This is a genomic window from Streptomyces sp. NPDC090077, assembly GCF_044747545.1.
Taxonomy (GTDB): domain Bacteria; phylum Actinomycetota; class Actinomycetes; order Streptomycetales; family Streptomycetaceae; genus Streptomyces.
The window spans coordinates 170,722-227,252 of record NZ_JBIVEG010000002.1 but is presented as its reverse complement, the minus strand read 5'-3'; the positions used below and the strand labels follow the sequence as shown (position 1 = coordinate 227,252).

Sequence of the window (56,531 nt, the reverse complement as noted above, 5' to 3'; positions counted from 1 at the left end):
ATCGTCGGCGACCTGCAGACGGCGGCGCTGATCGCCGCTGACGGCACCGTGGACTGGTGGTGCACGCCGCGGTTCGATGCCCCCAGCGTGTTCGCCTCGCTGCTCGACAGCGACCGCGGAGGCTATTGCCGTCTCGCGGCCGATGTCGGTGACGAGGGGACCGTCCGTCAGCTCTACCTTCCCGACACCGCGATCCTCATCACCCGCTTCATGACACCGAGCGGTGTCGGCGAGGTCGTCGACTTCATGCCTCCCGATGCGTCCACGACGCCGTCGTCGACGCATCGGCTGATCAGGGCCGTGCGGGTGGTACGGGGCAGCATGCCCTTCGAGCTCGTGTGCCGGCCCCGCTTCGACTACGGCCGCGCACCCCACGACCTGACGCCCCTGGACGACGGATCGGTACTGTTCCGCGGGCCCGGCACCGACCTGCACCTGCAGGTCACAGCGCCGATCGCCCTGCATCCGGACGGCACCGACGTCTCCGCCCGGTTCACCCTGCAGGCCGGAGAACGGGCCACGGTCATCCTCACCAGCGAAACCGGCACCCTCAGCGGCCGTCCCGGCGGCGCCACACCCTCCGCCGAAGCGGTCCTGGCCGACTTCGAGGCATGCAGTACGTTCTGGCTGGACTGGCTGCGGGCCTCCCGCTACCGCGGCCGCTGGCACGAGATGGTCACCCGCTCCGCCATCACGCTCAAGCTCCTCACCTACGCCCCCACCGGCGCCCCGATCGCCGCCGCCACCATGGGCCTGCCCGAACAGATCGGCGGGGAACGCAACTGGGACTACCGCTACACCTGGGTCCGCGACGCCTCCCTGTCCGTACGGTCCCTGGTCGACCTCGGCTTCAGCGCGGAGGCGAACGCCTTCCGCCGGTGGCTGCGCGACCGCCTGGACGCGGGCGGAACCGCGTCGGGAGAGCCACTGCAGATCATGTACCGGGTCGACGGCGAGCCGCATCTGACCGAGGAGGTGCTGGAGCACTTCGAGGGCTACCGGCGCTCCGCCCCAGTACGGGCCGGCAACGCCGCCGCCGACCAGATCCAGCTCGACATCTACGGCGAGGCCGCCTACGCCCTCGCACAAGCCGAGGACATCGGCAGCGTGCGCGGCTGGCACGCCTTCGCCCGCGTCATCGACTGGCTGGTCGAGAACTGGGACCGGCCCGACGAGGGCATCTGGGAGACCCGCGGAGGCCGCCAGAACTTCACCTACAGCCGGCTGATGACCTGGGTCGCCTTCGACCGCGCCGTCAAACTCGCCACCACCCACTCCCGCCCTGGCGACCTCACCCGCTGGCAAGGTGCGCGCGACGCCGTCCTGCGGCAGATCACCGACCGCGGCTGGAGCGCCGAGCGCCGTGCCTTCGTCCAGCACTACGACACCGACGTGCTGGACGCCTCCCTGCTGCTGATGCCGAAAGTCGGCTTCCTCAGCCCCTCCGATCCCGACTGGCTGACCACCCTCGACGCCATGGACGACGAACTCGTCAGCGACAGCCTCGTCTACCGCTACGACCCCGCCGCCTCCCCCGACGGCCTGCGCGGCTCCGAGGGCACCTTCAACCTGTGCAGCTTCCTGTACGTGGAGGCACTGGCCCGGGCCGGACGCCTCACCCAGGCCCGCTACGCCTTCTCCAAGATGCTCACCTACGCCAACCACGTCGGCCTGTTCGCCGAAGAGATCGGCCCCTCCGGCGAGCAGCTCGGCAACTTCCCGCAGGCCTTCACCCACCTGGCCCTCATCGACGCCGCCCTCGCCCTGGACGAAGAGCTCGACCGCGCCGAAGGCCGGACCGGCTGACGGCTGACGGCTGACGGCTGACGGCTGACGGCTGACGGCTGACGCGAACCGCCCGTGGCCAGCCGCCGTCCGCGCCCTGTCGGCGTCACGGCCGCGGCGCCCCCGGCGGTGTCGCAGTCCCGGTGCCACCGGCGGAAGGCCGCCCGACGCGCGGCAACAGCGCCGCAGCAGTCAGCCCGCCCAGACCGATGACCGCGAGCGCCGCCATCGCCGCCGCGTACGCGCCGCTGCTGAGCCCCGCCACCAGGATCGTTCCCGCAACCGCGGTGCCGAGCGAGGACCCGAGGTTGGAGACACTGCGCGAGAGCCCGGAGATCTCGCCCTGCTGGGCCTCGGCGAAGCACGACTGGACCACGTTCACCGACGGGGTGAGCATCACCCCCAGGCCCAGACCGATCAGCAGCAGCCCCGGCGCGAACGCCCACGGACTCGGTGACCCGGCAACCAGAGCGAGAAGTACGGCGATGCCGGCGATCGTCACGATGAAGCCGGTCATGATCAGGGTGCGCTGGGCGTAGCGGCGGGCGAGCTTCTCGGCGGCGAGGGAGGAGGCGAGGATGCCGAGCGTCGCGGCGGTGAAGATGATGCCGGTCTGGATCGCGTCGTAGCCGCGGACGACCTGGAGGTAGGCGGCGACGGTGAAGGAGACGCCCATCAGCATCAACCACTGGGTGTTCTGGGTGATCAGGCCCAGGTTGGAAGTGCGGTTGCGGAACAGGCTCGTCGACAGGAGCGCCTCCTGGCCCTTGCGTTCCCGACCCCGCACCCAGGTGAAGAACCCGGCCAGCACGAGCGCGCCGGCCACCAGCAGACCGAGCGCCAGCCAGCCGTTGTTGTCGACGGCCAGGATGCCGGTGACCAGCAGCACCAGACCCGCCGCCGACAGGACCGCTCCGACGGTGTCGAAGGGCCGGGCGGGATCGGGCGGCAGCGGATCGTCGATCTTACGGCTGAGCACCACGATCACCACGATCACCAGCGCCTGAAACACGAACGCCGCACGCCAGCTGATCGCACTCGTGATCAGCCCGCCGATCAGCGGGCCCGCGGCCGCGCCGATCCCACCCATCGCCATGATCGCGCCGAACGCCCTCGCCCTCGACGCCGTGTCCGTGAACAACAGCGTCGTCAGGATGTAGACCGGCGGAATCAGCAGCGCCGTGCCCACACCCTCCAGGATCGAATTCCCGAGGATCAACACCCCCAGCCCCGGCGCGGCGGCGCTGAGCAGCGCCCCCACCCCGTAGACCATGAGCCCCGCCAGCAGGCAGCGCTTGCGTCCCCACTTGTCGGTCAGCTTCCCGCCCGGGATCATCAGCGCAGCCATCACCAGCAGGAAGATCGTGATCGCCACCTGCACACCCTGCACCGTGGTGTCCAGGTCCTCACTGATGTCATTGATCATCACGTTCATGTTGGAGCCGGCGAAGCTGCAGATGAACTGCGCCAACGCCAACGGAGCAAGCACCCGCCGGGCCCCTACCGCTGCCGCCTCTGCCATGCCGCCACCTGCCCATCCACCGCATCCGGTGTACCAAGATGTTGCTGTCCGCAGCCGCACGAGGCTGAAGAAGCACAGCCGCCGCTACGACCGTCGCACGGCCGACCTTCGCAGGGCTGAAGGCGCGCAGCAGTAGCCGTCTTCCTCGCGAAGTAGCCCAGCGCCAGCAAGATCAATCTCAGCGGCACTTCCTGTACCGCAACTGCTCACGCCCGATGCGTGCGTGCGTGCGATCGGGAGCCCAGGGGGTGTCCGGCTGATCACGGCCGGACACCCTCGGAACTTTTGACGTTCTCCTTACGCCGCCGCCGCATCCGGGGCGCGCGCACCGCTGTCCTCATCTCTGTCACGTCCGCCTCACACGGAGGTCAGCCGCCATGGACGGTGCCGTCGTCACGAGCCTGCTCGTCGTAGCCCTCGCCCTCGTCGTACTGCGCAGCGGAATGCGCGTGGTCAATCAGGTCGACCGCGGGGTGGTGTTCCGCCTCGGGAAGGCCCTGCCGGAGTACCGCAAGCCCGGCGTCACCTTCCTCATCCCCTTCGTCGACCGCATGCGCAAGGTCAACGTCCAGGTGGTCGTGCTGCCGGTACCGACGCAGGAGGGCATCACCCGCGACAACGTGTCGGTGAAGGTCGACGCCGTCGTGTACTTCCGGGTCACCGACCCGCTGCGGGCCGCCATCGAGGTCCAGGACTACGTCTTCGCCGTGGGCCAGGTCGCCCAGTCCTCACTGCGTTCCATCATCGGCAAGAGCGAGCTCGACGACCTGCTCTCCGACCGTGAACGGCTGCACGAGGGCCTGGCGTTGATGATCGACAGTCCGGCCGCCGGCTGGGGCGTGCACATCGACCGGGTCGAGATCAAGGACGTGCAGCTGCCGGAGTCGCTGAAGCGGTCGATGTCCCGGCAGGCGGAGGCCGAACGCGAACGGCGGGCACGGGTCATCACCGCGGACGGCGAGTTCCAGGCCGCACAGCAGCTGGCCAACGCCTCGCGGATCATGTCCGACACGCCCGAGGCGATGCAGCTGCGGCTGCTCCAGACGGTGGTCGAGGTCGCGGCGGAGAAGAACTCCACCCTCGTGATGCCGTTCCCCGTCGAGCTCCTGCGCTACTTCGACAGGGCGGCACACCGGCTCCAGCGCGAGGAGCCGCGATCCGACGGGGACGCGGGCGGCACGGCCTCCGCGGTTCCGCAGCCGCGTCCCGCGGAGGCGCCGGATCCGCGGGTGTGACCTCGGGCCGGGGCGGCCCGGACGGGGCCGCCCCGGCGGAGTTCATCCGATGCCGGGGATCAGGGAGACCAGGAGGTCGATGAGTTTGATGCCGGCGAAGGGGGCGACCAGCCCGCCGAGGCCGTAGACGGCCAGGTTGCGGCGGAGCAGGTCGTGCGCCGAGGCGGGGCGGTAGCGGACGCCGCGCAGGGCGAGCGGGATGAGGGCGATGATGATCAGCGCGTTGAAGATGATCGCCGAGGTGATGGCGGACTGCGGACTGTGCAGGCCCATGACGTTGAGGGCGCCGAGGCCGGGATAGGCGGAGGCGAACATCGCGGGGATGATCGCGAAGTACTTGGCGACGTCGTTCGTGATCGAGAAGGTGGTCAGGGCGCCGCGGGTGATCAGAAGCTGTTTGCCGATCTCCACGATCTCGATGAGCTTGGTGGGGTTGGAGTCCAGGTCCACCATGTTCCCGGCCTCCTTGGCGGCCGAGGTGCCCGAGTTCATCGCCACGCCGACATCGGCCTGCGCGAGGGCCGGTGCGTCGTTGGTGCCGTCGCCCGTCATCGCGACCAGCTTCCCGCCCTCCTGCTCCCGCTTGATCAGCGCGAGTTTGTCCTCGGGGGTGGCCCGGGCGAGGTACTCGTCGACGCCCGCCTCCGCCGCGATCGCCCTGGCGGTCAGCGGGTTGTCCCCGGTCACCATGACGGTGCGGATGCCCATGCGGCGGAGTTCGGCGAAGCGTTCGCGGATGCCGTCCTTCACCACGTCCTTGAGGTGGATGATGCCGAGAACCCGGGGACCGTCCCCGTCGTGGACGGCCACCAGCAGCGGGGTGCCGCCGGACGCGGACACCGAGTCCGCCCAGGCGATGGCCTCGGCCTGTACGGTGCCGCCGCGCAGCGCCACCCACTCGGCGACCTCGGCGGCGGCCCCCTTGCGGATGGCGAGGCCGGCACCGTTCGACCAGCTCAGGTTGAGGCCGCTCATCCGGGTCCTGGCGCTGAACTCCATGAAGCGCGGGTTGCTCAGCTCCCCCTCCGCCGGCGGCCGGATGCCGTACTGCCGGGCCAGGGCGACGACGGAACGGCCCTCGGGCGTCTCGTCGGCGAGCGAGGACAGCTGGGCGGCCTGCGCGAGGCCGCCCAGCTCCTGGCCGGGCATCGGGACGAACGCGGCGGCCTCCCGGTTCCCGAGGGTGATGGTGCCGGTCTTGTCCAGCAGCAGGGTGCCCACGTCACCGGCCGCCTCGACGGCCCGGCCGGACATGGCGAGGACGTTGCGCTGGACGAGGCGGTCCATGCCGGCGATGCCGATGGCGGAGAGCAGCGCGCCGATGGTGGTGGGGATGAGGGTGACGAGCAGGGCGACGAGGACGGCGGTGGTCTGGGCGGCCTTCGCGTACTGGGCCATCGGCTGGAGGGTGATCACCACCAGGACGAAGACGATGGTGAGGGCGGCGAGCAGGATGTTGAGGGCGATCTCGTTCGGGGTCCGCTGCCGGGCGGCTCCCTCGACCAGGGCGATCATCCGGTCCAGGAAGCTGTTGCCCGGGCGGGAGGTGACGCGGACGACGATCGAGTCCGACAGGACGGTCGTGCCCCCGGTGACACCGGACTTGTCGCCGCCCGACTCGCGCAGCACGGGGGCGGATTCGCCGGTGACGGCGGACTCGTCCACCATCGCGGCTCCGTCGACGACGTCCCCGTCGGCCGGTATCGACTCACCCGCCTCGACCAGGACGAAGTCCATGGGCTGGAGTTCGGCCGGGGTGACGGCCTCGGTCTCGGCCGTGCGCAGGTTCGTCCCGTAGGACCAGTGCTTGATCCGCAGGGCGACGGTGTCGGTGCGGGCCTTGCGCAGGGACGCCGCCTGCGCACGGCCCCGGCCTTCGGCGACGGCCTCCGCGAGGTTGGCGAACAGCACCGTCAGCCACAGCCAGCCGCTGATCACCCAGGTGAACACCGAGGGGTGGATCACGGCCGACAGTGTGGTCAGGACCGAGCCGACCGCGACCACCAGCAGTACGGGCTTCCGCGCCAGGGCGCGGGGGTGCAGCTTGCGCACCGCCTCGTGGGCGGCCTCCGCCAGTTGCCCCGGCTCCAGCAGCCGGGCCCGTCGGCCGGGCCGCCGGTGCGGCGGCCTGCCGCCGGGTGACGAGGGCGGGCTCCCCGGGCCCGGAGGGGTGTGCTGCGCGGTGGCGGCGGAAGACATGTGGAGTGAACCTTCTGACGGGAGGCAGGAGCGGCCGGCTGGTCGGGCCGGCCTGCGGGAGGATCCTCTGCCGGGGGCCGGATGGCATGGGCCCCTCAGCCGTCGTCATGCTGTGATCAGGGCCCCCGGCAGCGGGAACGGGCAGGAAGCTACCGGACCGTGACCCCGCCGGTACGGTCCGGGAAGAGGAATTGCCGCCACCTTGACGCCGGTGCGGGGTAGCGCGTCAACGGGGCGTCAGAATCCCGTGAAGACACCGCGCGGCCACCGCGAGCCCCGTCGGAGCCCCGCGCAGCAGGACGGCGGCGGAGAGCAGGAGCACGTTCCAGCCCATCAGCCCGTACAGGCACCTTGACGATGACCTCGGTGCCGTCGTGCAGGACGGCCGTGTGCACCTGCACCTGGGCGTGCGATCGGCCGGGTGTCCGGCGGACGCGCGGAACGCGTACGGGGCCCGGCGGACGGATCCGCCGAGCCCCTCGGGCCGCGGCCCGGTGCTGCTACTTCGGGCAGGCGTCCTGGGTCACCTTGCCGCCCGCGGTGGACGCGGTGGCCGGGTCCATGGACAGGCACAGGCCGGTCCAGTTGTTGACGAAGTAGTAGGCCGCCCGGGAGCCCGTCGAGGTGGCGAGCTTGGTCGGCATCACGTTCCACATCTGGCTGCCGGAGAACCAGCGGGTCTCACAGGGCCACCAGAACAGCTGGGTGCCGGCGGCCGGCGCGGTCCCGTTGTTGTAGGGCATCGTCAGGCACTTGCCGTTGGCGGCCTTGATCCAGAAGTAGCCCTTGCCGTCGAAGGTGTCCGGCTTGGTGGCCGTCCACTGGTGGCTGCTGGGCGCGCTCGACTGGCACGGGCGCTGGGTGACCAGGCCGCCGTCACCGGTGTCGAACTCCGGTCCGCGCACCATGCAGCGGCCCTGGTACTGGCTGTTGGAGTACGTCTTGTCGGAGTTGACCAGCCAGATCGACCGCTGGCCGCCCTTGACCATGTTGTCGTCGTTGTGGTCGATGATCGCGTTCACCAGGCCCCAGCCCGGGAAGTCCGTCATGACGATGCCGACGCGGCCCGCGCTGCTGTTGAGGTGCTTCATCAGCTGGTAGTTGACGCTCTGGGCGAAGGTGGAAGGCAGCGGGCCGAAGGGGGCCTTGGACGCCGAGGAGTACGTCACGTACATGTCATTGGCGGAGCCGGTGATCGCCTTGTTGACGTTGGCCCTGACGTAGTCCCACTTCCCCTCGACCGAGTCCGGCGCCCAGTGGTCCTCCTTGCGGTCGTTGAAGCCCTTGATCCCGTAGCCGTCGCTGTCGACGCTGTCGAAGCTGCCGAGGACCAGCTTGCCGCGGACCTGTCCGAGCGTGGGCACGTTCGCCCGGCCCTTGCCCGTCACCGAGGGGGCGTAGAAGAGGCCGGGGTACTTGGCCACGTACTCGGCGAACATCGAGCGCATCTGCTCCGGGGTCACCGACTTCGGCTCGTTCGCGCAGTCGAAGACGCCGACGTCCGAGTACGGGCACTCGGCCTTCAGCCGCATCACGATCGACTCGGTCGGGTGCGCGCGGAGGAAGGCCTGCGCCTTCGTCAGGACGTCGTCGAAGTTGGCCTTCTGGTAGTACACGGCGTGGTGGATCGTGAAGCTGCCGCCGATGGCCCGGGCCCGGATGTCGATGGCCCGGATGCCGCGCTCCAGCTGCGCCGTCAGCGTGGCCGCGCTGTCGCCCCAGTCCTCCTGGGTCTCCACGTTGGGCCCGTCGTGGATGGCGAGCGTGTCGTGGGTACCGGGGATCGACATCGCCGACAGCGGGGTGTCGCTCGCGATGCCCCACATCCACTCGGCCCGGTCCGCCTGCCCGATGTTGCGGTAGGCGTGGTCGGGGGTCGAGCCGGCCGCCTCGGCGGTCCCGGGCGCGAGCAGCGCCGCGCCGACGGCCACGCAGGCCGTCATCAGGGCCGCCAGTCGGCGGGGCCGCCGGCGCGGGGGAACGCCGGCGGCGTGGGGGGTGGTCCGGGACATGTCACTCCTGTGCGGGTACGGGTGGCGGTGCGGAGCCCAGCCTGACCGCGGCCGCTACCGATCCGCTTACGTTCCGCTTACGTCCGCGGCCCGCGGGGGACCGGCGGGGACCGGCCGGCCGCGCCTCCACGGGGCGCGGCGCACGTACGCTCGTACCACCGGGGCGGTGGCTGCCGCCCGGAAAGCCGGCCGGGCCCCGGAACGGGCCGTGGAGGTGACCGTCGGGTGACGCGGACGACGCTGGTGCTGGGCATCGACGCGGGCGGCAGCGCCCTGAGGGTGGCCGTCGCGGAAGCGGACGGCGGGCCGCCGCTGGCCACGGCGTCGGCCGGTGCGGGCAACGCCCGTTCGGTCCCGGAGCCGGTGCTGGAGGAGCGGCTGGCGCACGCCGTCGGGGAGGTCCTGACGGCGGGCCGGGCGGCGCGGGTGCGGTGCGTCGTCGCGGGGTTCGCCGGAGCCGGCATCACGGGCGGGGCCGCCGGGGCGGACGACGCCGGCCGCGGCCGGGCGCAGCGGGCCCTGCACGCCGCACTCGCACGGCACGGCGTACGCGGCGCCCGCGTGCACGTCCTGGCCGACTCCGAGGTGGCCTTCGCCGCGGCCCCCGGGACGCCGCCGGACGGCCTCGTGCTGGTCGCCGGAACGGGCGCGGCCGCGGTCCGGATCCGCGGCCACCGGCTGGCCGCCGCCGCGGACGGCTGCGGGTGGCTCACCGGCGACGACGGCAGCGGCTTCTGGATCGCCCGGGAAGCCGTCCGCCGCGCCCTGCGAGCCCTCGACGGCCGGGGCCCCGACACCGTACTCCTCCCCCGCCTGGCGGCCGCGTTCACCACCGGACCCACGGCCGAACCCACCCCAGGGCCCACCGGCCCACCCGACGCCACGCCCTCCGGCCCGCACCCCGGCCCGCACTCCGCCTCGCCCTCCGGCCCACCCGGGGCCGCTCCCACCGCCTCGCCCTCCAGCCCGCACCCCGGCCCGCCCTCCGGCCCGCCCACCGGCCCGGACCCGGCCGCCCTGCGCCAGGTGCTGATCGACGGCGCGCGTGCCGCGGCCGAGCCCGCCCGGCTGGCCCGGCTCTGCCCCGTCGTGTTCGGCGCGGCCGCGGACGGCGATGCCGTCGCGGGGCGGATCCTCGACGAAGCCGCCGACCTGCTGATCGAGAGCGCGGCGGCACTCGGCCCCCGGCGGGGCGAACCCCTGGTGACGGTGGGCGGCCTCATCGGCCCCCGGGGCCCGCTCCTGGACCGCCTCGCCGTACGCCTCTCCGGCTGGGACCTGACGCCCCACCCGGTCCCCGACGGCCTGCCAGGCGCCCTCGCCCTCGCCCGCTCGGGCGCCCTCACCCAGGCCGTTTCTTAGCGATCACCTTGCGGCCCGGATGTGAAGGCCGCGAGGCGACCGTCGCGCACCCCACCCTCGCGGCGCTGCTCACGGTCGCCGCCAGTGGGATCACCGTCATCGCCAGGGCCATCGCCGCCTTCGTCACGGCCTCCCGGAGGTATCCGGAAGTCGCACCGCCGCTGAAGGGTGACTGAGCCGAATGTGCGCGGGCTGCAGCAGAGGACGGCTGGCGGAATTCTGTGATCCAGGAGCGTACATCCAGTCAAACAACCGTCCTGTAGCCCTGAGCATGGCCAGATGTGCGATCTTCGCTTGCGCAACTCGAATGGCCATGCGAAGTTCATCGGCGGTCACACCCACCCGACAACGGGCTGGGTGTGGTGGGTTCACCGCACCTGCCCATTTGCTCCCCCGTGCCCAGCACCTTCAAAGGAGTCAAAGATGCGAAAGCGTGCCGGCGTCTTAGCCGCGCTCATGACCAGCTCCGCTCTGCTCGCCGTCGCCGCCCCCGCTGCCCAGGCCAAGGTCTGCGCGTACAACAGCTGCTCAAGCGCCTATGCCGACTGGCAAGGCGTCGTTGCCTGTGATGGCGACGCCGACGGCAATGCCGTCGCCAGCAACTTCTACCGGGACAACGGCGCACACGGCGAGGTTGTCGCCTACGGAGGCAAGGGCAGCTGCGCGGAGTCCGGCAGCATCTCCTGGAATCGCGTCTACCGCCACCAGGCCCACCAGATACGCGACTTCGCTCCTGATGCCTGGTCCAGCTGGGAATACCGCTACTAGCCCCAGGCTCCGCCGGCGAGACGGGCCGTTGCGCACGGCCTGCCCGGGGGCCGTCCCGCTCTGATCACGGAAATCACCCATCGGTGATCGTCATGTACGTGCCCGTAGCAGCCACGTGATCTGTGCTTCCGCAACCGGCACTCGTAAGGAGAAGCCGTGTCCTCACCCGTCCCCGCCGCCGTCGCCTCCGCCTCAGCCCTGTCCGCACGGGGCCTGCGCTACCAGGTGACCGGCCGGAGCATCCTCGACGACCTGGACCTCGAGGTGCCGCCCGGCACGAGCGTGGCCATCACGGGGCCCAGCGGATGCGGCAAGTCCAGCTTGCTGAACTGCCTCGCCGGAATCACCCTCCCTGCCGCCGGGACGATCACCGTGGCGGGCCACGACATCACCACCGCCTCCCCCTCCCGGCGTGCCGCCCTGCGACTGGCCCACATCGGAATGGTCTACCAGTTCGGCGAGCTGATACCCGAACTGACGGCGCTGGAGAACGTCGCCCTGCCCGGCCTCATGTCCCCGGCGCGCCCCCACGAGGTGTACGTGCGGGCCGAGGAACTACTCGGGGAACTCGGGCTCGCGGGTCTGCGTACGTCCCCCACCGCCACCCTGTCCGGCGGCGAGAGGCAACGCCTTGCCGTAGCCAGAGCACTCATCGGCTCCCCGGACGTGGTCCTCGCCGACGAACCGACCGGAGCCCTGGACGGCAAAGCCACCCAGGCCGTCGCCGAACTGCTCTTCGCCCTGCCGGCACAGCGCCGGTGCGCACTCGTGGTCGTCACCCACGCCCCCGCGGTCGCCGAGCGCGGCGACACCGTGCTGATCCTTGCCGACGGAAAGCTGGAGAGCGTCCGGTGAAGCACGCACACACCACCGGCACACGTCTCCTCTGGGCGCTGGGCTTCCGCATGGCCCGTACGCGGGGCGGATCCGCGCACCGCGCAGCGCTCGTGCTCGCCGCGCTGCTCGCGCTGGTCACCGTTTGGGGTGTGGTGGCCTCCCACACCGTTCACGACCGGCGTGACGCGCGCATGACCGCCCGCAACCCGGTCCCGGTGGCCGCCGACTCGGCCAAGGCGCGTTGGTGGGAACGTCCGGATGCCGTGGGCGAGCGCGTGGTCTCCGTGGTCTACGTGAGACCCCTGACCTCTGCGATCGACCCGCCACCGGGCCTCCCGCGCTGGCCCGGGCCAGGCGAGTCCTTCCTGTCGCCCGCCCTCGCCGAGGTCGCTCCGGAGCGGTACGGGCGCCCGGCCGGCTTGATCTCTCCTACTGGTCTGGCCGACGGTGCCGAGTTGGTGGCGTACATCAACCCGGCATTGGACGGCTTCTTCAAGGAGGTCGACGAACCCACCTCCTTCATCTCCGGATTCGGCAACCGGCAGCACCACATGTTCTTCGTGAACTCCCACCAGTTCGACCGGGGTATCGCCGAGCTCGACCTGATCGTGGCTCTGATCGCCGGCGTGCCCGTGGTGGCCCTCATCCTCGTGGCGGCCCGCAGCCGCTCGGAAGTGCGCGAACGACGCCTGCTGCTCCTCGACGCGTTGGGCATCCCGGTACGGGGCCGGGCCGTGGTCGCTGCGGCGGAGGCCGCCCGGCCGCTCGGCTGGGGATCCCTGGGCGGGTCCGTGGTCGCGCTGACCGTCTCGGTGACCTCGCTGGTGCTGCCGTTCACCGGCTATCGCGTGTGGGCCGAGGACCTGCGAGCGGCCCTGGTGTGGCTTCCGCTGTGCGCGGCCGCGACGTTCACCGTGCTGCTCGGGGTGAGCGTGGCCGGATGCCTCGTCCGCCGCCGGCGCGGCGGCACGGCCGTGGCCCGCCCGGGCGCAGCCGGAGGCGGTCGATGGCCGGCGGTGGTGTTCGTCTGCGCCCTGACGGTGGCCGCCTGGGGCTCGGAGTACCGGCATACCGCGGGAAAGGTCGCCTTCGCGGTCGGAGCCATGGCCGCGCTCATTGTGCTCCCGTACGCCACGGCCCGGCTGGCCCGTCTCATCGGTGCGCGGCTCGCCCGCAGCGGCGGCAGGAGCGGGGACGCGGCGCGGATCGTGGCCGGGCGGTGGCTCGCGGCCCGGCCGCAGGCGCTGGCCCGGCTCAGCGCCGCCCTCGTCGTCGGCCTCGGCGTCATCGTCATCGGGCAGGTCATCACCACCCAGTTCGCCGGCCCCGCCGAAGCCGCCCGGGCCCGCCACAACGCCGCAGACGGAGTGTTGATCCAGGTCCGGGCCCGTAACGTCCCCGCCACCGCCGACGGCTTCGTAGCAGCCGTCGGCGCCGACCAGGTGGTGCGCTACTCACCCGACCCGAGCAGAGCCGGACTGCGACTCACCGGCACCTGCCGCGCCTTGGCCGCACTCGGCGCCGTCAGCGCCTGCCCGTCCGAGCCGGTGATCGCTGAGCGCGCGTTCAACGGGCTGTCGCCGCTGGGCCGGGAAACGTTCGGCGCGAGGGACGTCCTGCCCGCTCCGCCGGTAACGGTGTGCGCGTGCGCCGCACCCGTCGAGGGGGACAAAGCCCTGTTCGGGTTCCTCGTCATCAACCGCGACGGCCCGGCGGGCGTGGAGGCGGTCGAGCGGGCCGCGTACCGGAACCTGATCGGCCCGATGACCGAGCAGCCGGGCCAGTCCTGGTACCTGGGATCGACAGCCCAGGCGGCACAGGTGCGGTGGCTGCTGGACGTCGGGCTCCTCGGCATCGCGGCGCTGGCCGCTGCGGGCGCCCTCGGAGCCGCAGGAGTGTTCATCGAGCAGTCGCAGGCTCTCGGCCCGCTGGCCGTTTTCCAGACCGGACGGCGCTTCTACCAGCGGGTCGCCCTGTACAACCTCGCCCTGCCCCTGATGGCCGTCGGAGCCGTTGGGGCGGCAGCGGCGGCCCTGCTGGGCGGCTTGATGATCAACCTGGGCAAGGGCGGCTGGATGTCCACAGGCCTGCTCGGCGCCGGGCTCATCGCCGTGGCCGTCTCTGGCGTGGCCGTAGCCTGGACGTGCGGCCGCACCGCCGCGACACACGCTGCCTCCTGGGTGCCCCAAGCCGACTGAGGCGCTCTGCCCTCACGTGGTTCCCGGGTTCGCCGACACCTGGACCCGGTGCGCAATCGTCGGGTCGATGCGTCTGACGGGGGCGACGTCCTGGTGCGCGGCGAGCGCCCGGTGAAGGCAGCGACGCCAGCTCGCGCGTTCTCGCTGCACCCGCAGGGACGTCCACACCACCGTGGTCGGGACCGGGACCTGTGGGGCGGTCCGGAGCGCGGGGCGTGCTGCCGACGGGCCTAGGCCATCCGCCGGACGGGCCCGCCCGTGAGCTGCGAGGATGCGGGCATGGAACGGGTACTGAGCCGTCGTGAGGCCTCGGAGGCCGTCCACGACCACGGCTGGCGCTACTTGCTGGGCGCCCTGCGGACGTCCGTCCCGGTCGACTCGCTGGCCGGGGCGGTCGCCCTGGCGGCGGAGGCCGTCGCGGTGTGCGGCGACGACGCCGACCGGCACCTGCGGGTCGACGCCCGCCCCGAGCGGCTCGTGCTCACCCTGCAGTCGCTGGACCGCGCGGCCGTCACCACCCGGGACACCGAACTGGCGCGCCTGATCACCGCCGCCGTCGGAGCCGTCGCCGTCGGCGGGAGCGGACCGCCGGTGCCGCAGCCCGAGATCGCGACGGGCGCACCGCGCTCGGTCCAGCTCCTGGAGGTCGCGATCGACGCGCTGCACATCGCCGGGATCCGGCCGTTCTGGAAGGCGGTGCTGGGCTACGCCGACGAGGCGGGCGCCGAAGGGCCGCAGGACCCGCTCGTCGACCCCGTCGGGCAGGGCCCTGCGATCTGGTTCCAGCAGATGGACCGGGCCCGCCCGCAGCGCAACCGCATCCACTTCGACGTCTGCGTCCCCCACGACGAGGCGCCCCGCCGCGTCGAGGCCGCCCTGGCGGCCGGCGGCCGCCTCCTCTCCGCGGCGCGTGCCCCCGCCTTCTGGGTGCTCGCCGACGCGGAGGGCAACGAGGCCTGCGTGACCACCTGGCAGGGCCGGGACGGCTGAGGCGCGCTCCCCGGGCCCGCGTCAGTCCTCCGCTTCCGCCCGCGGCCCGGCCGGGTCGGCCGCCATGACCAGCTGGGTGATGGTGAAGCCGTCCGGGGTGCGGACGTCGATGCGGTACAGGCCCGGGGCCGGGGCGGTCGCCGTGGCGGTGGCGGTGCCGTCCTCCCAGACCGGGGTGAGGTGCATCGGGCGGGACGGGTCGTCGAGGTCGGTCAGGCGGCAGGACAGGCCCGGCAGGGCGGCCACGTCCGTGAGCCGGAGCTTCCAGGGGCGGCCCGCCTCCACCAGGTCCGGGGCGGTCAGGCCGCAGCCGGCCTCGCCCAGGGGCGGGCCCGGGTTGACGTCGTCCCGGACGATCTCGGTGACGGCGTCGAGGGCGGTCCTCGCCCGGGCCACCTCCCCGTGCTGCAGGGGCAGGTGGGTGACGGTGTCGGTGAGGACCGCCGACTCCTTGTAGACGGTGCCGTCCCCGTGCACCCGGAACCAGCGGACGCGGTCCTGCCGGTCGCGCACGAGGCTGCCGTCGGAGTTCTGGCGGGGACCGTCGGGGTGCGGCTCGACCTCGCCGCCGCTGATCGTCAGGTTCTGCCAGGTGGGCTGGTTGACGCCGACGACCGAACGGTGCCCCGGCAGGGTGATCGCCTGCTGCGCGTGGTGGAACCGGGCCGCGTTCCGGGCCAGTTCCGCGCTGCCGCCGATGCCGGCGACGTCGCTCGGCGTGAGGTGGCGTACGTCGTCCCCCGCGCGCACGCTCCGGTACTGCGGCAGCAGGTCGTGCAGGCCGGGCATGGTGGCGCACATGGCCCGGAGCCTGCGGTGCGGGAGCGGTACGGGCGTGCCGCGGCCGGTGGCGAGGATGACGGCGGCCTTGACCGAGCCCCGGAAGGGCGTGCCGAGGGTGATGACGCCGCGGGTGTCCCCCTGGAGGTCGCCGTCGTGGGCGGGGTCGAGGGCCGCGCGGGTGACGAGCCCGCCCATGGAGTGGGCGACGAAGACCAGCCGGCCCTCCCGCTGGTCGACGCGGTGCCCGCGCGCCTCGGCGTGGGCAGGATGGCGGCGCCACGCGGTCAGGTGGGTGCGCGCCGCGTCGGCCAGCAGACGGCCGTTGACGGCGACCGGGAGCCGCCAGTCGTACGCGAACTCCAGGATCGCGGCGTCGTCGGCGACGCTGGTGCGCACCGTGTCGACCAGGTCGGTGTACGGCTCGCTGCCGGCGAGGTACGGGGTCCAGACGGAGTGCCGGAGGAGGCCGGTGGCCTTGATCCGGCCGGTCCTGCCCTCCAGTTCGTCCTCGGTCATGGTCAGGGACTTCAGCCCCGAGGGCAGGGTCCAGGCCTTCAGCAGCCAGGAGGCGCCGCCGATGCCCCAGACGTCCTTGCCCGTCGTCGTGTCGTGCAGGGTGCTGCCCATGATCCCGGGTACGACGACCACCGCGTCCTGGGTGACGTGGTCGGGTAAGGCGTCGTCCTGGCCGTGCTGCCGGTGCTTGTCCATGTCGGTGAAGAATAGGGACCGTGGACGGGCAGCGGGGCGAGATCGGCTTAGCCGGCGACGAACGAGCGGTGGAGGCTGCGGAGACGGCGCAGGCGGTGCGAGGTCCGTCCGCCGGGGCCCTGTTCGTGCTGCCCGTGGAGGACGGGACCGAGGCGCTGCGGCAGGCCGTCGGTGCGCAGCTGGCGGCCGTGTCCCTGTGGTGGGAGGGTCTGCCGCCGGAGGGACCCGGCTTCGACCGGGTGGCGCCCGGCGGCCCCGTGACGAGCCGTCGTGACGTGGAGCTCTTCCTGGACACGAGCGGGATCCGTGAGGTGGAGCCGGACGTCCCCGTGGTGCTGTACGTGACGGGCCACGGCCTGACCGGGGGCGCGGGCCGGCACTTCACGGTCCTGCACGGCACCGACACCGGGCGGCTGCTGGCCACCGGGCTGCGTACGACGGAGATCGTGATCGCCGCCCTCGACTCGCACGCCCGGGACGTGCTGGTCATCGTGAACATGTGCGAGTCCGCCGCCCTCGGACCGGAGCTGCTGGAGCTCGTGGAGAGCATGGACGGCGGACGGACGGCCGGCGCCACGCTGAACGTGCTGACCACGGCGGCGCCCAAGCGGCAGGTGATGGCCGGGGAGTTCGCGCTCGTCCTGCGCCGGGCCCACGAGTGGCTGCGCACGGCCGGCGGGATCACCCGCCCGCACCTGACGATGGAGGAGTTCGGCCGCGCCCTCTACCAGGCGGCGCGGGCGATCGGCGGGGAACGGGGCCGGAGCCTGTCCCTGGACTGCCGCTCGCTGCTGGGCGGCAAGGCGCACGTCCCCACCGCGGCCCTGCCGAACCCGGGCCACCGGCCGGAGCGGGCGGCGGTGGAGGAGAGCCGGCAGGAGGTGGCGGCGAGCCCGGAGGAACTGGGCTACTGGCTGGAGAAGGCCAGCGGCCGCACCGGAGCCGACGACCCGGGCTGGTACTTCTCCGGCCGCAGGGAACTGAACACCGCGGTGGTCTCCTTCCTGACAGGTGCGCCCGGGGTCCTGGTCGTCACCGGCATCACCGCCAGCGGGAAGTCGGCCATCCTCGGCCGTGCGGTGACCCTGAGCGACGCCCGGTTCAGGGCCTCGGAGCTGTACGCGGCCGCCGTCGGCCACTGCCCGCCGCACACCGTCCCGGACGAGGGTGCGGTGACCATCGCGGTCACCGCGCACCACCGTGAGCCGCTGGGGCTGTTGCAGGTCATCGCGCGGAAGCTGGGGGCCGCCCCGGACCCCGCGGGCAGGGACCACCTGAGCCGCTGGCAGCTGGGGCTGCGGGGGTTCCTCCGCTCCCCCGGGCCGATGGTGACGGTCGTCGTCGACGCCCTGGACGAGGCGACCGACCCGGCGGCCCTGGTGCACCAGGTGCTGGTGCCGCTGGCCGGGCACCTCGCGCACCCGGCCGCCGCCGGACCGGCGCTGCCCGTACGGCGGGGGGTGCGGCTGGTCGTCGCCGTCCGCAGCAGCGACGGCCGGGAGGACGGGGGCGACGGGGCGGACGTGGACCTGCTGGGGCGGCTGCGGGGGGCGTTCCCCGCGGCGGCCGTGCTGCGCACCGACGGCGAGGACATGGCCGCGGACGTCGCGGGGTACGTACGGGCCCTGCTGGACGGGGAGGGCCACTGGGCCGGGCACGACCTGGCCGAGGTGTCGCGGACGGTGGCCGGGGCGGCCGGGCGGTCCTTCCTCGACGCACGCGTGGCGGCGCACCAACTGCGCGCCGGGGGGCCGCGGCTGCTGGCGGACGCCGGCTGGCTGGAGCGGCTGGGCGAGGGCACGGCGGGACTGCTGGAGGACGATCTGGAGCGGGCGGCGGAGGACGGCCTGGCCGTGGACGAGGCGCTGGCGCTGCTGCGGGCGACGGCCTTCGCGCAGGGCCGGGGCATGGCCTGGGGCGAGGTGTGGCCGGCCGTGGCGGCCGCCGTCGCGGGGCGCCCGGTGGAGGACGCCGACGCCAGGATCCGGGTACTGCTGGAAGGCCGTCTCGCTGGGTATCTCACCCGTGACGTCGAAGAGGACCAGCGGGTGTACCGGCCGGCGCACGACCGGCTGGCCGCGGTCCTGCGCGCCCGGCCCGCGGGGGTACGGGCGCCGGTTGGGGGGATGGGGATGACGGACGGTCAGGACGACCCTGCCGAGGGGACGGACGGGGCTCGTGGGGTGGACGCGGCGGACGAGGGAGGAGGTTCGGCGCCGGGGGGTGCGGACGAGGGCGACGCCGCCGTGCACGCCCGCATCGCGCGGGCGCTCGCCGACCTGGCCGCCCCGCACACCGCGGGCGGCGCCGACGGCACCGCCCCGCACCCGTACGTGCGGCGCCACCTCGCGCGCCACGCCCGCCTCGGCGGGGTGCTGGACGACGCGCACGTCCCGGCCGAGGTGCTGCCGTGGCTGACCGGCAGCCCGGTCCGCGGCCTGCTCGGGCCCGGACGGGGGCAGGAGGGCCGGCTGTGGCTGGAGGCGTGGGCGGCGGTGGAGCCGTACCTGCACCGGGCCGACCACCCCTCGCGGCTGGCCAGCCTGCACCTGGCGCACACCGCGCTGCGCCACCCCGGGCTCCCGCGCCCGCGTACGCCGGGGAACACGTCACCGCTGGCGGTGCTGTGGTCCCGGTGGGCGCCGCCGGTGAACGTCCTGGCGGCCCTCCGCACCCCCGTGCGCTCCCTGGCGGCGGTTCCGGCACCGGACGGGCGTCCCGCCCTCGCGGCCGGCGACGACCGCGGCGGGATCGAACTGATCGACGCGGTCGAGGGAACGGCGGTCCGCGAGCCGATCGCCGCGCACGAGGGCTCCGTACGCCGCCTGCTCCTCGCGCCGCGGCCGGCACAGTCGCCGCTGCTGGTGTCCGGCAGCACGGACGGCACCCTGCGCCTGTGGGACCCGGTGACGGGGCACCGCCTCGACCGGTTCCGTGCGCCCGGCGGGGTCTGGATCGCCGACGTGTGCGCGTACCGCGACGGCGGGCACGAACTCGCGGTGGTCTGCGTCGACGGGAACGGGGTGGTGGTCCGGTGGAACGAACGGATGGGCGCACTGGACCTGTTCACCCTGCCCGGGGACACCCCGCGTACGGCCGTGACCGCGCTGGCGGTGGTGGAGGACCCCGCCGGACGGCCGCTGCTGGCGGTCGCCGACGACGCACAACTGGTGTTCCGGGATCCGGAGACCGGGACGGAGGTCGCCCGCTTCGAGTCCCCGGCCGACGTCCTGGTGCTCGCCCCTACCACGCGGCCCGGCACGGTCGCGGCCGGCCACGCGGACGGGAGCGTCACCGTCTGGGACACCGGCGGGCCGCTCGCCACCCTCACCGGCGCCGGCGGGGCGGTGACCGCCCTGGCCGCGCTCGCCCTGGAGGGCCGGGCGGACCCGGCCGACCGGGCGGCGCCGGGCCGGCGGCACCTGCTCGCGGCCGGGACCGGCAGCCGCATCGCCGTCTGGGACACGTCCCGGTGGGACACCGCCGCGAAGGAGCCGCCGGGGCTGCTGAGCGGGCACACCGCCGCCGTGACGGCCCTCGCCCCGCTCACGGTCCCGGTCCCGGACGCGTCCGCCGGCGGCGACGCGGAGCTGCTCGCCTCCGCCTCCGGCGACGGCACCCTGCGCCTGTGGGACCGGGAGGCCCTGGAGCGCGCGGTGGCCACCGCGCGGACACCGGCCGGACCGGCCCCGACGGGCGGTGCACTGCTGGCGGAGGGGCCGGTGGGCCCGCGCGGCCCGTCGTGGTTCGCCCTCAGCGGCGGCCACCCGTACGTCGAGGTGCGGGACGTCGGCACGGGGGACGCGGTCGCGCGGATCGACACCAGCCGGCCCCCCACCGCGCTGGCCTGGGCCCGGCGGCGGGAGGGGCGCGTGCTGATGTCGGCCGGGTACGACGACCACGGCATCCGGCTCTGGGACGCGGGGACCCGGGAGGCCCTGCCGGACGTCCTCGAAGGGCATTTCCTCCCCGTCCGCGCCCTCGCCGCCTGCACCACCGCGGACGGCCGGCACCTGCTGCTGAGCGGCGGGGACGACGAGACGGTGCGGCTGTGGGACCTGGACGCCCCGGGCCCGCTCGGCAAGTGGACCGGGCACGACCTGCGGGTCCTGGCGGTGGCGGCCGCCCCGTCCCCCGCATCCTCTCCCTCCGCTCCCTCCGGCGCCTGGTTCGCCTCGGCCGGGTCCGACGGCACCGTACGGCTGTGGGACCCGGAACACGGCCCGCTGGGCGCTCCCCTGCGCTGCGACCAGGGCCTGCTGCACTCCGTCGCCGTCAACCCCTGCCCGGACGGCGGGCTTCCGCCGCTGCTGGCCAGTGGCGGCGACACGGGCACGGTGCGGCTGTGGGACCTGCGCGAGCGCCGTCCGCTGGGCCGCCCGCTGACCGGGCACACGGCGGCCGTCCACGCCCTGGCCGCGTGGAACGCGGGTGGCGGCCTCGGCAGCTTCGTCGCCTCCGGCTCGGCGGACGGCACCGTCCGGGTGTGGGACGCGGCCACGGGGAGGTGCCGGCTGCTGCTGGCCGCGGGGAGCCCCGTACGCGGTGTCTCCGCCCATCCGGAGGACCCGGCGGCGGAGGGCGGGGGGCGCGTCGTGCTCTCCTTGACGGGGGACGCCGGAGCCGCCGTGGTGGAGGTCGACCTCGCCCGGTGCCGGGCCGGCGGGGCCTGATTCCCGCCGCATGCGCCCCCCGTGTTCCCTCGTGCGCCCCCGTCGGCCACCGCAACCCGGTCGCTTCGGTCGTACCCGGGCACCAAAATGATCGTTCGGCACGTGTCACGGACCGGTACGCCGGCACGGCGGACGCGTTCCGCACATGACCCGCTCATCACACGAGCCACCGCACCCGCACCCGCACCCGCACCCGCACCACCAAGAGACCGGCTTTCCCGGCGGCCGGACTGCCCGCACCCCGCGGGCCCCGGCCGCCGGAGAACCATGAGCATCACCGGCCCGCGACCCGTGGAGGGCGGCCGGAGCAAGGAGAGCGCCCGCATGAGCCCGGACACCGCACAGCCGGACGTCGCCCTCGTCCCCGCGCCGGCCCAGGGCATCTGGCGCCTGGGAAAGCACAAGGAGCCGGTCAAGTTCGAAACGATCAGCCAGGAGGACCACGCCCGGACGGGCGGGAACCGCTGGAGCCTGGTCAGTTACGGCACCCTCTACTGCGCCTCCGAGCACGACGGCTGCTTCGCCGAGGCCTTAGCCCCCTTCCGCGTGCACCCCACCATGCGGGAGGTCATCGCGGACGACTGGCAGGAGCCGGCCTTCATGACCCCCGGGAAGATCCCCCGGGACTGGACCACCAGCCACATCCTGGTCCGCCTGCGGCCGCCCCGGGAGGCCCGCTTCCTCGACGTGGACGACGAACGCACCCTCGCCACGCTCTCCCGCGAACTCCGGCACACCCTGGCCGGGCAGGGCGTGGACCGGCTCACCACGGAGCACGTCCAGGGCTTCAACCGCCGGATCACCCGGCAGATCTCGGCATGGGCCATCACCCAGCGCACCGGCCCCGGAGGGCAGGAACGCCTCATCCACGGCATCGCCTACCGTTCCCGCTTCGGCATGCGCCAGTGCTGGGCGGTGTTCAACGACGTGGCGCTGACGCAGGAGGAGTCCACCTTCATCTTCCCCCAGTCGGACGCCCTGCTGCGGGTGGCGGAGGAGTACGGGCTGACGATGCTCTGACGGCCGGCCGGGTGGGTAGGCGGGCGACCCCAGCCCACCCACCCACCCACCCGAACCCCACCGGAAAACCCACCTCGAAAACCACCCCATCCACATCCTCCGAAAGAACGGAATCACCCCTCCTTCCCCCCTCCCCCAGACCACTCACCCTCCCCCACCTGCAGTCCATCCCCCCAGTTCAGAGGTGAAGTCCGCACCGAAACCCAGAAGTTGACCGTCCGTCGACAACACGGCGGATTCTGCCTAAGAGGTGGAGTTGGAAGGTGATAATGGGTAACCTAAGCAGTACATCGACCAACCTGGATCATGTGGGGGACTCATGAGTGACACCGGTTGCACCGTCAAAGCGCCCTTGGCCATCGGGCCCAGGCCGCCGATCGCGGCACCACCCGGTCACCCGTGTGCCGGATCCTCCCCGTGGACCGGAATACATCGATGGTGAACGCCGACCGCTAGCCGGCCGGCCCACTCCGCCCACCGCCCGCCCCGGTAGACGCTTCCCGGCGGGTCGGGAACACCGCACGAAGCGTTCGCAGCTCGCCGAATCCGAGCGTCCCCTCCGTCTGCCCCCGCGGCAGCACGCGACAGCCGGGTCTCGCGGGCGCACACACCTACACCCGTCGCCTGAGCACGCGACCCGCCGCCGAACGGGCGCGCAGTCAGGGCAACGAGGGAGACCCGATCATGCCTTCTGACACCACCACGTCCCCTGTCGCCGTCGCGAAGAGCGTCGCCAGTGCCGAGCGGGCCCACGCGGCCTCCGTACGCATGGGCATCAGCGAGATCGCCCGCTTCCTCCAGGAGAACCTCGGGCAACGCCTGACCGCTCGGATCGCCAACATCAGCGACCCCAAGCAGGTCGGCAAGTGGGCCTCGGGCAGCACCGTCCCCCGCCCCGAAGCCGAGGAACGCCTCCGCGCCGCGCTCCAGGTCTTCCAGCTCATCCAAGACGCCGAAAGCCTCCACACGGCCCGCGCCTGGATGATCGGGATGAACCCGCAACTGGAGGACGAGGCCCCGGCCCAGTGCATCGCCGACGGCCGGCGGCGCGACGTGATGGTGGCGGCCCGCGCCTACGTCGACGGCGGCTGACCACCCGTACCCGACGGCGGCCAGGGGCCGGCGAGCAGCCGCTGGGCCTCCGCGACGATGGCTCCCGTCAACTGCTCGTCCGCGCCGCTCCGCACGGCCTCGCGGCCGTTGTAGGCGTCGACGCTGTCGACCAGCCGCTGGAGCGCCCTCGGCCGGCCCAGCGGACCCCACCCTTCGTAGGTGATCACGTCACCTCCGGCACCCGGCGCCATGCTGCCGTTCACGATCAGCCGGAGCCACCAGCGCACGAGTTCCCAGCGCGCCACCTCCCAGGGGACGGCGGTGTCGTCGGCGGGAAGGCCCTCCGTCAGCTCCAGCTCGCCCAGCACCTGCTCGAAGAGCACCTCGGCGGCTTCGTACTCGCTGCGCGCAAGCCCGGCGAGGAGGGGCAGGGACTCCGTCTCCACGTCCAGGACGAGTGCCATCAGCCCTGCCTCGACCAGCTGGTACGGATGGTGCCGCCGGCCGATCAGGCGTTCCAGCGCCAGCATCCGCACGTACGCGACGGCCTCCGCCGTGGTGCCCGCGCCGGGTGTGTGCGGGGTGGGCGCGGTGACGTCGATGCCCGGACCTCCGTTGACGAAGTACGACCAGAAGCCGACCGTCGAGCGGGGCGGGAAGGTACTCGACCGGCCGGTGAACTCCCGCCGGACGTAGTCGGCGAGGTCGTTCCCGTAAAAGATGATGTCGGTCTGGTGGACGGACAGCACGGGATGCCCCCACTCCCCCGCCGTGCCGGGCAGGTAGCGGTGGCCGTAGACGGGCACCAGCCGAGGGACGGTCGACAACGCGGACCGGGCGATCCGCAGCGCGTCGTACGTCCCTGCGGGCTTCGGACCCCAGTCGGGATGCCAGAAGCCGCCGTGCTCCACGTCGAAGAGGACTCCCTCCGCCGGCCGGGCGAGCCGCGAAGCCAGGTCCTCCGGGTCGCCGTTCCGCCAATCGGGCCACATCGGCGATCCGTGCGGCAGCCCTGCTCCGAGGAAGACCCGGTGGTCCGCCGAGAAGGCGAAGCCGAACCGTGCCTCGACCGCGTCGAGTTCCCGCGCATCGAGCCCCGGCCCGATCTCGGCCGGAAGCATGCGCTGAAGAGCCTCGGCTGCCTCCGGGGTCAGCCGCGGCGGTGTCCGCGAGGTCGTCCCGGGGTCAGTTCCCGCCTGCACGGGCATCCTCCGCGGCTCCGTCGGGCTCGCACCCGAAGGCGGCTGCCAGGACGGCGGGGAGGTCCGCTTCCGGGAGCGTGGCGCGCAGCTCGGCCAGGACCTGCGGGAAGTCCTCGTCGTCGATGGCACCCCCGTACTCCTGCCGCAACCGCCGGATGACCTCGACGAGTTCGGGCCCCAGCTGCATCCAGGCACGGGAGTCGCGGATCTCCGCATCGACCTGGTCCACGAACCAGCGCAGCACCTCGCACGGAACCTCCGCGCGCCCTCCGGCGGTGTGGAAGCGCACCGTCGGCTCCCTGGCGGGGTCCTCGTCGGGGACGACCGCGGTCGCCAGGTGGTGTTGCACGGCAACGTGCTCCAGTTCCAGGTGCCAGGCTTCATCGGCTACCGAGTACATCGCGACGACGGCGTAGTCGTCGTGGGGGGTCAGGGGCGGCATGGGCGCATCGTGTCATGCGCATCGCGGGGCGGGCCCCTCGATTTCGCCCGCCGCCCCCGACCCGGGCGGCAGGGTCAGCTGTCGTGGAGGAGCGCGAACGCCTCGGCGTAGTCGGCGTGCGCGGCCTCGAACGACCGCGCGGCGGCGAAGAACATCGACCGGTCCGTGAGGGCGCGGGCGAGGCGTACGGGGTCGTCGGACAGGCCGCGGGCGAGCGTCACGCCCTCGTCGAAGTACGGGGTGAGCCGCTCCTCGAACCGGTAGGGGTGACCTCCGTCGCGGACGGCCGCGCGGATGCCGATCCTGCGCCGGACGTCGACCAGTTCGGGCAGCCGGCCGGCCCCGCGCAGTTCCGCCGCCTCGGCTTCGAGGCCCGGCAGCATGCCCTGGAAGGCGTCCCGCACGTCACCCGACCATCCGCCCTCCGTGCCGAACGGCGGCATCGGCGACTCGGGGCTCGCGGCGGGTTCGGCTGCCCGCCCCGACAGGACGAACAGGGTCCGCCACCAGTCGAGGATGCAGCTCCAGTTGTGCGGCTCGCCCGTGGTCGCGAGCTCCTCCAGGACGCCGAGGGCCTCGCGCCGGGCGGCGGCAGCACCCTCCCCGTCCCCGACGGCCTCCCGCATGCGGGAGAAGTGGACCAGCTCCCAGGTGAGGATGGCCAGCGCGGTCTTCTGTTCGGCCGCCTTGCGCCGGGTGTCGTCGAGGAGCTCGCGGAAGACGTCGGCCGCGGCATCGTGCAGCCCTGCGCCTTCCAGGTTCGCCGCCCTTCGCACCCGGTTCCAGAAGCTGCGCTCCGTGGTCCCGTTCCGCGCGGCCTCCTCGTCGAGCTCCGCGGCCTCCTCGTAGCGGCCCTCCTCGGCCAGGACGGTCACCAGCGGCCCGCTCCGGCCGGCTCCGGCCAGCTCCTCACAGACGGCGCGCCCTTCCGCCCTGCGCCCGAGGGCGAACAGGGCCGCCTGGTAGGCGTCCAGTGCCCGGCACAACTGCTCCGCCCGGTTCGACGCCCCGGCCCCCAGCCCGCGGGCGGCCCGGGAAGCCTCGCCGGCCAGCGCGACGGCCGCCTTCGGATCCCGGGTCTCGTAGCCCAGCGAAAGCAGGGCGTCGACCAGCTTCGGCCCGTACGCCTTCGGACTCACCTCGGCCAGCACCCGGTACGCGCCGACCAGCTCGGCCCGACTCGGCCAATCAGACCCCAGCAGCAGCACACGGGCCCGAAGCACCGCATCGTGATCGATCGTCACCATTCCCCCTGTCTCCGAATGACGCACGAAGGAGATTCTGGGACGCGGGGAACGGATCGGACAAGCCTCGCGAACTGTGCGTTCCGTCCTACGGAAAACGGCTCTGACCTGTCATGATGGACATGCGTTCGCCCTGAATCCCGAACGGGCCTCCTCCGGGGGTGACATCGGGCGCGCCGGCGTCAGCGGGTGGTGAAGCGGGGTGCGGCTTCGCCGTGGAGGTGGCCGGGCGGGAGATGGCGGCCGAAGGTGAGCAGGAGGAGGTCCTGGGCCGCTCCGTACACCGGGTCCGTGCCGGAGCCGTAGGACCAGTCCATGTCCTGCGCGCACAGCCGTACCCCGGTGAGGTCGACACCGAAGAACTTCAGGCCCCGGGGACGGGTCCCGTCGAGCAGGACGCGCAGCCGGTCCTCGGGGACGCGGCGGTCGAGCCCGAGGGCGGTCGTGATGTCCAGGCCGTGGACCACGTCGTGGCCGAGGGCCGCCGGGAGCCCGCCGACCGGCGGGGTCCACGGGTGGTCGGCATGGTCACGGAGGAAGGCGCCGAGCTCGGCGGCGGAATGGGCGGCCGCGTCACGGCGGGCCACCCGGTCGGTCATGCGGTGGAGGCTGCCCCGGGCCTTGAGGAGTTCGCCCAGGGTCGCGGGGAGGGAGAGCCGGAAGCCCATGGACATGTGGGCCGCGACCTCGCGGACGGTCCAGCCCGCGCACAGGCTGGGGGCGTTCCAGTCCTCGGCCCGCAGGGCGTCGAACACATCGGCCAGCTCGCGGCGTTCGGAGGCGATGGCCACTTTGAGGGTGGGATCCGTCGTGCTTCGCATGGGTCAAGCCTGCGGGCGGCCGACCCCGTAGGGCCAATAGAGGATCTTGCTGGCATCCAGAAGCAGTGGTTATGCGCCGCCCCTCGCCCGCCGCCCCTCCCCCGCCGTCGCGCGGCCGCCCGTAGGATCGGCGGATGATCAGACGGGCCCCCTCCCCCTCCGTGTGCGTCGACGTACCCGACGGGCACGGTGTCATCGAGGTGACCGGCGACGAGGGCGGCAGCCTGCTCCTGCTCGCCGGCGACCCGGCGTTCCTCGAAGCCGGCGACGGCTGCGGCAGCGTGGGCCGGCTGGCGGCCCGAGCGGGTGCCGGCGCTCCCGGGCTCGCCGAGGTCAAGGAGCTCACCGACTGGCTGGGCTCCCCCGGCCTCGTGCACGATCCGCGGACCGGGCAGATCGGGCCACCCGATCCGGAGTACCTGCGGCCGCTGCTGTCGCTGCTCGCCCCCGGGCGGTACGTCCTGAGGGCCGAGGTCGCCCCGCACCACCTGCGGGTGGTCCACCCGCGGGCCCTCCGGGTCCAGCACTGGTACGCCGACGAGGACCTCGCGCTGGTGACCACCGACGTGTGGCCGCCCCGGGACCACCGGACGGTCCGCCGCTACCGGGACCGGATCCGCGCCGGGGGCGAACTGCCCGCGCTGGTCGCCCTGTTCCCCACCCCCGACAGCCGGGTGGGCTACCTCCTCGACGGCCACCACAAACTCGCCGCGTACGAGCAGGCGGGGGCCGCCCCGCTGATCATCAGGCTGACCCCCCAGGCGCCGCGACCCGTGCGCCGCGAGGACCTGACCCGCGCCCGGCCGGCGTTCACGGACGGGACGGGGCGGCATCAGGACGAGGCACTGGGCAGGGTCTTCGCCTCCATGCGGGCGGAATCCGTCTGACGGGTGGGAGGACCGGATGCGTGCACGGCGCCGTTCGTCGGCGACGGCGTCGGCGACAGCGACAGCGACGGCAAGGAGCCGCCGACTTTTGTCCGCGGACAAAAGTCGGCGGCTTCGGAGCAGCCCGGCACCCGCGGACAAGAGTCCCCCGACACCCCGCCTCAGGGAGTGACCGGCCTCCCCGCCCGCCAGGCGTCCGGCCAGGCGACGTCGTCGATCGCCAGCCACGGCGCTGCCGCGACGGCAGTCGGCGTGAGCCCAGTGAACGCCTTCACCTCGCGGTGCAGATGGGACTGGTCGGCGTAACCGCCCTCGGCCGCGGCGCCTGCAGCGGAGACGCCCGCCGCGAGGAGATGGGCCACACGGTCGAACCGCACCAGCTGGGCGGCCCGCTTGGGGGTGACCCCAAGCTGCGCCCGGAACCGCGCCCACAGCCGCTTGCGGCTCCAGCCGACCTCGTCCGCCAGGCCGTCGATGCGCACCCGGCCACCTCCCGCGACCGTCCGCCTCCAGACGTGGGCGACCTCCGGATCCACCCGCGGCCCCTCCCCGATCCGCCGACAGACGAAGTCCGCCGCCATCTCGAACCGCTCGTCCCAGGACCCGGCTGCACGCAGCCGCTCCTCGACGGCCCCGGCGTCACGACCCCATACGTCGGCCAGGGACTCCACGCTCCCGTCGGCCCCCGCCGACGGGCCGAGCACCGCGGCCGCCGCACCCGGCGGCAGCCGGATCTGCAGGCACTCCCCCACTCGGCCGGACGCCCGCAGCTCCCCAGGGGCCAGGCCGATGACGACACTTCCGCGTCCGCACCGGCCCTGCCCGTCGTAGACCAAGCCCCCCTCGTCGCTCAGATCGATGAGCAGGGTGACGGACGGATGCGCGACCATCGCGATGTCGACGGGTCCGGGAACACGTCGACGGAACCCGGCCATGCTGATGCCCGGCAGCCGGTCCGGAGCCACCGGCACCGCAATGTCGATGCCCGACCACTCGGGTGGTGCACCCTGTGACGACACGTCACCAGTCTAGGCCGGGTCCGTCGGCGGCGTTCCGGCGCGAAGGGCCGCGAAGTCCAGCAGCAGCCGGCCCACTTGCTCGGGCGCTTCCAGCATGGGTATGTGCCCGACGCCCGACAGCATCTCGATCCGCACGCCCGGCACGATGCCGTACTGGCCCGCCGACGCGGGATCCCACCTCGGATCGGCGGCACCGAACAGTACGAGCACCGGGACCCCGAGGGCGGCGAGCCGCTCGGGCACGGGCCGCTCGGCGAGGTATGCGGTGTTCTCGCGCAGCGCCGCGCGGAACGCCCGGTACCTGGTCCTCCGTACGTCGGCGACCAGGCCGGGCGGAAGGGTCACGGGGCCGGCGAGCGTGGCGCCGATGCTTCTGCGGATCACCGCGTCCGATCGCCGCCACCACAGCAGCGGCCCGAGCGGCGGCGCCAGCAGGGCGCGGAGGACGGCCGGCTGGGGCAGCAGGGCGTCCAGGCGCGGCCCGGTGCTGATCATCGCCAGCGAACCCACCAGGTCGGGCCGCTGCTCCGCGAGCGCGGTGGCGACGTATCCGCCGCTGGAGTGGCCGGCCACGGTGACGGCGCGCAGCCCGAGTTCGTCGAGCAGCGCCGCCACGCGGCCCGCCTGCGCCGGAACGTCGTAGGACGTGGCGGGCGGGGACTGGCCGCAACCCGGTAGGTCGATGCGGACGACATGGTGACGGGTGGCGAGGGCCGGGAGCACCGGCTCCCAGGAGGCGCCCGAGGCTCCGGATCCGTGGATGAGCAGGAGCGGCGGCGCGTCCCGCGGTCCATCGCGGTCCACGTGCATCGGCTGCGCGTGCTTTGTGTGCTGTGTGTGCTGTGCGTGCTGTGCGTCGTGGTCCTTCATAGGGGGATGGTGCGGGGAGCCGCAGCTGCCGGTCTTGTACGAATGTCGCGAACGGCCCGCGCCAGGCGGGCGCCGCACTGGCCCGCCCGAGGCCGTCGCCGGCGTCCCGGGCACCCGACTTTTGTCCGCGGACAAAAGTCCGGCACTCCCCCGCCCCACCCCGTCCCCGATCAGAGCTGTGGCGGTAGTGCCCGTCGTCGGGAGAGGACGAGCCGACGGTACTGCCGGTCCACTTCCGTGACGACGACCCTGACCTGGTCCCCGACCCTGACGGCTTCCTCCGGTGTCTCGACCGGTGTCCAGGCGAGCTCCAGCAGGTGCACCAGGCCCTCGATGCCCTCGGCGACTTCCACGAAGGCGCCGAAGGGAACGAGTTTGGTGACCCGTCCCGGCAAGGTCTGCCCGATCCGGGTGTCGTCGGCGAAGGTCTGGAAGGGGTCGGGCCGGGTGGCGCGCAGGGACAGCCGGGCCTCGCCGTTCCAGGTGTCGAACTGGAGGAACTCACACGTCACGCGCTGCCCCACCCGGACGATGTCCGTGGCCTCTTCGAAGCGCTGCCAGGCCAGCTCGGCGAACGAGATGAACCCGACGCCGGGGTAGACGGGGTGGGCGGGGCCGTCGTCGAGGGCCACGAACACACCGAAGGATTCGATGGAGGCGACCCTGCCGGAGAGGCGTTCGCCGAGTGCGAGGGAGCTGAGGAACTCCCAGAGGCCGGGTGTCTCTGCGATGTCCATGGCGCGCCACCCTATGGCCCCGGCTACGGATCTTGAAGGCCGGGGCACCCTCAAGCGCCGCCGACTTTTGTCCGCGGACAAAAGTCGGCGGCTTCGGCGCCCGGTCAGCCCCCTCAGCCCTCCGCCGGTACGAACCGGCTCAGCCGGTACGAGGTCGGGTGGACCAGGCGCCCGCACAGGGTGTCCACGCGTACGGCAGACTCGTCGAGCCCCGGCTCCGATACCCGGAGCTGCCGGACGTACGCCCGGAACTCCGCAGAGTCCTGGGTCTCGAAGAGCACCTCCCACCGCCCCTCGCGGTCTGCGAACCGGGCCGCGTAGCGCTCCGCCTCGACCTGCTGCTGTCGTTTCCTCTTCCGCTGTCCCGGCATCTGCCCAGCATCGTCGGCACCGGACCATCGGTGCAAGATCAGCGGTAGGGCCGGTCGGCTTCCGACCGCATCCGGCACTGCGGAGCGGGTCCCGACTTTTGTCCGCGGACAAAAGTCGGGACCCGCTCCGCGGTGGCTAGAGTCCCCTGTCATGGACGCCACAGCACTCGACCGCCGTGCCCGGACCTTCTCCGGCTTCGTTCCTCCGCCCGTGGTCTCCCGGCTCCTGGAACTGGGCCAGGAGGCGGAGGTGGAGCTCCAGGCCGGTCGCGGCGAATGGTTCTGCGCGCTGGAGTGGGCCCGGCTGGTCGGTGGACGCGGACGGCAGGACGAGGCCCTGGAGGTGCTCGCCCCGTACGTGGACACGGGCTGGTGGACGGCCGTCGAGGCGCAGGTGCTGCTGCTGGAGGACTGGGGGCGGGTGGAGGAGGCGGTCGCGCAGGCCCGGCCGTACGCGAGGGTCGGCGGGTTCAAGCTGGAGCTGCTCGCGCGCCTGCTCGCCCGGCACGGGCGCCTGGGCGAAGCGGTGCCGCTCCTGATCGGCGGGATCGACGACCCGGGTCTCGCCTCCGCCCTCGTCGAGCTCACCGAGGGGGCGGGCCTGGACGAGGAGATCGCCCCGCACCTGACCGCCCGGATCCCCGTCGGGCACCGCTGCGACGAGCCGTGGTGCTGCCGGGGCCTCGGCCCCGATACGGCCATCGGCCTGCTCGCCACGGTCCGCGAGCGTCAGGGCCGGGTCGACGAGGCGATCGCCCTGCTGCACACCCAGCAGTTCCGCAGCCGGGACCAGCTCGCCGACCTCCTCGCGCGGCAGGGCCGGATCGGGGAGCTGCGCACGTACGCGGAGTCCGAGCCCGACGGCTACGCGGCACGGCGCCTCGCCGAACTGCTGGAGGAGGCCGGCGACGTCAACGGCGCCATCGCCGTGTACCGGCAGCCCCTGCACCGGCCCCCTGCGGAGCCGGGCCCGGCCCTGGCCCTGGCCCTGGCCGAGCTCCTGGCCCGGCAGAACCGGCGCGACGAGGCGATCGACGCACTGCGCACCCTCGCGGACTCCCCCGACGGCACGGACGACTGGGTCGTCGACAGGCTGTGCTCCCTGTACGCCGACCTGGGCCGCCCCGCCGACGGCCTGGCCCACCTCGACACCCTGACGGAGGAGGACCGGGCGTTCTTCGTACTGCCCCTACGGCTCCGGCTCATGGCCGCCTGCGGGCGGCTCGACGAGGCCATCGGACTGGCACGTGCACAACCCGGCGGCAGTCCCAGCGAGACGGCCCGGACCCTCGCCGAGCTGCTCGCCGGGGCCGGCCGCGTCGAGGAGGCCGTCGCGGTCCTGGAACCCCACGGCGCCGACCACCCCGCCTGCCTGGCCGGCCACCTCATCGCTCTCGGCCGGGTGGGGGAGGCCTTGGCCCTGTTCCGGAGGCCCGAGCCCGAGCCGTTCGTACCGGTGTGGTCGGGCACGTTCGCCCCGGACGGCGAGGGACGGGCATGACGACGGCCCCGACTTTTGTCCGCGGACAAAAGTCGGGGCCGTCATGAGGAGGGGTTCGGCGGTCAGCGGCTGCCGGTCGTCCTGCCGTTGCTGTCGATCAGGAGCATGGTGAGCTCGGCGCGCTGCCTCGGCGGCATGTTCTGGCGGATCGCCTCGAAGACCGCCTGGGGGTCGCCCCATGAGACCGGAGCCGCGTCCGCGCCCTTCGCCTGGAGCGGGATCGCCATCTCAGGCTCGGGCTCGGGGTCGACATCGGGCTGGGGCTCCGGGGTGCCGTGCGCCTCCGGCGGCGGCGGGGGAGTGGGGCTCACCGCAAGCGCAGCCGGGGCTTCCGGCGCGGCCTCGGGCATCGGCTCCGGGTCCCGACTTTTGTCCGCGGACAAAAGTCGGGCCTCCGGGGCGGCGGTCTGCTCCGGAGCGGCCATGACGGCCGGGACCGGCTCGGCCTGCACCACGGGGGCCGGGGCCGGGGCCGGAACAGGCACCGGGGCGGAAACCGGTACGGGCTCCGGGACCGGGACCGGGGCGGCGGACTCACGGGCCTCGCGCAGTATCTCCCGCTGGGCCGCCTTCGCCTGGGCCTCCTGCGCCTTGTTCGCCTGGAGCAGGTCCAGCAGGGAGGCCGCGTCCACCCCCGGCTGGTCCTTGGCCGCCCGCGCCAGCAGGCGCCCGTCCCGCTCGGGCATGTCCCCGGAGCTCAGCATGGCCTGGATCTCCTCCGGGAGCTCCAGCAGCACCAGCTGGTTGGTGATCCACGACGGCGACTTCCCCAGCCGTTCCGCCGCCCGCGACTTAGCCCCGTGCTCCCGGCCCTGCTCGGCACAGGTGTCGACGAGCTGCTGCACACCGCGCGCCCGCTCGATGACGTCGAAGTCCTCGCGTTCGAGGTTCTCCGCGAGGAGGTGGTCGATGAAGTCGGCACGGGAGGCCGCCAGGTCGTCGCGCACGACGAAGTCCAGGGACTCCAGCCCCACGTGCACGGCACTGCGGAACCGTCGCTCGCCGTTGATGAGGACGTACGCGGCCGCCCCGATCCGGGACGCGTGGTCCGGCCACAGGCCGAGGTAGGCCTCGCGGCCGACGGCGACACAGGCCGAGAGCTGCGCCTGCCGCAGCTCCTCGCCGAACCGGCTCTTCTCCTCGTCCGTGCCGAAGTTGCGGCGCGGGTTGAGGGGGGTGGGGGAGACCTGGTCGAGGGGGACACGGATGAGCTCGTATGCCGGTACGTCGCCCTGCGCGATGGCCTTGGCCCGCCCGCGCTCGCTCCGCCCGCCGGCCCGGCGGGCGTTGCTGAAGGCCGCGCCGGTGCCGAGGAGGTCGCTCTTGCTCATGCCGCGATCCTCCGGGCGATCTCACGCATGGCCTCGGACTGCTCGCAGTCGGGCGCGTAGTGCAGCAGGGGCAGCTTGACGCGCACGGCCTCGCGCTGCTCCTTCAGGTCGGAGATGACGGTGATGACCGGCGGGTCCCCGAACTCCTTCCAGCTGTTGAGGGAGGAGGTGACGACGTAGCCCTTGCGGCTGTCGTAGAGGTTGACGACGAAACCGAGCTGCGCGATGTCGATGTCGAGGTCGTCGATGAGGTCTTCGAGCTGCTCGCTGAGCATGTCGTACGCGTCGGCGGAGGTGTCCTCGGCCTGGACGGGGACGACGATGCCGGAGGTCTTCGGAGCCTCGCCCTCACGGGTGCGGGCGTAGTAGAGGGCGGTGTCCATGGTGTAGCCGAGGCTGGGCGGGCAGTCGACGACGATGTAGTCGAACTCCTTCTCCAGCTCTTCGAGGGCCTTCTCCAGCGCCGTCTCCTTGGTGCGGACGTGGCGGGTGGTGGCCAGCCGGGCGTCGAGGAGGAAGGCGTCCTTGCAGGAGGGCAGGAGGAAGAGGCGGCCGGCGAAGACGCCGTGCTCGATGGGTACGAGGAGGTCGCGGACGCGGCCCTCGATCTCCCCCAGCATGTGCTTGGCGAGGCTGGGCTCCTTGATGCCGAGCATCTCGGCGCCGAGGTGGCGGGTGAGGTGTCCCTGCGGGTCGAAGTCGATGACGCAGACCCGGGCGCCCGTCTCGGCGAGGGCCTGGGAGACGCCGTTGCTGATGGCGCTCTTGCCGACGCCGCCCTTCTGGTTGCAGACCACGATCCGGCGGGCGCCCTCGTTGGCCGGGCGGCGGCGGCCCATGGGGGAGGGGTGGGTGTCGAGCCAGAGGCGGATCGACTGGGCGACGCCCTGGTTGTACGGGATCTCCCGCGTACGGCAGTCGTCCTTGAACTCCCCGTACAGGCCGGTGGGGAGGTAGGTGGAGAAGGAGGAGGAGCCTGAGGTGTCCACGGGGGTGGCGGCCGAAGCGTCGGCGCGCCAGGCGTGGATGCCCTCGGTGACGGCGTCCTGGATGTCCACGCCCAACTGGGCTGCGCGGACCTTGAGTTCCTGCCTCAGGGACGCGGGCAGCTTGGCAACTACCTTTTCCCTGACTTCCGGATCGTATGGGGCGGTCATGCGGGTACCTTACTAACCTTCCGGCGGGAAGGCGAAGAGACACACCGAAATATGTTGCCCTGGTATAGGGCGGATTGCAGCCAAAGATCACCGGTTACCTTGGCCGAACCGTCATGCGACCAGGCGCAGCCAGGCCGTCGCGAGCGCCTCGTGGCCGGCCGGTGTCGGGTGGACGCCGTCCGCGGCCCAGTGCTCCGGGCCGGTGGTCGCAGCGAGCTCGGCGAACATGACGGTGCTTCCGGGTCGGATGGCGACCGGCACGTGCGCTCCTCGAAGCCGGACGGGCAGCGGGTGGGAAGGACCTCCCCAAGGTCCCCGACCGGACCGACACCGCGCCGACAGCCTCCGCGGCGCGCCGCCGACATCGGAGTGACAGTTCCTGACACCCCGCCGGACCGCGCCCAGGGGGGTAGGCCGCCGATGCGCCCATCCGGTGCCCGACTGCTCCGTCGAGGTGACTCAGAAGGGCCTTGAGGGGGCATCACCCTCCACCAAAAAGCCCTGTGCGCCCTTCTGACAGCCTCTGGCCGTCGGGAAGGTCGCCGGACACCGGGGGAGTGGAGATCGGCCGCCAGAGGGGCCGTTCTGTCGGCCGATTTTTGTCCGTTGCGCCGGAAAACGGGGCGTGTCGCGGCATTGCGTCCTGGCGCGGTGACGGCGGACCGTTCTCGCTGAGATCGAGCATCACCTCCTCGTCCCGACGGAGCTTGACCGACGCAGTCGGCCGGGATGATCCTGCTGTTGTGGACGATGTCGTGGACGAACGTTTTGTCAGCTCGATCGCGGAAGCGGACTCACCCATGTGGGCGGTCAGGGCGGCGGCAGGGCGACGACTGGCTACGGCAACCCGACTCGAAGGCGTTGCCCATGTCCTGCACCGTCTCCTCCTGGACGGTGACGACACCGGAGTGACCGCTGACACTGCGGCGGCACTGCTGGCCCGAAGGGATCTGGCCGGCCTGCGTGCCGTACTCGCGGCCCGTGCGGTGGCATCCGACGAGGGCACGGCGGACCAGCTCGCGGCTGAACTCGACGGTGACCCGCGCTGGGCGACAGGAGAGGGCGGCAGCGAGCTGACCGCACAACTCCGAACGCTGGCAGCGGACACGGACCCGGACGTTCGGGGCGAGGCGCTGTTGCGGCTTTCACGCCTGCGCTGAACAACCGGGCTCTTGTCCATCGTCGGCCGCGGGTCGTCGGTCCCAGGGGCCCTGCCCCTGGACCCCGCCAGCGCCTGGCCGCGCTGGACCGGCCGTGGCATGGGGGGCTCCTCGCCCCCCAGACCCCCTCGCCAGGCGCTTCGGCGCCCTGGACCCGCTCACCCTCGCGCCCTGCCCCGGCTCCCTGACGGTCGCCGGTGCACCCCTCGGGCGCTGGGCGCCCTCACTGGGCACAAGGGCCTGGCAGACCGGGGGCCGATGCCGGACGTGGCCGAGGTGGGGGAGGCGGGGTACCGTGCGTCGGCTGCAGGAGCCGGGTGGTGACGGTGCGTCGGCTGAGCAATGAAAAGGGAGGGAAGGGGAGTGTCACCTGAGAGGGGCACTCCCTGCGAGTGCAGGCAGCCATGTGCCGGGGCGGCGGTCAGGTTTCGCTCTTTAGTAAGAGGCGGCGCCGTTCTCAGGGCTCTGACCTGGGGTTTTGTGCAGGGCTATGTGCTCCCCAGGGCACATTCGAGGGCGCTGAGTGTGTACCTGGCGGGCACATTCGGCGAGAAAATCAAGCAGGGGTTGTGTTTTGACGGGTGCTCATCGCTCTGCCCGAAGTGCAGGTCAGCGCGTTGGGCCGACGAGGCGAGGGCGTCCACCGGGATGTGTGGCTACTGCACGTACGTGCCGTCATTGCGGCAACCCAAATCAAGCAGGCGTGGACTTCCGGTGCCCTGCGGCCCGAAAACTCCAGCCACCGTGGAGTTTTGGTGCCGCGTTCGAACATCGCGGGGCCCACGGGTCCGCTCCGGCGCGTCGCCGCGTCAAAAGACAAGCACACGTTGATTTTCTGGATACTCTCGGACCGCCTGAGTAACGAGGAGGTCCTGTGACATCTGATCCGCCCGCCCGTCGCCGGCGCGGGCCCCGGGCAGTACCCGCATCCACCTCCGGGGGGAGCGAAGCCGAGTACGGGGACATCCTGGCGGTCCTGGGCCAGCAGCTCGGGGAGAAGGTCGCCGAGGTCGCCGCGACGGCCGATCCCGGAGGCCGCCGCCGGCTCAAGGGCGTGCACTTCGAGTACGCGGCCGATCCGAAGGCCGTCCACGACATGGCCGGGGGCTCCGGATACAGCCTGGCCAGCAACTGGTTCACGCAGCTGCTGGCACAGCTGGCCGTCGCCAACAGCATCACCAAGTCCCAGCTCTGCGTCTTCCTCTTCGTGGCCGGCGGGCAGGTGCCGGGGACCGGCGTCACCCCGTACACGCAGCAGGAGATCACCGATGGGCTGAACAGGATCGCCGCGCAGAAGGGCGGCAAGATGATCACGCGTTCCACGGTCAACCGCGCCGTGCAGGCGCTGTGCGGCTACAACTGGGTGGAGAAGGCCGGCCGGGGCCGGATCCAGCTCAACGTGCGCCTGTGGTTCCACGGCAACAGCACCGCCCAGCACGACGTGCTCGCCGAGATCGCCGGCCGGCACGAGCACGACGTCGAGGCCTTCCCCTACGCTGTGGGCCCGCAAGGTGCCCATCAGGAGGAACTCGACCTCGACTTCGGGGCAGCAGCCGAATACCGAGGAAGGAAACGTACCGGGTGATAGCGCCGCCAGGCCCGTCCTCCACCACGGACCACCGCCACCGCTCACGAGGAAGGCTCTCCCATGGCTAACGTCATGTCTCCGATCGTCGCGGAGCGCATCTGGGCCCTGCCGTTGTCAGGGTCCGCCGTCAAGTTCCTCCAGTACCTCGTCTCCCGCAGCGACTTCGGGGGAGCGCTGACGGTCCGGCAGAAGGACATGGCGGCCGAGTACGGGGTGACGCCGCAGGCCGTCAGCGGGCTCATGGCTCCGTTGTGCGAGCTGAACATCGTGCTGAGGCCGCGCAGCGAGGGGCGCAACGGCAACTCCTACCGGCTGCACCCGCTGGCGGCGAAGTACGAGAGCCCCGAGAGCATGGAGGCGGCGTTCCGTGCGGCCCTCGTACGGATCCAGTCGGGGGACCTGCCCAACCTGAAGCTGCCGACGTACCACCAGGCGCCCCCCACCCCGACGACGGGCCGCCCGAAGCTCCAGGTCGCCTGAGCCGCCGCGCGGGCCGGGAGGGACCGGGAACCAGACGAGGGGCCCTCCACCATGTGGAGGGCCCCTCGCGCCTGAGTAACTTGTGCCCCCACTATATCCGCCGCGCCCCGCCTTGGGCAGCCGAACCGGGAAGGGCGGCGGAGCGGTGTCAGCGTCCGGTTGGCCGCTTTCCGTCTGTTCCGCCTTCCCCCGCCTCCGTGACGTACGGGACCTCGCGGCGAGCGGAGTCCCTGCCGAGGACGAGGCCGCGCTCGCTGTGCTGCGGGAGGCCATGCGCGCCGATCTCTGCGCCGGGCCAGCGCAGACCTGACATTCCGGCCGGCCCGGTTCCTGCGTCCTTTCGGTCCCTCCGGGCCGGCGTTGCCCAACCTGCCCGCCCCGCTTCGGTCCCTCCGCCGTCGCCCAGGGACTGAAGCCGCTGTGCCGTCAATCGGCTCCCGACGCAGGGTCTCTGACACGCCCCTCGGACCCTGCTTTCGGTCCCTGAGTCCCTCGGTCCCTCAGTCCCTGAACGTTTTCGCAGGTCAGAGGCCATACAGCCAAAACCGCAGGGACTGAAGGGACTGAGAATTCACTCTTCCAGCCTTTACGTGCGTGTGTGTATGCGCGGGCGTAAGCAGTACAGGTTCATATTCACGTCATAACTGGAAAACTGAGTCCCTCCGGTCCCTGTTCAGTCCCTGTCGAGATCAGGGTGAGGCCGCTGACCTGCAGGTTTGTCAGTGACCGAAGGGGCAGGGACCGAACAGGGACTGACGGGCCTTCCGCCCCTGTTCCCGGGGGTGTGGGGACGAGGGGGAGGGGGCCCGAGGAGAGGCGCGGCGCTTCGGTCCCTGGCTACAGATTCGGTGATACCGGGGCATACCAGGCAATCCGCCACGCGGGGCAGTGGCCGGCCTCCGGAGACCAGCCTCCGTCCAGAGGGACTCAAGGGACTGAAAAATCAAAACAGTCGCAGCAGCCTGCGCTGCTTCGGCGTGTCGCTGCGCTAGGCTCCGGCATTGTGAAAGTTTGGTCCCTTCAGTCCCTGCCGGGACCGGGGCCAACGCCCCGACCAGCTCACACAGTCGAACCAAGCCCAGCCGCACCGCCAAGGAAGACACACGTGCCAGCCCACAGCGCAACGCCGCCACCAGCGGCAGCAGCCGTCGGCGCGGGGCGCGGTCTCGACGTGGCGCTGTGGCTGGCGGCCAAGGGCATGCCCGTCCACCCCCTCGCCCCAGGGACCAAGACACCCGCGGGGAACTGTGCCGGCTGCCGGGAGCAGCACCACGCCCCCTCCGCCTGCCCCTGCACGGCGCGGGGACGGTGGTGCCACGGTTTCCACGCCGCGACCACGGACGAGGCCGTCATCAGGGACTGGTGGCGCCAGGAGCCCCGGTTCGGCGTCGGCGTCTCCTGCGGCCCGGCCCGCCTCGTCGTCATCGACGTGGACACGCACCCGGCCGCGCTGCCGGACCGCGGGCGCCTGCTGCCCGGCATCGTCATCGACGAGCGGGTCGACCTGACCGGACTGGGCTCCGGCTACGACACCCTCGCCCTCCTCGCCGCAGTCCGCCGCAGACCCGACCCCGCCCGGGACAGCGGCACCCTGCGCGTGCGCACCCCCAGCGGCGGCCTGCACATCTGGTACCGCGCCCCCCTGGGCGGCCCCGCCGTCCGGTCCTCCACCGGCACCGGCAGCCGCACGGCCCTGGCCTGGCAGGTCGACGTCCGGGCCACCGGCGGCTACATCGTCGCGCCCGGTACGCGTACCGCCCAGGGCGCCTACGAAGCCCTGCCCGGCGCCCGCGTCCCCGCGCCCCTGCCGCTGTGGCTGGGCGCCGAACTCGCCCGCACCGGGCACCACCCGGCCCCCCGGCAGGAGCCGGAACCGGAGCGTGCCGCGCGGCCCCGGACCGCACCCGCGGCAGCGGCGGTACGGGAGACCGGCCGCGACGACGCCCACCGCATCCTCGGCCCCCTCCTCGCCGAGGTCCGGGACTGCGCCCACGCACCCTCGGGCACCGCCTTCAGCGAGAAGCTCAACCGGGCGGCCTTCACCGCCGGCGGCCTCGCGGCCGCGGGCCACATCACGCTGCCCGAATGCGCCGGCCTCCTCACCGAAGCCGCGGACGCGGCCCGCCCGGACCGGTCGCGCCGCAGCCAACTCGTCATCGACTCCGCGCTCCGCGCCGGCAGCCACCGCCCCATCCACCCCAAGGGACGTCCATGAGCAGCGCAGGAAGCACCGGCTTCGACGCGCACGCCGCCGCGGAGCAGCTCGCGGTCTTCGCCGCGGAGACGGCCGGGACAGCCGGGACGGCGCCGGGGACCGGGGCAGGGGCCGCCGAGAGCGCCCAGTTGCCCGCCCAGCAGGTCTCCACGCCCGCGTCCACGTCGGCCCGCGCCGACGACTTCGTACAGGCCGGCCTGCTCGTCAACCTCACCGACCGCGGCAACGCCAAGCTCTTCGCCCACCTCCACAACCACCGCTTCCGCCACGTCGAGGGCCTCGGCTGGTACGTGTGGGACGAGTACCGGTGGAAGCGCACCGGCGGCGAGAAGGCGGCGATCTGGGCCGCCGGCGACATGGCCGAGGAGATGCCGCTGCACGACCCGCGCGGCCACTTCACCGACCGCGAGCTCGTCCAGCACCGCAAGCGCGCCATGTCGACCTCCGGGGTCAAGGCCATGCTGTCCCAGGCCAAGGCCTCCCCGGAGCTGGCCCTGGACCCCGACACCCTCGACGGCGACAAGTACGCCCTGTGCACCCCCGCGGGCGTCGTCGACCTGCGCACCGGCGAGCTCCGCAAGCCCGACCCGCGGCGGGACCTGCACTCGCGCGCCACCTACCTCGCGCCCGAGGCCAGCCCCACGCCCCGCTTCGCCCGGTTCCTGACGGAGACCTTCGGCGACGACGACAAGGGCAAGGAGATGATCACGTTCGTCCATCTCCTGCTGGGCTACTCCATCACCGGCGACGTCGGCGGCCAGGTCCTGCCGTTCCTCTACGGCATCGGCGCCAACGGCAAGTCGGCCCTGATGGACATCGTCATCAAGATCCTCGGCGACTACGCGGACGTCGCGCCGCCCGGCTTCCTGATGGAACGCGGCAAGTTCAACGAGCACTCGACCGAGCTCACCGAACTCCACGGCCGTCGCCTGTTCGTGTGCAGCGAACTCAAGCCGCACGACAAGTTCGACGAGGCCCGCGTCAAGCTCCTCACCGGCGGCGACCGCCTCAAGGCCCGCCGCATGCGCCAGGACTACTTCAGCTTCGAGCCCACCCACAAGCTGTGGCTGCTCGGCAACCACAGGCCCGAAGTCGGCACCGGCGGACACGCGTTCTGGCGCCGGATCCGGCTGATCCCGTTCGACAAGGTCGTCCCCGACCACCGGAAGATCGACAACCTGGCGGAGGAACTCGTCAACCACGAGGGCGCCGGCATCCTCCACTGGATGATCCAGGGCGCCATGGCCTACCTCCGGACCAAGCCCTCCCTCACCGGCCCCACCGTCGTGCGGACCGCCACCCAGGCCTACGCCACCACCGAGGACCACATCGGCCGCTTCCTCGCCGAGTGCTGCACCACCGGGGACGGCGCCGAGGAGCCGCGCGACTTCAAGGTGGAGCAGGGCGCCCTGTACCGCGCGTACAGCACCTGGTGCCAGGAGGGTGAGGGCCTGCGCCCCGCCACCACCCGTGCCTTCGCCACCCGGATCCGTGCCGAGGTCGGCATCTCCTCGCCCGGTGAAATGCTCCGCTCCAACGGTCAGAAGTTCTATCCCGGCCTCGCGCTGCTCGCAGACGAGGCAGGATGATCCGGTACGGGGCGGACGCGGCCGTGGCCGCGGGCGCCCGGCGAACGGGGCAGCCCGGGGGTGAACCGCCCGGGCCTACTGTCCGCCACCGCATCCGGCCACCTACCATGGACACGCAACGAACGATCCGGCCACAGGACGCCGCCCGGGACACCGGGACGGTGCGGCCGGCCGGGAGCGCGCGACGGGTACGTCGGCAACAGGTACGTCAGACCGAGAAGGGACCAAGGCCATGAGCTCGCTACTTCAAGCAAGCGATCTCACCCACGAGGACAAGGTGGTGTGGCTGGAAGACCCCGCACAGCTCGACTACGTACGCCAGGCCCTCGACAAGACCCCGCGCAGGCGCGGCAAGCCCCGCTACTACCGCGACGGCCGCATGGTCGGCTTCGCCGAACTCTGCGACAGCGCGGAGGCCGACCCCGACAGCGGGCTCCAGAAGCGCCGGGTGTTCTACCTGCTGCCGCACGACCGCGACGCCGAACCGGACGGCCTGTACCGGGCCGGGGCCCCCGGCGAGGCGGTGGACCCCCGCACGGTCGAGCCGCGGCACGTCGGCATGAAGACGGAGCGCTCCCAGCGCGGGGCCGCGGGCACCACGGCGCGCACCGTCGCCTGACGCGGGCCGGGCCGGATCGGCCGCACGGCTGTACGTACGGACTTCGAAAACTCGGTCCCTTCAGTCCCTTGCCGGCTCCTGCCACCGCTCTGACCTGCACGGACCATCAGGGACCGGCAGGGACTCGGAGGGGCCGGGAGGGATCGAAGGGCGGGCCGCGGATTCCGGCACGGGGGCGGCGCCGGTCAGGGCCGCAGGGCGTAGCAGCGGAGCACGTCCACGTCGGCGGTCCGTACGGAGGACCAGCCCGCGGTGAGCGCCTCCTCCTCGGCGGTGGTGATCGCGAGGTCCGCGAGCGGGTCTCCCGGCTCCCGGCGGCCCGCGAGCTCGGCGACGACCCAGAAGACGCCGCCGGGCGCCAGGACGCGGCGTACGCGGTCGAGGAAGGCGCGCTTGTCGTCCACCCACCGGTAGACCAGACGACAGGTCACGGCCGCGTACGCGGGCTCCGGCAGCCTCCCGAGGTCGTCGGCGCCGAAGTCCATCAGCAACCACGCGGGCCCCGGCCCCTGCCCCGCACCCGGGTCGGCGCGGCGGGCCGCGGCGAGGGCACTGGGGGCGCAGTCGATGCCGGTGACGCGGTAGCCGAGCCGGTGGTGGAGGTGGCGGGCCGGCCCGCCGTCCCCGCACCCGATGTCGAGGGCGGGGCGCCCCCGGCCGGGACCGAGGCATTCCGTCAGGAAGTCCGCCTCCGCCCCCTCCAAGGCCCGGTAGCGGCGGCCGTCCGCCCATAGCGGTTCCCAGTAGGCGGCGGGTGCGGTGGTGGTCACCGGGCTCCTCGGCGGGGACGGGTCGGGGCTGCGCGGACGTCCGCGCCGATCGTTGCGTCCTCCGGCGGGCGGGCGCAAGTACGGCGGCGGAGTGCGGAGTACGGAGTACGGCGGCGGAGTACGGAGCCAGCCGACCACGGCCGCCCGCCGCGCGTTCCCCGGCGGGGTGCGGGTCCCCGCGTGTCCACCGGACCGGAGCAATGCGAAGGGGCCGGTTTCAGGCGTCGTCGTCGTGGAGGCGCTGGTCCAGGTCGGTGGCCCACTCCAGGGCCCAGGCGCGCAGGGCGTCCGTCTCGGGGGCGGTGAGCCCGTAGGCGGCGAACTCCTCGTCGTCGGTCCACTCCGCGCCGGCGAGCCGGTCGCGGAGGTCCGCGAGGCGGAACTCGTCGCGGCCGTGGCGTTCGCCGAGCCGTTCGAGTTCACCGCGGGTGCGGTGCCGGGAGGCCGCGTGGACGTCGACGAGATCGCGTGCGGTGCCGCGGTCGGCCAGGGCCCGGACCTTGGTGCCGATGACCGAGTCGAGGGCGAGCACGGGCCCGTACGCCGTCCGGGCCGGCGGGGTCCAGAAGTGCTCCTTGAGGACGTCGACCGCGCAGCGCTCGCCGGTGGCGGGATCGGTGACCACCAGGCGGGCGGTGAGCGGGTCCACCCCGATGACCTCCACGCGCCAGCCCCGGGCGGCCAGCCCGCGCTCCAGCCCGGCCGCGATGTCGGCCATGGGGGCGGGGTTCTCCGTGGCGACGTCGAGGTCCTGGCTGACCCGTTCGACCAGGCCGTGGGCCTGGACCGCGTACCCGCCGGCGAGGACCAGCGGGTACGGGGAGCCGATGTCGATCACGGCGTCCAGGAGCCGGCGGTGCAGACCGCTGAGCCTCACGCGGCCGCGGGCCCGGCCGCCGGGGCCAGCTCGGGGAAGGAGTCCTCCCAGACCTGCCGGACGTGCCGGCTGACCAGCGTGCGCAGGACCGGCCACTGGGCGGTGAGCAGATCGCGGTTGAGGAGCTTGACCAGGTCCTCGTGCTGCCCCTCGGCCAGGACCGTCCGGTACAGGCCCATCCGCAGCCGCGGCCGGTCCAGGTCGTAGGAGCGCAGCCCGGACCAGGCGACGTGCAGCGGCAGCTCGACCACTCCGTGCTCGGGCCCGGCGAGCTCGTCGAGGGCGGCGGGCAGCCTGCCCGCGTACCGGGCGCGCAGCACCTCGGCCGCCGACGGGCCGGGGGTGGGGGAGTACGGCGTGACCATGCCCTCGATTATCCCGCGTCCCGCCCGCCCCCGGTACCGCAGACGCGTCATCCCGCCCACCGGCGGGCGGGCGGGATGGTGCGACGAGCGGGGCATCACCCACGTGTCATGTGGTGTGGCGGGCACCGGGTGTGTGGCCGAAGGTGCGGCGGAAGACGTCGATGAAGGTGCTGGCGGAAGACCAGCCGCAGCGGTGGGCGACCGCGGTGACGGGGACGTCGTCCGCCAGGAGGATCAGCGCGTGGTGGAGCCTGATCTGAGTGCGCCACTGGAGGTAGGTGAGGCCGAGGTCGGCGCGGAGGCGGCGGGAGAGGGTGCGGGCGCTGGCGCCGATCTGGCGCCCGAGATCGTCGAGTGAGCGGTTGTCGGCCGCGTCGGCGCGCAGGATGCCGTGCAGTTCGCGGAGCAGGGGGTCGGTGGGGACCGGCAGGTGCAGCGGCTGTTCGGGGGAGAGCGCGAGCCGGTCGAGCATGACCGCGCGCAGGCGCAGGTGGGGTGGGCCGTCGTCGGCGGGGTCGCGGGTGTACGCGACGATGAGTTCGCGCAGCAGGGGGCTGACGGCGAGGACGGCGGGCTTGTCCAGGCCGAGGGGGTTGTCGGTGGCGGGCAGGCCGACGAGGTGGAGGTCGAGTTCGCCGTGTGCCTGATGCCGGTGGACGGTGCCGGCGGGGATCCAGAGCGCGCGGGTGGCGGGGGCAACCCAGGAACCGGCGTCGGTGGTCACCGCGATGGCGCCCCGGCCGGCGTAGACGATCTGGTGGTCGTCATGGCGGTGCGCATCGATCTCGCCGCCGGAGGCCAGGCGCTGGGTCCGGGTCGGTGCAACGGATTCGTGGCGGACTTCCTGCATCACCTGTCAATCTACCGAAAGCGCGACACCGTGTGCTTCTCCCAGCCTGGGTGGGTGCGAAGGAATACATCGATCTCCCTGCTGGCCGTGGGACACGCCTGCGTCGACATCTACCAGGGCGCCGTCGCGGCGCTGATCCCGTTCTTCGTGGCCGAACGGGACTACACCTACGCGGTCGCCTCCGGCATCGTGCTGGCCGCGTCGCTGCTGTCGTCGGTGGCCCAGCCGGCGTTCGGGGCGCTCACCGACCGGTGGGCGATGCCGTGGCTGCTGCCGGTCAGCACCCTGCTGGGCGGAGTGGGCATCGCGCTCAGCGGCCTGAGCGGCTCCTACGGGCTCACCCTGTGCTTCGTCGCGGTCTCCGGCATCGGGGTGGCCGCCTACCACCCGGAGTCGGCCCGCGTGGCCCGGCTGGCCGGCGAGGGCAGTCACAGTGCGATGGCCTGGTTCTCCCTGGGCGGCAACATCGGCTTCGCCCTTGCCCCGCTCATGGTGTCGGCCGTGATCGGACACGGCTCCCTGCGCTGGACGCCCGTCCTGGTCCTGCCCGCGCTCGCCGGCGCCGCTCTGTGCGTGCCCGTGCTCCGGATGCTCGCCCGGCCCGAGGCCGGCGCGTCCAGGACGGAGGCACCGCGGGGTGCCGATGACGTGCCCTCGTTCGTGAAGCTGTCCCTGGCGGTCGTCTTCCGCTCCATCGTCTTCACCGGCCTGAGCACCTTCATCTCCCTCTACGTCCAGCAGCGCATGCAGGGCAGCACCACCGCGGGCACCATCGCCCTGTTCCTGCTGTTCCTGGGCGGCGCGGTCGGCTCGGTCCTGGGAGGGTCCCTGGCCAACCGCCACGACCGCGTCCACGTCTCCCGCTGGTCCTACCTGCTCTCCGTCGCCGCGGTGACCGGGGTGATCTACGCACCCGGCCCGGCCGTGTTCCTCTTCGTGGCCCTCACCTCCGTCGGCCTGTACGTCCCCTTCTCCCTCCAGATCACCCTGGGCCAGGACTATCTGCCCTCCCGTATCGGTACGGCCAGCGGCGTCACCCTCGGCCTCACCGTCAGCATCGGCGGACTCGTCAGCCCGCTGCTGGGACAACTGGCCGACTCCACCTCCCTGAAGACGGCCCTCACCCCCCTGATCGCCATGCCCGCCCTGAGCTGGCTCCTCTTCCGCGCCCTGCCCGAACCCACCGCCCCCGAGCCTCAAGCCGACGCACCCGTACCCGGGCCCGCGCCCGCGCCCGCGATCCCGGGTGATGACCGCTGACGGGAGCCCGGCTGCGGTACGAGCGCAGGCAGGGCCGGGACGCCCGGCCGGCCGTGATCCTCCGGGGCGTCGTGCCTCCCCCGCGCGGGGGAGGCGGGCCGGTCCCGGTGGCCGATGTGCCGCGGGGGCGGTGCGGGCAGAGTCTTTCCCGGGCGGGACGCGGTGGGCGTGCCGGACGAGAAGCAGACCTCGGGGGACGACATGACGACGACCACGGCCACGGCGGCGGCTACGGCGGCGGTGGGGAGCGGCGGTTGGCGGCACGCCTGGGCGGGCCGGGTGGCGGCGGGGGCGGCGATCGCCTACGCGGCGCCGCACTTCTGGTGGGGTGCCGGGATCGGCGCGACGTTCCCCGGGGACTTCGCCTCCGCGCCGCACGGCACCTGGGAGGCCGCCATCGGGTACTGGGTGATGGGGGCCGTGGCCGTGGCCGGCGCCGTCGTGGCACTCGCCCTGGTCCACCCCTGGGGACTCCGCCTCCCGCGCCGGACGCTCTGCGCCCTGTCCCTGACGGCCTCGGCCGGCATGACCCTGTGGGGCTTCACCTACTTCGCGATGCAGGGCCTGCTCGCCGCGGGCAGGGTGGTCTCCGCCCCCGCCTTCGCCGCCAAGGACGCCCACCCCCAGGCCGCCTGGGGCCTCTTCTGGTACGGGCTGTTCGTCCTGTGGGGGCTGATGCTCGGCCTGGCCGCCTGGAAGAGGTTGCGCGGGCGCGGGGACCGCACCGCCGTGACCGGGTGATCCGGCGCGGCCCGCACCGGGCGGCTCAGGACCGCTGCGGCCGTTCGGCGACGGCGTCGATGCCCGCCGCACGCAGCCGGCGGGCCAGCAGCTCCATCTCGGGCAGCGTGCCCGAGTGGCTGCCCGCCCGGATCCCGCCCAGCACGGTCCGGACCTCGTCCAGACCGATGCCGAGCTCCGCCCGCAGCACGCGCATCACCGCCGCGTTCCGCGCCGACGGGTCCACCCGCAGGAGGGCCGGCCCGTGCTCGGCGAGCAGACGGCCGCGCAGCTCGGCGGGCAGTTCGCCCTTGCACACGAACATCGCCGCCCCGCAGGCCGTGCAGCCGAACTCGGTGTCCCAGCGCAAGGACCGGTCGTCCAGCACCTGGACACCGCACCACTCGACTTCCGCACCGCAATCGCCGCACTCTGCCGCGTACGTGATGGACTCGAAGACCGCCTGTTCCATTCCCGCCTCCCCCCGTTCCGGAGGGGACGAGGCTAGCCGACGGCACGCGCGCCGCTCAGGCGGCCCTCTGCCGCTCGGCCGCCTTGCGCGTGCCCATCCCGACGGCCACGAGGGCCAGCCCGAGGGCGACGACGCCGAGGTAGGCGGTGGCCGGAAGGTCGACGATCTTGTGGATCCAGCCCCACTCCGTGCCGAAGAAGGCCCGCGAGCCGTAGCTGACGACCCCCTGGGCGCCGACGACGTAGCCGATGCTCTCGACTGTGTATCCGATGCTGATCCGTATGGTTGTTCGCACGGACCAATCCTCTCGCGGCGATGCCGTGCGAGCGTCCTCCGGAGGGCCGAAAACGCAGTAGGCCGAAGGATGCAGTCGCCGCGGACCGTCAGTCTCCCGGAGCGGTCTGACGGTCCGTCGGGCGCCGGTAGCGCACCTCCTCCACGGCCGTCCCGCCGTACAGGTCGCTCTGCACCGCGCCGTCGACGGCGTAACCGGCGGCGGCGTAGAACCTCCGCGCCCGGACGTTGTCGCGCAGGACCCACAACTGGAGGGTGGCGAACCGCCGTACCTCGGGATGGCGGTGCACCGCGTCCATCAGCACGCGGCCGACGCCCTGCCCCACCAGCGCCGGCTCGACGTACAGGGCGTACACCTCACCGGGCGCCGCGGCGTCGCTCTCGCCCCGGTACGCGCCGAAGCAGACCCAGCCGACGGGCACGTCGCCCTCGTCCACGGCCACCAGGTCCCAGACCGACCCGCGGGACGGGGCGAAGCCGGCGCGCCGCCGCTCGGCGTCGGCCGCGGGGGACATGCCGTCCAGGTGGTCCTGCGGGACGAGCCCGGCATAGGCGGCCCGCCAGCCCCGCACCCGCAGCGCGGCGACCGCGTCGATGTCGGCCTCGTTCATCTCCCGGACCCTGACCATGCCCGCAGCGTAGCCAGTCCCGCAGGGCCGCGGAACTCCGGTGCTTTCCGTAGCCCGCCGAGTGTACGGTGCCGTGGTGACGGACGGCCTGCGGACAAGACTGGCGGATGCGTTCCCGGCACTTGCCGACGAGATCGCGCACCTGCTGCGTGCCGAGGGTGACCCCCTGGCGGAGGCGGTCGCCGACCTGCCCTACCACGGCCCTTGCACCTGTACCGCGACCTGCACCAACCTGCTGACCGCGCCGCCCGGTTCGTCGGGCTCCTCGATGGTCCAGCTCGAACGCGACGGCACGGACGTCATCTGGCTGGGCCTCGACCCCTCCCGGACCACGATCACCGACATCGAGGTCCTGGACGGACGCGACCTCGGCCCAAGCGCCGAGTGGTCCGGTTGACCACGTGCTTCCGCCCGTTCGCCGTCCAGGGCAGAGTCCCCGCCCCGGCACGCGGCCGGGTGGCGGGGACGGGGACGGCCCGTCAGGAGACGGTGCGGGAGCGGAGCTTGAGGAGGTCCGACGCCGACAGGCCCAGGCCGTTCGTCAGGAAGCTCCCGAAGCTGCCGTAGTCGGCCACGGCCTGGTCGCGGAACGCGGCGAGGTAGGCGGGGCGGACTTCCTGGAGCGGGATCAGCAGGTCCGGGTTCTGCATGTACCCGGCGGCCTTCACCTGGTCGCGCAGGGCCTTGTCGGAGGCGGCCCGCAGGCTGTTGGACAGGAGGTAGTCCTGCTCCGAGGTCGCGGCGGGGACGCCGACGGCGCGCAGGACGGTGTCCGCGAGGACCCCGGTGCGGTCCTTGCCCGCCGAGCAGTGGAAGGCGATCGGCTTGGTGGAGCCGGCGATGTCCTTGATCGCGGCCCCGAGCTGGGCCCGGTTGGCGGGGTTGGTGACGAAGCCCTTGTACAGCGCGGTCATCCGGGCTTCGGCGGCGCCGTTGCCGAGCTGGGCCTGCTGGTGGACGGGGTCCTTGGAGCGGACCACGCCGCCGATGAAGGCGAAGAGGCTGGTGTCGTCGACCGGACGGGCCACGGGGGTCACCCCGGCCGGGAGCCGGTCGGTGCCGTCGGCCTGTATCTCCGGGGTGGTGCGCAGGTCGACGACCTTGCCGAGGCCGAGCGCGGCGAGGGCGTTGACCCCGTCGGCGTTCAGCTTGGAGAGGGTCTCGGTGCGGTAGACGGTGCCCCACTTGGTGGTCTTGCCGTCGTAGGTGGGGTAGCCGCCGATGTCGCGGGCGTTGACCAGTCCGGGGACGGTCAGGACGCGGCCGGGCGCCGTGGTGCCGGCGGCGGACGCCGCCGGCCCGGCCGCGGCGTGGGCGGCGGCGGGAGCCAGCGGGGCGGCGAGGGCGACGGCGAGGACGACGGCGGAGGCGCGGAGGGCGCGGGAAACGGATCGCACGCGGAGGGTTCCTTCCTTCGGCGGGAGCGGGAACGTAGCGCGTGGATCCTCAAAGCTGAAGACGTCGGCGGGGTGATCGACGGGCAAATCCTCGGCGTCTTGGGCATGGCAATCCATGCCGTGGTGTCTCGGAGTGTCTGGGGTCAATGCCTGTGAACGCGTGTGAACGCCTGTGAATGTTGATCTTGGTGGGGCTAGAGTTCATTCCCCGGGTCGTTGATGCGGGAGGGGTGGGGGACGTGGGCGTGGTCGTCGATGACGGTGTGCGGACGCGTGTGTCGGTGTACGCCGTCGCGGTGGAGGGGGAACGGCTGCTGCTGGCCCGGCTGTCGGACGCGTCACCGGTCTTCGCGCCGGGGCTCTGGCACCTGCCGGGCGGCGGCATCGATCCGGGCGAGCAGCCCGTGGAGGCCCTCGCCCGCGAGCTCCGGGAGGAGACGGGGCTCGAACTCGCCGCCGCCCGCCTGCTCGACGCGCGGACGTACGCGGCCCGCCGGCTCGGCGTGAACTGGAGCCTCACCGCGCTGTTCTACGCCGTCGACCTGGAGGCCGGGGCGCCCGAGGTGGTCGAGGCCGATGGTTCGACCGACGCGGCGCGCTGGATCCCCCTCGCGGAGCTGCGGGAGTCCGTGCTGTCGCCGGCGGCGGCCGACGCCCTGCGCATGCTCGCGCCCCGGGAGGGGTGAGGGGCGGGGCCCGTCAGCCGAGGGCGCGGACCACCGACCACAGGAGGCGCCCGTTCTCCGGGGCGGCGCCGCCCGGGAAGGCGGACCGGCGGCGCGTGTAGGCGTACGCGAACCCCTGGCGGGGGTCGGCGAGGGCGAGGGAACCCGCGGCGCCGCTGTGGCCGAAGGCGCCCGCGCCGAGGGCGGCGAACTGGGGGCCGTAGCTCTGGAAGCCGAGACCGAACGCCTTCGCCGAGCCGCCGACGAGGTCCTTGCCCTCGGAGTGGATGCGGGCGAACTCGGCGGCCGTGTCCGGCTTCAGCAGGGGCTCCCGCCCGTCCAGGCCGAAGGCGGCGGCCGCGTACATGCCCGCCAGGCCGCGCGCCGAGCCGATCCCGCCCGCCGACGCCTGGCCCCCCGCGCGCACGGCACGCGCGTTGGGGAACTCGTACAGCGGGACGTGGCCCGGCGCGTGCTCGTTGAAGGCGATCCCGCCCATGCCGTACGGGCTGGCGGCGCCCGCCGCGATCTCGGCCGCCTGCTCCGGCGTCGGCAGCACCGGCAGCGTGCTCAGGAAGCGCGGCTCCTCGGACTCCGGCAGGCCCAGCCACAGGTCCAGCCCGTACGGGGCGCGCACCCGCTCCTCGTACCAGTCCTGCAGCGTGCGCCCGGTGGCCCGGAGCACCACCTCCCCGACCAGGGCGCCGATCACGAGGGCGTGGTAGCCGAAGAACCGCCCCGGCTGCCAGAACGGGCGCTGTCCCGCCAGCCGGGACGCGATCAGCCGGTCGTCGGCCAGCTCCGCCCGGGTGAACCCGGCGTCCAGGCCGATCACTCCGGCCCGGTGGGCCAGCAGCTCGCGCAGGGTGACCCCGCCCTTGCCCTCGGCGGCGAAGTCGGGCCAGTACGAGGCGACGGTCCGGTCCAGGTCCAGCAGGCCGTCCTGCACCAGCAGCGCCGTCACCAGGTAGGCCGCGCCCTTGGTGGAGGAGAAGACGCCGAGCAGGGACCCGGCGTCCACGCCCTGCGACCACAGGTCCACCACCCGTTCGCCGGCGCGGTGCACCACCAGCTGCGCGCCGGGCGCGTGCTCCTCGGCCGCGAGGAAGGCCTCGAACTCCTCCCGCACCCCTTCGAAACCGTCGGCCACCGTGCCGTGGACTGCCATGGACCCGCCCCTCCCGAACCGCTTGTCGATCTTGCCGTCCCGGAACCCGGCGGGCCGCGGCCCTATTCCCCGGGCGGCTCGGCGGGCGGCTCTCCGGGCGGTCTTCAGATCGCCGTGGAGAGGGCCGTGTCACGCCACCGGTCGAGTTCCCGCCGGACCAGGTCCAGCTTCGCCTCGACGCGTTCGACCGCGTCCGCGCCCAGCTGCAGGCGCAGCGGCGGCTCGGCGGCCCCGGTGACGTCGACGATCGCCCGGGCCGCCTTCGCCGGGTCGCCCGGCTGGAGGCCGTCGTTCGCGGCCAGCGCCTCGCGCACCGGTCCCGCGCCGACGGCGTAGTCGGCGATGGCCGCCGGTTCCACGCGGATGCTGGAGCCGCTGAGGAAGTCGGTGCGGAAGCCGCCCGGCTCGACGACCGTGACGTGGATGCCGAGCGGCGCGAGCTCGCCGTGCAGCGCCTCGGAGATGCCCTCCAGGGCGAACTTCGACGCGCCGTACAGGCCGACCGCCGGAGCGGTGGCGAAGCCGCCCACGGAGCCGATGTTCAGGACGTGCCCCGACCGCTGGGCGCGCAGCGTGGGCAGGGTCGCCCGCAGCGTGTTGAGCACGCCGAAGACGTTGACGTCGAAGAGGTCCCGCGCGGCCCGGTCGGAGGTCTCCTCGATCGCGCCCACGAGGCCGTACCCGGCGTTGTTGACCACGACGTCGATCCGGCCGAACTCCGCGAGGCCGGCCTCGACCGCGGCCGCCAGCTGCTCCGGCTCGGTCACGTCCGCGCTCACCGCCAGCAGCCCGTCCGGCTTCTGCGGGTACGCCCCGAGCAGCGCCGACGCGTCCCTCGCCGTCGCGATCACGCTGTGGCCCCGGCGCAGCGCCTCACGGGTGATCTCCGCGCCGAGTCCGCGCGACGCCCCGGTGACAAACCAAACACCCATGTTCTTCCGCACTCCGATCGTCTCGTCCGACTGGCTGACGGTCCGACGCTAGGAGCTGGAGTGCGCTCCAGGTCAACAGCTTTGTGACGGGGGTCACGCGTGGAGTTGCGCCGCGAGCGGCTGGACGTGATGCGGCACGAGGTGCGGACCTACGAGGAGCACGCCGCCCGCGGCACGGTCGACCGCCCCGGGAGCGGCCGGGCGGGGGTGAGCGGGTCGCCGTTCAGCTCGGTCTCGCCCGGGAAGGCCCACCACAACTCCCCCTCCGGGGTGAGGTAGGGGGTCATGCCGTCCGCCTCTCCGCCCTGGTCGAGCGCGTCGGCGACCGCGGTCAGGTAAACGGCGAGGGAGGGCCAGCCGTCGTCGAAGCGGCCGGTGTCGTCGTGCGCGGCACTGCCGAGGCGGCCCCGGCCGGGTCCCTCGCGCAGGTCGATGACCTGGGAGTCGCCGTCGCTCTCCGCCCAGGGGATCCACTGCGGGTGCCACCAGGGTTCGTCGTCCTCGCCGTCGCCGTGGGGCTCCGTCAGGTCGGGGTCGTCACCGGCGATCTCGACGCACATCCGCCAGTGGGCGAGCATCCCGCCGACGGACAGGGGCGGCGGCCCGGGGAGCAGGTTGGCCCACTCGGTGATCCCGTCGTGGCAGGCCAGTGATGCCAGCAGGTCGGCGGGGAAGCGGACCCCCATCTCCTGCTGTGCGGACTCGACTTCGGCGGGCTCGGCGGGGGCTGCGAGCAGTGCGTACGAGACGGGGGCGTGCCGGCGCATCCAGCCGCCGATCCGGGCCCAGGAGCGGGCCACCGGCTGCGGGGCGGGAAAGGTCAGCACCCTGAGGAGGAGGTCGAGGCTGCGGAGCCAGTGTGGGTAGCGGTCGGTGTCGGCCCAGAGCGCGCGGAGCTCGGACGGCTCGGCCCGGACGCGGTGCAGGGCGCGTACGGCGATGTCCCGCAGGTCGGCGGGCAGTTCGGGGACGGGCAGGTCCGGCCCGTACGCGCTGGTGACGGGCCGCCCTCCGGGACACTGCGCGGCGACGAGTGCCGCTGCCGCCACCGCGGGGACCGCCAGGCCCTGGTCGAGGGGGTCGGCGGCGTCGAGGACGCGGACGAGCGCGTCCCGCACGAGGCCGGGCCGCGCCGCCTCGGGGGCCTCGTCGAGGTCCCCGCAGAAGTCCGCGGCGGCGTCGCTGTCGAAGGGGCCGACGTCCCAGGTACCCATGGAGCTCCTTGAGGTGGGGGTGCCCGGGGATCCTGCCAGGAGGCACTGACAGCGGCGCGCCGGTCCGCCGCGGCCGAGTGCGCCCGGTCAGCCCTCTCGGGCGGGCTCGGGCCAGTGGTCGTCGGTGAGGGTTGCGACGAGGCGGTCGTCGTGCAGGATCGCCTCGACGTCCGGGCCCCGGGCGACGGACGGGGCGAAGGCGGTGGGCGGGACGTGGGCGAGGAGGAAGACGAAGTGGAGCGTGAACGGCGGGTCGTCGTCCGGAATGCCGTCGGCGTCCAGCTTCAGGTTCGCCTTCCACGCGGCTTCGCAGAGCATGGACACGAAGATGCCCGTGAAGCCGGCGTCGAGCAGCGCGTCGGCGTCGTCGATCAGGACGGCGACGTCCTTGGTGTCGCCGCCGTGGCCGTGCCAGTCGTGCAGGCAGTCCACCAGGGCGTGCCAGTTCCGGCCGAAGTAGCCGGGAAAGGACAGGGCGCGGTCGAACGCGGTGAACACCGAGGCGGGATCCGGCATGGCGCGGCCGTCCAGCCGGACGACGCGTCCGCCCCGTGCCCGGAGTGCGGCCGTCTCGGCCGTGACCCACGGGTCGTCGGCGCGGGTGAAGACGACCCACGGTGAACGGCGTTCCGTGAGGGTGGGGGTGGGGGTGGTGGGCGTGGGGTTGGCCATGGCAGATCCTCGCACGCTGCGTGCGACGCCCTCGAGGCGGTGCTCGGCGATCGTTTTGAGCCAGATGGCGGGGGCTTCGGGCCTGAAAGTTGGCCATGACACGTATGGTGCCTACATGTAACTCGGCGCGCGCGAACGGCTGCTCACCGGAGCGTGTCGGTGGGGTCCTCCCTCCCCAGGACCCATCGGCGTCTCGTACCGCCCCGCCCGCCCCGCCGCGCCGAACCGGACCGCGGGCCCCTCCACAGCGGAACCGTCGAACGCACGGGAACCGGTGTGCCCGGCCGCATCACAGGAAGCAACGCATGCCACACACAGCCAGCCCAGGCCGGCCCACCGCCCTCGTGATCGGCGCCGGCGCCGCCGGGCTGCTCGCCGCCTCCGTGCTCGCCGAGTTCGCCGACGTCACGGTCATCGAGCGCGACACGCTGCCCGCCGGCCCCGAGGACCGGCGCGGGGTGCCGCAGGCCCGCCACGCGCACCTCGTCTGGAGCGGCGGCGTCCGGGCCTTCGAGGAACTCCTCCCCGGGTTCGTCGACAGCGTCGTCGCCCGGGGCGGCAGGCTGGTCCACATCATGGGCGACATGGTCTCCCGGGCCCCGAACGAGGTCTGGTTCCGCCGCTTCGGCGGCACCCACCACCGCAACCTCGTGTGCTCGCGCAACCTCCTCGACCACGTCCTGCGCGAGCGCGTCCTGGGCGACCCCCGCATCACCGTCCACGAGGACTCCGCCGCCGAGCGCCTCGAAGGCGGCGCGGGCCGCGTCACCGGCGTCGGTGCGCGGATCGGCACCGCGACGCGCACCCTGGCCGCCGACCTCGTCGTCGACGCCTCCGGACGCGGGTCGCGGGCCCCGGCCTGGCTCCGGGACCTCGGGCTGCCGCCCGTGACGGAGCGCCAGGTCGACGCGGGCGTCGCCTACGCCACCCGCGCCTTCCGCGCCCCCGGGACGACTGCCGGGGGCTTCCCGCTGGTCAACGTACAGGCCAACCCGGCCAAGGCCCCCGGCCAGGGCGGCATCATCCTCCCCGTCGAGGACGGCCGCTGGATCGTCACCCTCTCCGGCACGCGCGGCGGCGAACCCACCAAGGACGCCGACGCCTTCACCGGCTTCGCCCTGAACCTCGGCGACCCCGTCATCGGCGAGCTCATCAAGGACGCCGAGCCCCTGGGCGAGGTGGTGACCACGCGCAGCACCGCCAACCGCCGCCGCTACTACGAGAAGGCCAAGGACTGGCCGGACGGGTTCGTCGTCCTCGGCGACGCCGTCGCCGGCTACAACCCCGTGTACGGGCACGGCCTCACCGTTGCCGCCCAGTGCGCCCTCGCCCTCAGGGACGTACTCGCCTCCGCCCCCGGCGGCCTCACCGCCCCCGGCACCGCCCGCCGCGTACAACGCGCCGCCGCCCGGCCCGTCTCCGGCGCGTGGGACCTGGCCGTGGGCCAGGACGCCTCGTACCCCGGCGCCGGCGACACCGCGCCCAAGGCCGTCGAACGGTTCCTCACCCGGTTCGTCGACCGCGCCGTCGAGACCGCCGCCCGCAGCCCCCGGGCGCTCGGCGCCCTGCTGGACGTCATGAGCCTGGAGAAGCCCGCGACCCGGCTGTTCTCCCGGGACATGCTGCTCCCCATGCTGTTCGGCGCGAAGGAGCCGCACCTGCAGGGGCCTCCGCTGAGCGAGGCCGACCGGAAGGCCGCCGCCGTCACCGGGGAGTGAGCGAGGGCCGGGGGAGGTCTCAAGGGGGCCTGGAAGCCCGCCGGGGGGGGGGGCCCCCCCCGGGGGGCCCCCCCCCCCCCCGCGGGGGGGGGGCCCCCCCGGGGGGGGGGCCCGCCCCCCCCCCCCCCCCGCCCCGGGGCCCCCCCC

At 73.2% G+C, this 56,531-nt stretch carries 51 protein-coding genes (1 of these 51 running past the window's edge); 24 read left to right on the top strand and 27 right to left on the bottom strand.

The window, feature by feature from the left end:
- Positions 1-1,806, top strand: the 3' portion of a protein-coding gene (locus tag ACIPW5_RS05220; protein ID WP_401240583.1) for a glycoside hydrolase family 15 protein. Its footprint begins 33 nt before the window's first position; 1,806 of the gene's 1,839 nt are visible here — the last part of the coding sequence; its start codon lies beyond the left edge, outside the window; the stop codon is at positions 1,804-1,806.
- Between the two features lie 85 nt (positions 1,807-1,891).
- Here ACIPW5_RS05220 and ACIPW5_RS05215 read toward each other — a convergent pair whose 3' ends face one another.
- Entirely contained in the window at positions 1,892-3,307 is a 1,416-nt protein-coding gene (locus ACIPW5_RS05215) for an MFS transporter (protein WP_401240580.1), read from the bottom strand.
- 377 nt (positions 3,308-3,684) lie between these two features.
- Between ACIPW5_RS05215 and ACIPW5_RS05210 the strand changes: the two genes are divergently transcribed.
- A complete protein-coding gene (locus tag ACIPW5_RS05210) occupies positions 3,685-4,542 on the top strand; it encodes an SPFH domain-containing protein (protein ID WP_401240577.1) in 858 nt (285 codons plus the stop codon).
- Between the two features lie 42 nt (positions 4,543-4,584).
- Here ACIPW5_RS05210 and kdpB read toward each other — a convergent pair whose 3' ends face one another.
- Positions 4,585-6,741: a potassium-transporting ATPase subunit KdpB gene (gene kdpB / locus ACIPW5_RS05205; RefSeq protein WP_401240575.1), complete on the bottom strand. Its 2,157-nt coding sequence runs from the start codon at positions 6,739-6,741 to the stop codon at positions 4,585-4,587.
- A 500-nt stretch (positions 6,742-7,241) separates the two neighbouring features.
- Positions 7,242-8,753 carry a phosphatidylinositol-specific phospholipase C domain-containing protein gene (locus ACIPW5_RS05200; protein WP_401240573.1) on the bottom strand — a complete coding sequence of 504 codons (1,512 nt, stop codon included), beginning with the start codon at positions 8,751-8,753 and terminating at the stop codon, positions 7,242-7,244.
- 225 nt (positions 8,754-8,978) lie between these two features.
- On the opposite strand from ACIPW5_RS05200, the gene ACIPW5_RS05195 reads away from it, so the two are divergent.
- The 6 genes from ACIPW5_RS05195 to ACIPW5_RS05170 all read left to right on the top strand — a co-directional run bounded on the left by ACIPW5_RS05195 (position 8,979) and on the right by ACIPW5_RS05170 (position 14,908).
- The gene (locus ACIPW5_RS05195; protein WP_401240571.1) at positions 8,979-10,115 is read left to right on the top strand and encodes an N-acetylglucosamine kinase; all 1,137 of its coding nucleotides are present in this window, start codon (positions 8,979-8,981) and stop codon (positions 10,113-10,115) included.
- A gap of 8 nt (positions 10,116-10,123) precedes the next feature.
- Positions 10,124-10,291, top strand: a complete 168-nt coding sequence (locus ACIPW5_RS05190) for a hypothetical protein (protein WP_401240569.1) — start codon at positions 10,124-10,126, stop codon at positions 10,289-10,291.
- Between the two features lie 247 nt (positions 10,292-10,538).
- Positions 10,539-10,883, top strand: a complete 345-nt coding sequence (locus ACIPW5_RS05185; RefSeq protein WP_401240567.1) for a hypothetical protein — start codon at positions 10,539-10,541, stop codon at positions 10,881-10,883.
- A gap of 156 nt (positions 10,884-11,039) precedes the next feature.
- On the top strand, positions 11,040-11,738 hold the full coding sequence (locus ACIPW5_RS05180) for an ABC transporter ATP-binding protein (RefSeq protein WP_401240565.1): 699 nt from the start codon (positions 11,040-11,042) through the stop codon (positions 11,736-11,738).
- Positions 11,735-13,918, top strand: a complete 2,184-nt coding sequence (locus ACIPW5_RS05175; RefSeq protein WP_401240562.1) for a hypothetical protein — start codon at positions 11,735-11,737, stop codon at positions 13,916-13,918. Before ACIPW5_RS05180 ends, ACIPW5_RS05175 begins: the two co-directional genes overlap by 4 nt.
- Positions 13,919-14,197: 279 nt before the next feature.
- Positions 14,198-14,908 carry a VOC family protein gene (locus ACIPW5_RS05170; RefSeq protein ID WP_401240560.1) on the top strand — a complete coding sequence of 237 codons (711 nt, stop codon included), beginning with the start codon at positions 14,198-14,200 and terminating at the stop codon, positions 14,906-14,908.
- Between the two features lie 21 nt (positions 14,909-14,929).
- Here the strand turns inward: ACIPW5_RS05170 and ACIPW5_RS05165 are convergent, their stop codons facing one another.
- Entirely contained in the window at positions 14,930-16,402 is a 1,473-nt protein-coding gene (locus tag ACIPW5_RS05165) for a hypothetical protein (RefSeq protein WP_401240559.1), read from the bottom strand.
- 20 nt (positions 16,403-16,422) lie between these two features.
- Between ACIPW5_RS05165 and ACIPW5_RS05160 the strand changes: the two genes are divergently transcribed.
- The 3 genes from ACIPW5_RS05160 (at position 16,423) to ACIPW5_RS05150 (ending at position 23,187) form a co-directional block, all read left to right on the top strand.
- On the top strand, positions 16,423-21,075 hold the full coding sequence (locus tag ACIPW5_RS05160) for a hypothetical protein (protein WP_401240557.1): 4,653 nt from the start codon (positions 16,423-16,425) through the stop codon (positions 21,073-21,075).
- Positions 21,076-21,399: 324 nt separating this feature from the next.
- Positions 21,400-22,095, top strand: a complete 696-nt coding sequence (locus ACIPW5_RS05155) for an RES family NAD+ phosphorylase (protein ID WP_401240554.1) — start codon at positions 21,400-21,402, stop codon at positions 22,093-22,095.
- 684 nt (positions 22,096-22,779) lie between these two features.
- Positions 22,780-23,187, top strand: a complete 408-nt coding sequence (locus ACIPW5_RS05150; RefSeq protein WP_401240551.1) for an XRE family transcriptional regulator — start codon at positions 22,780-22,782, stop codon at positions 23,185-23,187.
- On the opposite strand, the gene ACIPW5_RS05145 is transcribed toward ACIPW5_RS05150, so the two are convergent.
- From ACIPW5_RS05145 to ACIPW5_RS05130, 4 genes are all read right to left on the bottom strand, one after another.
- Entirely contained in the window at positions 23,169-24,269 is a 1,101-nt protein-coding gene (locus ACIPW5_RS05145) for a hypothetical protein (protein WP_401240549.1), read from the bottom strand. The genes ACIPW5_RS05150 and ACIPW5_RS05145 overlap by 19 nt on opposite strands.
- Positions 24,270-24,333: 64 nt before the next feature.
- Positions 24,334-24,792, bottom strand: coding sequence for a hypothetical protein (locus ACIPW5_RS05140; RefSeq protein ID WP_401240546.1), 459 nt, complete (start codon positions 24,790-24,792; stop codon positions 24,334-24,336).
- Between the two features lie 74 nt (positions 24,793-24,866).
- On the bottom strand, positions 24,867-26,039 hold the full coding sequence (locus ACIPW5_RS05135) for a hypothetical protein (RefSeq protein WP_401240543.1): 1,173 nt from the start codon (positions 26,037-26,039) through the stop codon (positions 24,867-24,869).
- A 179-nt stretch (positions 26,040-26,218) separates the two neighbouring features.
- Positions 26,219-26,857: a maleylpyruvate isomerase family mycothiol-dependent enzyme gene (locus ACIPW5_RS05130; protein WP_401240540.1), complete on the bottom strand. Its 639-nt coding sequence runs from the start codon at positions 26,855-26,857 to the stop codon at positions 26,219-26,221.
- 134 nt (positions 26,858-26,991) lie between these two features.
- Between ACIPW5_RS05130 and ACIPW5_RS05125 the strand changes: the two genes are divergently transcribed.
- On the top strand, positions 26,992-27,744 hold the full coding sequence (locus ACIPW5_RS05125; RefSeq protein WP_401240538.1) for a hypothetical protein: 753 nt from the start codon (positions 26,992-26,994) through the stop codon (positions 27,742-27,744).
- 161 nt (positions 27,745-27,905) lie between these two features.
- Here the strand turns inward: ACIPW5_RS05125 and ACIPW5_RS05120 are convergent, their stop codons facing one another.
- The 4 genes from ACIPW5_RS05120 to ACIPW5_RS05105 all read right to left on the bottom strand — a co-directional run bounded on the left by ACIPW5_RS05120 (position 27,906) and on the right by ACIPW5_RS05105 (position 30,741).
- Entirely contained in the window at positions 27,906-28,763 is an 858-nt protein-coding gene (locus ACIPW5_RS05120) for a helix-turn-helix domain-containing protein (RefSeq protein WP_401240535.1), read from the bottom strand.
- 9 nt (positions 28,764-28,772) lie between these two features.
- Entirely contained in the window at positions 28,773-29,633 is an 861-nt protein-coding gene (locus tag ACIPW5_RS05115; RefSeq protein WP_401240533.1) for an alpha/beta fold hydrolase, read from the bottom strand.
- A 170-nt stretch (positions 29,634-29,803) separates the two neighbouring features.
- Positions 29,804-30,370 (bottom strand): S1 RNA-binding domain-containing protein, encoded by a 567-nt coding sequence (locus ACIPW5_RS05110; RefSeq protein ID WP_401240530.1) that lies wholly within the window; start codon positions 30,368-30,370, stop codon positions 29,804-29,806.
- Between the two features lie 113 nt (positions 30,371-30,483).
- Complete coding sequence (locus tag ACIPW5_RS05105) at positions 30,484-30,741, bottom strand: hypothetical protein (protein WP_401240527.1); 258 nt, start codon at positions 30,739-30,741, stop codon at positions 30,484-30,486.
- A 151-nt stretch (positions 30,742-30,892) separates the two neighbouring features.
- On the opposite strand from ACIPW5_RS05105, the gene ACIPW5_RS05100 reads away from it, so the two are divergent.
- The gene (locus tag ACIPW5_RS05100; protein ID WP_401240525.1) at positions 30,893-32,242 is read left to right on the top strand and encodes a tetratricopeptide repeat protein; all 1,350 of its coding nucleotides are present in this window, start codon (positions 30,893-30,895) and stop codon (positions 32,240-32,242) included.
- A gap of 62 nt (positions 32,243-32,304) precedes the next feature.
- Here the strand turns inward: ACIPW5_RS05100 and ACIPW5_RS05095 are convergent, their stop codons facing one another.
- The 3 genes from ACIPW5_RS05095 to ACIPW5_RS05085 all read right to left on the bottom strand — a co-directional run bounded on the left by ACIPW5_RS05095 (position 32,305) and on the right by ACIPW5_RS05085 (position 34,991).
- Positions 32,305-33,573: a ParB/RepB/Spo0J family partition protein gene (locus ACIPW5_RS05095; RefSeq protein ID WP_401240522.1), complete on the bottom strand. Its 1,269-nt coding sequence runs from the start codon at positions 33,571-33,573 to the stop codon at positions 32,305-32,307.
- Entirely contained in the window at positions 33,570-34,730 is a 1,161-nt protein-coding gene (locus ACIPW5_RS05090) for a ParA family protein (protein WP_401240521.1), read from the bottom strand. Before ACIPW5_RS05090 ends, ACIPW5_RS05095 begins: the two co-directional genes overlap by 4 nt.
- A gap of 111 nt (positions 34,731-34,841) precedes the next feature.
- The gene (locus ACIPW5_RS05085; protein ID WP_401240519.1) at positions 34,842-34,991 is read right to left on the bottom strand and encodes a hypothetical protein; all 150 of its coding nucleotides are present in this window, start codon (positions 34,989-34,991) and stop codon (positions 34,842-34,844) included.
- 482 nt (positions 34,992-35,473) lie between these two features.
- Here ACIPW5_RS05085 and ACIPW5_RS05080 point away from each other — a divergent pair, with 482 nt between their 5' ends.
- The 6 genes from ACIPW5_RS05080 to ACIPW5_RS05055 all read left to right on the top strand — a co-directional run bounded on the left by ACIPW5_RS05080 (position 35,474) and on the right by ACIPW5_RS05055 (position 42,381).
- Positions 35,474-35,890: a hypothetical protein gene (locus ACIPW5_RS05080; protein WP_401240517.1), complete on the top strand. Its 417-nt coding sequence runs from the start codon at positions 35,474-35,476 to the stop codon at positions 35,888-35,890.
- Positions 35,891-36,764: 874 nt separating this feature from the next.
- The gene (locus ACIPW5_RS05075; protein ID WP_401240514.1) at positions 36,765-37,475 is read left to right on the top strand and encodes a hypothetical protein; all 711 of its coding nucleotides are present in this window, start codon (positions 36,765-36,767) and stop codon (positions 37,473-37,475) included.
- A gap of 63 nt (positions 37,476-37,538) precedes the next feature.
- A complete protein-coding gene (locus tag ACIPW5_RS05070; RefSeq protein ID WP_401240512.1) occupies positions 37,539-37,958 on the top strand; it encodes a hypothetical protein in 420 nt (139 codons plus the stop codon).
- Between the two features lie 1,171 nt (positions 37,959-39,129).
- Positions 39,130-40,173 (top strand): bifunctional DNA primase/polymerase, encoded by a 1,044-nt coding sequence (locus ACIPW5_RS05065; RefSeq protein WP_401241416.1) that lies wholly within the window; start codon positions 39,130-39,132, stop codon positions 40,171-40,173.
- Positions 40,170-41,762 carry a phage/plasmid primase, P4 family gene (locus ACIPW5_RS05060; RefSeq protein WP_401240509.1) on the top strand — a complete coding sequence of 531 codons (1,593 nt, stop codon included), beginning with the start codon at positions 40,170-40,172 and terminating at the stop codon, positions 41,760-41,762. The genes ACIPW5_RS05065 and ACIPW5_RS05060 overlap by 4 nt, the downstream gene beginning before the upstream one ends.
- A gap of 232 nt (positions 41,763-41,994) precedes the next feature.
- Positions 41,995-42,381, top strand: a complete 387-nt coding sequence (locus ACIPW5_RS05055) for a DUF6009 family protein (RefSeq protein ID WP_401240505.1) — start codon at positions 41,995-41,997, stop codon at positions 42,379-42,381.
- A 185-nt stretch (positions 42,382-42,566) separates the two neighbouring features.
- Here the strand turns inward: ACIPW5_RS05055 and ACIPW5_RS05050 are convergent, their stop codons facing one another.
- From ACIPW5_RS05050 to ACIPW5_RS05035, 4 genes are all read right to left on the bottom strand, one after another.
- Positions 42,567-43,151: a class I SAM-dependent methyltransferase gene (locus ACIPW5_RS05050; protein ID WP_401240502.1), complete on the bottom strand. Its 585-nt coding sequence runs from the start codon at positions 43,149-43,151 to the stop codon at positions 42,567-42,569.
- Positions 43,152-43,368: 217 nt separating this feature from the next.
- On the bottom strand, positions 43,369-44,028 hold the full coding sequence (locus ACIPW5_RS05045) for a nucleotidyl transferase AbiEii/AbiGii toxin family protein (RefSeq protein WP_401240500.1): 660 nt from the start codon (positions 44,026-44,028) through the stop codon (positions 43,369-43,371).
- Positions 44,025-44,393: a hypothetical protein gene (locus ACIPW5_RS05040; protein ID WP_401240498.1), complete on the bottom strand. Its 369-nt coding sequence runs from the start codon at positions 44,391-44,393 to the stop codon at positions 44,025-44,027. Before ACIPW5_RS05040 ends, ACIPW5_RS05045 begins: the two co-directional genes overlap by 4 nt.
- Positions 44,394-44,499: 106 nt before the next feature.
- Positions 44,500-45,243 carry an AraC family transcriptional regulator gene (locus ACIPW5_RS05035; RefSeq protein ID WP_401240495.1) on the bottom strand — a complete coding sequence of 248 codons (744 nt, stop codon included), beginning with the start codon at positions 45,241-45,243 and terminating at the stop codon, positions 44,500-44,502.
- A gap of 54 nt (positions 45,244-45,297) precedes the next feature.
- On the opposite strand from ACIPW5_RS05035, the gene ACIPW5_RS05030 reads away from it, so the two are divergent.
- Both ACIPW5_RS05030 and ACIPW5_RS05025 read left to right on the top strand, forming a co-directional pair.
- The gene (locus tag ACIPW5_RS05030; RefSeq protein ID WP_401240492.1) at positions 45,298-46,503 is read left to right on the top strand and encodes an MFS transporter; all 1,206 of its coding nucleotides are present in this window, start codon (positions 45,298-45,300) and stop codon (positions 46,501-46,503) included.
- Positions 46,504-46,671: 168 nt separating this feature from the next.
- On the top strand, positions 46,672-47,244 hold the full coding sequence (locus ACIPW5_RS05025; protein WP_401240490.1) for a DUF3995 domain-containing protein: 573 nt from the start codon (positions 46,672-46,674) through the stop codon (positions 47,242-47,244).
- 25 nt (positions 47,245-47,269) lie between these two features.
- On the opposite strand, the gene ACIPW5_RS05020 is transcribed toward ACIPW5_RS05025, so the two are convergent.
- The 3 genes from ACIPW5_RS05020 to ACIPW5_RS05010 form a co-directional block, all read right to left on the bottom strand.
- A complete protein-coding gene (locus ACIPW5_RS05020) occupies positions 47,270-47,695 on the bottom strand; it encodes a hypothetical protein (protein WP_401240488.1) in 426 nt (141 codons plus the stop codon).
- A 55-nt stretch (positions 47,696-47,750) separates the two neighbouring features.
- Positions 47,751-47,990 carry a hypothetical protein gene (locus tag ACIPW5_RS05015; RefSeq protein ID WP_401240485.1) on the bottom strand — a complete coding sequence of 80 codons (240 nt, stop codon included), beginning with the start codon at positions 47,988-47,990 and terminating at the stop codon, positions 47,751-47,753.
- A gap of 88 nt (positions 47,991-48,078) precedes the next feature.
- The gene (locus ACIPW5_RS05010; RefSeq protein ID WP_401240483.1) at positions 48,079-48,618 is read right to left on the bottom strand and encodes a GNAT family N-acetyltransferase; all 540 of its coding nucleotides are present in this window, start codon (positions 48,616-48,618) and stop codon (positions 48,079-48,081) included.
- Positions 48,619-48,694: 76 nt separating this feature from the next.
- Here ACIPW5_RS05010 and ACIPW5_RS05005 point away from each other — a divergent pair, with 76 nt between their 5' ends.
- Complete coding sequence (locus tag ACIPW5_RS05005) at positions 48,695-49,015, top strand: hypothetical protein (RefSeq protein WP_401240480.1); 321 nt, start codon at positions 48,695-48,697, stop codon at positions 49,013-49,015.
- 82 nt (positions 49,016-49,097) lie between these two features.
- Here ACIPW5_RS05005 and ACIPW5_RS05000 read toward each other — a convergent pair whose 3' ends face one another.
- A complete protein-coding gene (locus tag ACIPW5_RS05000) occupies positions 49,098-50,015 on the bottom strand; it encodes a tyrosine-protein phosphatase (protein WP_401240477.1) in 918 nt (305 codons plus the stop codon).
- Positions 50,016-50,278: 263 nt separating this feature from the next.
- Here ACIPW5_RS05000 and ACIPW5_RS04995 point away from each other — a divergent pair, with 263 nt between their 5' ends.
- Positions 50,279-50,701, top strand: a complete 423-nt coding sequence (locus ACIPW5_RS04995; RefSeq protein ID WP_401240474.1) for an NUDIX hydrolase — start codon at positions 50,279-50,281, stop codon at positions 50,699-50,701.
- Positions 50,702-50,714: 13 nt separating this feature from the next.
- Here the strand turns inward: ACIPW5_RS04995 and ACIPW5_RS04990 are convergent, their stop codons facing one another.
- The 4 genes from ACIPW5_RS04990 to ACIPW5_RS04975 form a co-directional block, all read right to left on the bottom strand.
- Positions 50,715-51,848, bottom strand: a complete 1,134-nt coding sequence (locus ACIPW5_RS04990; RefSeq protein ID WP_401240471.1) for a serine hydrolase domain-containing protein — start codon at positions 51,846-51,848, stop codon at positions 50,715-50,717.
- Positions 51,849-51,952: 104 nt separating this feature from the next.
- Complete coding sequence (locus ACIPW5_RS04985) at positions 51,953-52,780, bottom strand: oxidoreductase (RefSeq protein ID WP_401240468.1); 828 nt, start codon at positions 52,778-52,780, stop codon at positions 51,953-51,955.
- Positions 52,781-52,929: 149 nt separating this feature from the next.
- Entirely contained in the window at positions 52,930-53,994 is a 1,065-nt protein-coding gene (locus ACIPW5_RS04980; protein ID WP_401240465.1) for a DUF4259 domain-containing protein, read from the bottom strand.
- Positions 53,995-54,081: 87 nt separating this feature from the next.
- The gene (locus tag ACIPW5_RS04975; protein ID WP_401240462.1) at positions 54,082-54,666 is read right to left on the bottom strand and encodes a barstar family protein; all 585 of its coding nucleotides are present in this window, start codon (positions 54,664-54,666) and stop codon (positions 54,082-54,084) included.
- Positions 54,667-54,971: 305 nt separating this feature from the next.
- Between ACIPW5_RS04975 and ACIPW5_RS04970 the strand changes: the two genes are divergently transcribed.
- A complete protein-coding gene (locus tag ACIPW5_RS04970) occupies positions 54,972-56,384 on the top strand; it encodes an NAD(P)/FAD-dependent oxidoreductase (RefSeq protein WP_401240460.1) in 1,413 nt (470 codons plus the stop codon).
- The last annotated feature ends 147 nt before the right edge of the window (positions 56,385-56,531 follow it).

Bases quoted from the DNA above. Each gene is read 5' to 3' on its own strand.
- ACIPW5_RS04985 (WP_401240468.1), bottom strand. From the start codon at position 52,780: ATGGGTGTTTGGTTTGTCACCGGGGCGTCGCGCGGACTCGGCGCGGAG.
- ACIPW5_RS04990 (WP_401240471.1), bottom strand. From the start codon at position 51,848: ATGGCAGTCCACGGCACGGTGGCCGACGGTTTCGAAGGGGTGCGGGAG.
- ACIPW5_RS04970 (WP_401240460.1), top strand. From the start codon at position 54,972: ATGCCACACACAGCCAGCCCAGGCCGGCCCACCGCCCTCGTGATCGGC.
- ACIPW5_RS05090 (WP_401240521.1), bottom strand. From the start codon at position 34,730: ATGACCGCCCCATACGATCCGGAAGTCAGGGAAAAGGTAGTTGCCAAG.
- ACIPW5_RS05165 (WP_401240559.1), bottom strand. From the start codon at position 16,402: ATGGACAAGCACCGGCAGCACGGCCAGGACGACGCCTTACCCGACCAC.
- ACIPW5_RS05070 (WP_401240512.1), top strand. From the start codon at position 37,539: ATGGCTAACGTCATGTCTCCGATCGTCGCGGAGCGCATCTGGGCCCTG.
- kdpB (WP_401240575.1), bottom strand. From the start codon at position 6,741: ATGTCTTCCGCCGCCACCGCGCAGCACACCCCTCCGGGCCCGGGGAGC.
- ACIPW5_RS05055 (WP_401240505.1), top strand. From the start codon at position 41,995: ATGAGCTCGCTACTTCAAGCAAGCGATCTCACCCACGAGGACAAGGTG.
- ACIPW5_RS05170 (WP_401240560.1), top strand. From the start codon at position 14,198: ATGGAACGGGTACTGAGCCGTCGTGAGGCCTCGGAGGCCGTCCACGAC.
- ACIPW5_RS05035 (WP_401240495.1), bottom strand. From the start codon at position 45,243: ATGCAGGAAGTCCGCCACGAATCCGTTGCACCGACCCGGACCCAGCGC.
- ACIPW5_RS05150 (WP_401240551.1), top strand. From the start codon at position 22,780: ATGCCTTCTGACACCACCACGTCCCCTGTCGCCGTCGCGAAGAGCGTC.
- ACIPW5_RS05185 (WP_401240567.1), top strand. From the start codon at position 10,539: ATGCGAAAGCGTGCCGGCGTCTTAGCCGCGCTCATGACCAGCTCCGCT.
- ACIPW5_RS05100 (WP_401240525.1), top strand. From the start codon at position 30,893: ATGGACGCCACAGCACTCGACCGCCGTGCCCGGACCTTCTCCGGCTTC.
- ACIPW5_RS05110 (WP_401240530.1), bottom strand. From the start codon at position 30,370: ATGGACATCGCAGAGACACCCGGCCTCTGGGAGTTCCTCAGCTCCCTC.
- ACIPW5_RS05135 (WP_401240543.1), bottom strand. From the start codon at position 26,039: ATGGTGACGATCGATCACGATGCGGTGCTTCGGGCCCGTGTGCTGCTG.
- ACIPW5_RS04975 (WP_401240462.1), bottom strand. From the start codon at position 54,666: ATGGCCAACCCCACGCCCACCACCCCCACCCCCACCCTCACGGAACGC.
- ACIPW5_RS04980 (WP_401240465.1), bottom strand. From the start codon at position 53,994: ATGGGTACCTGGGACGTCGGCCCCTTCGACAGCGACGCCGCCGCGGAC.
- ACIPW5_RS05010 (WP_401240483.1), bottom strand. From the start codon at position 48,618: ATGGTCAGGGTCCGGGAGATGAACGAGGCCGACATCGACGCGGTCGCC.
- ACIPW5_RS05210 (WP_401240577.1), top strand. From the start codon at position 3,685: ATGGACGGTGCCGTCGTCACGAGCCTGCTCGTCGTAGCCCTCGCCCTC.
- ACIPW5_RS05020 (WP_401240488.1), bottom strand. From the start codon at position 47,695: ATGGAACAGGCGGTCTTCGAGTCCATCACGTACGCGGCAGAGTGCGGC.
- ACIPW5_RS05105 (WP_401240527.1), bottom strand. From the start codon at position 30,741: ATGCCGGGACAGCGGAAGAGGAAACGACAGCAGCAGGTCGAGGCGGAG.
- ACIPW5_RS05060 (WP_401240509.1), top strand. From the start codon at position 40,170: ATGAGCAGCGCAGGAAGCACCGGCTTCGACGCGCACGCCGCCGCGGAG.
- ACIPW5_RS05115 (WP_401240533.1), bottom strand. From the start codon at position 29,633: ATGAAGGACCACGACGCACAGCACGCACAGCACACACAGCACACAAAG.
- ACIPW5_RS05200 (WP_401240573.1), bottom strand. From the start codon at position 8,753: ATGTCCCGGACCACCCCCCACGCCGCCGGCGTTCCCCCGCGCCGGCGG.
- ACIPW5_RS05095 (WP_401240522.1), bottom strand. From the start codon at position 33,573: ATGAGCAAGAGCGACCTCCTCGGCACCGGCGCGGCCTTCAGCAACGCC.
- ACIPW5_RS05130 (WP_401240540.1), bottom strand. From the start codon at position 26,857: ATGCGAAGCACGACGGATCCCACCCTCAAAGTGGCCATCGCCTCCGAA.
- ACIPW5_RS05215 (WP_401240580.1), bottom strand. From the start codon at position 3,307: ATGGCAGAGGCGGCAGCGGTAGGGGCCCGGCGGGTGCTTGCTCCGTTG.
- ACIPW5_RS05145 (WP_401240549.1), bottom strand. From the start codon at position 24,269: ATGCTTCCGGCCGAGATCGGGCCGGGGCTCGATGCGCGGGAACTCGAC.
- ACIPW5_RS05140 (WP_401240546.1), bottom strand. From the start codon at position 24,792: ATGCCGCCCCTGACCCCCCACGACGACTACGCCGTCGTCGCGATGTAC.
- ACIPW5_RS05125 (WP_401240538.1), top strand. From the start codon at position 26,992: ATGATCAGACGGGCCCCCTCCCCCTCCGTGTGCGTCGACGTACCCGAC.
- ACIPW5_RS05155 (WP_401240554.1), top strand. From the start codon at position 21,400: ATGAGCCCGGACACCGCACAGCCGGACGTCGCCCTCGTCCCCGCGCCG.
- ACIPW5_RS05040 (WP_401240498.1), bottom strand. From the start codon at position 44,393: ATGGTCACGCCGTACTCCCCCACCCCCGGCCCGTCGGCGGCCGAGGTG.